We start from the raw sequence: 53,946 nt of genomic DNA on the forward strand, positions 1-53,946 counted from the left end.
CACCTATCGGTTATTTGGTTTGTTAAAGAGCGGGCTGACTTCGTTTCGTTGCGTCGTCAGCAGAGGAGGCGAACTATACCCATCGCCCCTGAAGCCGTCAACAGCCAATTGCACGAAAACCCCAACGAATTCGACAAGCCATTGATTTTGATAACATCAAAAAACACCAGGCACCCGCAATCTGGCCAAGCTACACTGGCTAACCTGATTTTTGATGACATAGACAATCTTGATGAACTGGCTATTTGATCTGGATGAAACGCTGCATCATGCCGGCCATGCCGTATTTCCGCGGATCAGCCAACGCATGACCGACTACATCGTGCAGCATCTGGGCTATGAGCCGCAGGCGGCCAATCAGCTACGCACGCATTACTGGCGCCGTTACGGCGCCACATTAGGTGGACTAGTGCGACACCATCATGTGGCGGCGGATCACTTCCTGCGCTTCACCCACGATATGGACGAACTGCTGCCGTGGATCGGTTACAGCAACCGCTTGCCGCAGTTGCTGCGCAGCCTGCCAGGACGCAAGTGGGTATTCTCCAATGGCCCGCAGCATTATGTAGAAGCCATCACCGCCCACCTAGGTATCGGCCACCTGATCAGCCGCTGCTATGGCATGGAAGCACTGGCTTACGCCCCCAAGCCACGCAGTAGCGGCTATCACCGGGTACTGCGCGACGCTGGCCTGGCGGCCGCCGGTTGCGTGATGGTTGAAGATACTGCGGCCAACCTTAGAACGGCGAAACGGCTGGGCATGCGCACCGTGTGGATCAGCCAACTGCCGCGCAAACCGGGCTGGGTAGACTGGCGCATTAGCGATTTGCAGCAGCTAGCGACGCTGCCACTTGGCCGCTAACTGCTGCCACAGCCCCAGCCCCAGACACAGCAGCGCCGCCACCGGCCACAGGTCGGACAGAAAATCCACCAGCGCGCTCATATTGTGCAGATGGCCATAAGGCCAGCGGAACAACGACAAGAAATCCGCCTGCACGCCCCCCAACGGCCACAACACCGCCGCACTCTGGGCAATCGCCAACGCCAGAATCGCGGTGAGCGTCTGCAGCAGACGGCCAGCCTTAGCCAGCAGCCAGGACAGCAGAAAGCCGGCAGCCCAGCCGGTTACCAGATGCGGATTCACCCACTGAAAGAACGCAAACGGCTTGAGTAGCGCACCGGCGGCCAACAGTTTGAGCAGCCAGGCCGACAGCAGCAGCAGGAAAATCGACTTGCCGCGCTCGGCCTTGCTGGCGACAAAGCAGGTAATGAACAGGCAAACGGCCAGCATATTACTGGCGGCACCACCGGCTTCCAGCAGAAACAGGAACAGCCGCGGGTTCTCCAGCGGCGACAGATAAGGCTGCGGCAGCCCTTGCGGATAGGCCACCACGCCGAACAGCGGTAACGCCGGATTCAGCTGGGTAAGAAACCACAAGCCCATCGCCAGCAATGCGTAATCGGCCGCGCTGCCGGCAACAAAATGTCGCCGCCGCCACTGCCACAGGTGATGCCAGTGCTTGCGCAACCACGGTGACACCGCCAGCACCGCCCCCAGCATGGCGCCCGCCAGATTGCACAGCACATCCAGATTGGAGGCGATGCGCGTGGGCAGGAATTCCTGCAGAAATTCGACGCAGATGCTGGTCAGGGCCGCCAGCAGCATGGCAAACAGCAATGAAAACCAGCGCGGCAGTAACAGTAGCGCCAGGCTGAAGCCGTAGGGAATGTAGATCAGCAGGTTGGCCGCATTATCGAACAGCCGGGTGTAGTAAGGCAGCGGGTAGAACAGGAATTCGAACAGCGGACGGCCGCTATAGCTCCAACCGGAGAAAGGATACAGGCTGAGGAAAACGATGATGACCGCATTGATCAGGGCGGCGTACAGCGCCACATGACTATGCGAAGCGCGAGCGGGAAAGGCGGCCATCGCCAGATTCATTCCGGAGAAATAACCGGGCAAGGATACCCAGCCCCCTGTGCTGGCACAAGGAAGTAGCGGCAAAAAGGGGCGCCGCAGCGCCCCTTTCAGATAAATACTGCTCGCCCCAAATTAGAACTTGGTGCCGATACCCACGCTGGTTACCAGCGGGTTGATATCCAGAGTACCTACCTCGCCACCAGCTACGCTGGAGCTAACTTTGGTCTTGATCCACAGTTTCTTCACGTCGAAGTTGATGAACACGTTCTTGCTGACCGGGATATCCATGCCAACCTGCAGTGCCGGGCCGAAGCTGTTCTTCTTGATCGACAGACCCAGACCGGAGTCATCCTTGAAGCCGTAGAAGCGGGTGTAGTTGATACCGGCGCCAACGTACGGACGGAACTGGCCTTCCGGGCTGAAGTGGTACTGAGCGGTCAGGGTCGGCGGCAGCACTTTCACCGAGCCAATGTTGGTGCCGCTGGCAGAGATGTCATGCTTGGAGGTACCCAGGATCAGTTCAGCACCGATATTGTTGGTGAACATATAGGTGAAGTCGAGTTCCGGGATAGTGTCGTCGTTGACATCGACCTTCAGGGTTTCCAGCACATCGTTTACCGAAGTCTGCGGATTGACGTTGGTAATACGGAAGCGCGCCAGGATGTCACCCTGGGCGGCAAAAGCGGAAGTGGACAGCGCGGCAAGCAGAGCGGCAACAGCAAACTTTTTCATATTTATCTCCAAGCATGTAGCAGACAGTAGAACTGAGCGCAGCCACTGCCGGCGGTTGACTTGCCGGTACGCGAACAGTAGCTTGCGACGTTGGAGAAAGCTTAACCCTGCGCTACCTAGGGCTTTTTGCGCTAGATCATGAAAGCAACATGAAATACAACGACCTGCGGGACTTCATGTCCCAGCTTGAATCGCAAGGCGAACTCAAGCGCATCAAGGTGCCGGTATCGCCGCACCTGGAGATGACCGAAATCGGCGACCGCGTGCTGAAAGCCGGCGGCCCGGCGCTGCTGTTCGAACAGCCGCAGCAAGGCAACAGGCGCTACGACATCCCGGTGCTGGCCAACCTGTTCGGCACCCCCAAGCGGGTGGCGATGGGCATGGGGGCGGCCGACGTGATGCAACTGCGCGAGATCGGCCAGACCCTGGCCTATCTGAAGGAGCCGGAGCCGCCGAAAGGCCTGCGTGATGCCTGGGACAAGCTGCCGCTCTTGAAGCAGCTGCTGGCGATGGCGCCAAAGGAAGTAAAGAAGGCGCCGTGCCAGCAGATCGTGTGGGAAGGCGCCGATGTCGACCTGGCGCGCCTGCCGATCCAGCACTGCTGGCCGGGCGACGTGGCGCCGCTGATCACCTGGGGGCTGACAGTCACCCGCGGCCCGCACAAGAAGCGGCAGAACCTAGGCATCTACCGCCAGCAGGTCATCGGCCGCAATCGCGTGATCATGCGCTGGCTGGCGCACCGCGGCGGCGCACTGGACTACCGCGAATTCCGTACGGCCAACCCGGACAAGCCCTACCCGGTGGCGGTGGTGCTGGGCTGCGACCCGGCCACCATCCTGGGCGCGGTCACCCCGGTACCGGACACGCTGTCCGAATACCAGTTCGCCGGCCTGCTGCGCGGCAGCCGCACCGAGCTGGTGAAATGCATCGGCTCCGACCTGCAAGTGCCATCCAGCGCCGAAATCGTGCTGGAAGGCCACATCCACCCGAATGACATGGCGATGGAAGGCCCGTACGGCGACCACACCGGCTACTACAACGAGCAGGACAGCTTCCCGGTATTCACCATCGACCGCATCACCATGCGCGAAAACCCGGTGTACCACAGCACCTACACCGGCAAGCCGCCAGACGAGCCGGCGGTGCTGGGCGTGGCGCTGAACGAGGTGTTCGTGCCCATCCTGCAGAAGCAGTTTCCGGAGATCGTCGACTTCTACCTGCCGCCGGAAGGCTGCAGCTACCGCATGGCGGTGGTCAGCATCAAGAAGCAGTACCCCGGCCACGCCAAGCGGGTAATGATGGGCTGCTGGAGCTTCCTGCGCCAGTTCATGTACACCAAGTTCATCGTGGTGGTGGACGACGACGTAAATACCCGCGACTGGCAGGAAGTGATCTGGGCGATCACCACCCGCATGGACCCGGTGCGCGACACCACGCTGATCGACCACACCCCGATCGACTACCTGGACTTCGCCAGCCCCATTTCCGGCCTGGGCGGCAAGATGGGGCTGGACGCCACCAACAAGCTGCCGGGCGAGACCAACCGCGAATGGGGTACCCCGATCGTGATGGATACCGCCACCCGCCAGCATGTGGACGCACTGTGGCAGCAGCTGGGGCTGTAATCGCGCAAAGCGGCGGCGCGGCAGCAGCCGCGCTGTTATCATGCGCGCTTTGATCCGACACCAAGGCACACACACCATGAGCAACGCCAATTCCCGCAACCGCCTGAAACGCCTGAACAGCCGCCAGCGCAAGAAACTGCGCGTCGGCGAATTCCAGGAACTGGGCTTTACCGTGGTGGCCACCCTGAGCAGCGACGAAGCCGCCAGCGACGCCTTCCTCAACGACTGGCTGGAAGCCGTGGATGCGCAAGGCGTGAGCTTTGGCGGCCACTACAACCAAGGCGAGCTGGACGGCATCGTGTTCCCGGTTGGCGCCGCCACCATTACCGCCGAGCTGCGCGCCGGCCTGGTGGCCTGGCTGCAGGGCCGCAAGGAAATCACCCAGCTGCAGGCCGGTGAGCTGATGGACGTGTGGCACAGCCACTGGTAAGCCAGCGGCTGCCAGCAGCAAGGCAAACGGCTCCCGCGGGAGCCGTTTTTCATGTGGACGTCGCCGCTAGCGCAAGGTCTGGCGCGCATATGCCAGCAGGCCGGCGCTGCCATGGCGGTGGCAGGCGCTGACACAACGTTGGCCGCAACGCCACAGCGGCCGCAGCAACCGCGCCGGTCGCGGCACCGCCAGCAGTTGCGCCCAGTAATGCATGCCGGCATCGAAACAATCGTAGCCCAGCGCCAGCCAGTGGCGGCGCAGCTGCTGTTGCCAGCGCGGCCAACCTTGCTTGCCGCTGGCGGCCTCCAGCCACAGGTGCGCGCAACTCAAGCCTTGCGCACGATGCCAGGCCTGCCAGCTTTGCCGCTGCGCGCGCTGGCAATGCAGCCAGGCTTGCGGCAACGCCGCCACCCTTCCCCGCCGTAGCGCAGTCATCGCCGCCTCCGATTGTGCAATGCAACAATCGTGGTATAGCCCAGCTACCGGCCGCAGACCAGCACTTTCTCCAGCCACACGATGCCATCGTCCGGCGCGCGCGGATGCGGCTGCTCGCCGATCGGCACATAGCCGCAACGCAGGTAAAACGCCAGATTGCCCGGCAGCTTGCGGCGGATCGACAGCCGCAGCCGCGCATAACCCCGCGCGCGCGCCAGTGGCTCCAGCCAGGCCAGCAGCTGTTGGCCGCAGCCCTGGCCCTGCAGCTCGGGCAGCACCGCCACGCGCTTGATCTCCGCCACCTCGGCGCTGTCGGTGGGCAGCAGGCAGGCGGTGGCCACTGCCCTGCCCATCAGCTCGCCGATGGCGAACAGCTGGCCCTGCGCCAGGCGTTGCGCCAGCGTCACCGCGTCCTCATCCAGTGCCGTCGGCCGGCTGGATACCACGCCAAGCAGCGGGCCGAATGCCGCCTGCAACAGTGTGCGGATGGTGGCCACATCCGCCGGGCCGGCCAGCCGGCATGCGAGCTTGTCCATGACTTCTCCCCCCGAAAACCGCTACCAGCCTAACAGACACAAAAAAAATGCCGCAACGCCCTGCGACGTTGCGGCCAACCCTTCTTTCTTCACACTACAAGGAGGGGGACAAACTCAGAGTTCCACCCAGCGCGGGCTGGTCAGCGCCGCCGGCTGCAGCACGGTATCCAGCTGCTTCTGGGTGAGCAGACCGCGGCGCAGCACGATGTCGTAGACGCTGCCGCCGGTCTGGTGGGCCTCCGTCGCCACTTCGGTGGCGGCGGCATAGCCGATGTAGGGGTTGAGCGCGGTCACCAGCCCTACCGAGCGGTGCACGCTGTCGCGCAGGAAGTCGACATTGGCAGTGATGCCGACCACGCAGTTGTCGCGCAGGGTGTCGCAGGCATTGGCCAGGTGGCTGACGCTGCGGAACAGGCTGTAGGCAATCACCGGCTCGAAGGCATTGAGCTGCAGCTGGCCGGCTTCCGCCGCCATGGTCACCGTCATGTCGTTGCCGATCACCTCGTAGGCCACCTGGGTCACCACTTCCGGAATCACCGGGTTGACCTTGCCCGGCATGATGGAGGAACCCGCCTGCCGCGCCGGCAGGTTGATTTCGCCGAGGCCGGCGCGCGGGCCGGACGACAGCAGGCGCAGGTCGTTGCAGCTCTTGGACAGCTTCACCGCCACGCGCTTGAGCACGCCGGACAGCTGCACGAAGGCGCCGCAATCCTGGGTGGCCTCGATCAGGTTGGGCGCGGTTTCCAGCGCCAGGCCGGTGAGCGCCGACAGCTTGTCGCACACCAGCGGGGTGTAGTCCGGGTGGGCGGTGATGCCGGTGCCGATGGCGGTGGCGCCCAGGTTGATTTCCAGCATCAGAGCGCTGGCCTCGTACAGCCGCTGCTCGTCCTCACCCAGCATCACCGCGTAGGTGCGGAACTCCTGCCCCAGCGTCATCGGCACCGCGTCCTGCAGCTGGGTGCGGCCCATCTTCAGCACCTCGGCGAATTCATCGGCCTTGTCGTCGAAGGCATCGCGCAGCCGCGCCATCGCTGCCAGCAGGCGCTGCACGCCCCAGAAGGTGGCCAGCCGCAGCGCGGTGGGGTACACGTCGTTGGTGCTCTGCCCCATGTTGACGTGCTCGTTGGGGTGCAGGTGCTGGTATTCGCCCTTGCCGTGACCCAGCAGCTCCAGCGCGCGGTTGGCGATCACCTCGTTGGCATTCATATTGGTGGAGGTGCCGGCACCGCCCTGGATCACGTCGACCACGAACTGCTCATGCAGCTTGCCGGCGCGGATCTCCTCGCAGGCCAGCACGATGGCGTCCTTGTGATGGTCGCTCAGCAGCCCCAGCTGGTGGTTGGCCTGTGCCGCCGCCTGCTTGATCACCGCCAGCGCGCGGATCAGGTCGCCGTAGCTGGCGATGGTCTGGCCGGTGATGGGGAAGTTCTCGATGGCGCGCAGGGTATGCACACCCCAGTAAACATGGGCCGGCACCTCGCGGTCGCCGAGCAGGTCGTGTTCCAGGCGGGTCGTCATGATGTGTGTTCTGCTTTGCGGTTGGCTGCTGCGCACTGTAGCCCCGGCCGCCAGCAGGCCGCCAATTCCGAATGCCGATCGCCCCATGCGCGATTTGCATGATGCCGCCAGCGCGCCGCGGCGCGCAGCAAAATGGCCGCATTACGCGGCCATCGGCAATCAATGCGGCACGGACCCGCCGCAGCCGGCAGCGCTACACCGCCGGGTAGCGCTGCGCCAGCCGCTGCCACAACGCATCCAGCGCCGGCAGCTCGCGGCGCGCGTCGCGGTAGACGCGGATCTCCATCTGCAGCGCCCAGTCGTCGTCGCCGGCCAGCGCCAGCTGCCCGGCGGCCAGCTCGCGCTGCACCGCGCTGTGCGGCAGGAAGGCCATGCCGTGCCCTTCCAGCACCATCGCCTTCAGGCCCTCCGCCATATCGGTTTCGAAGCAGCGCTGCAACGCCGCCGGGGTGGCGGCGCGTTCCAAGATCAGCTCCACCATGCGGTGGAAGTAGGCATTCGGGCCGTAGGCCAGGAACGGAATCGGCAGCCGCTCCTCGCCCGGCAGCTGCCATTCCGCGGTGCCGTCCGCCAGCTGACGGGTGAACGGCCGTAGCGTCTCGCTGCCCAGCACCAGCGCCTGGTAGCGCTCGGCCGGCAGCTCCACCGGGTGGCGCGGGTGGTGGTAGCACAGCATCAGGTCGGCATGGCCTTCCGCCAGCGCCACCACCGCATCGTGCACGTTATGTGCCAGCAGGCGCCAGGAAATGTCGCTGACCGCCTCGTGCTCCTCCGCCAGCCAGCGCGGCACGAAGCCGAACGACAGCGTGTGCGGCACCGCCAGCGTCAGCGTGGCGGCGTCGGCCGCTTGCAGCGCGCGCACCTGGCTGCGGGCGCTGGACAGCTCGCCCACCAGCAGCCGCGCCTTGTCGCGCAGCAGCTCGCCGGCCGGCGTCAGCTGCGTCGGCCAGGTGGTGCGGTCGATCAGGTCGGCGCCCAGCCAGCTTTCCAGCGACTTGATGCGGCGCGAGAACGCCGGCTGCGTCAGGTGGCGCAGCTCGGCCGAGCGGGTAAAGCTGCCGGTTTCGGCCAACAGCAGAAAGTCTTCCAGCCAGCGGGTATCCATCAGGTGCTCCGGCACAAGTTGGCCGCATGCTACACCAGCCCGCGCCCTCCTGCCCTTGATTCCGCCCAGCAAGGTTGGCCGCAGCACGCCGGACACGGCGGCAGACGCAAAAAAGCCGCCCGGAGGCGGCTTGGTCTGCGCAGGGCGGAAGCCCGGTCCCTCCGGGCGTTCCGCCAAAGCGCATGTGCAACATGGCAGCGGCAATCAGGCCTGCTGCTTAGCGAACGCCGGTTCCACGTCCTGGCGCGGTTCCGGGTCGATGTCGTCGTCTTCGTCCAGCTCCGGCTGGGCGGCGCCCAGCGCGTTCTCGGTCTTGGCCACCACGCTGGCGGCAATGGCGTTGCCCAGCACGTTGGTGGCGGAGCGGCCCATGTCCAGGAAATGATCCACGCCCAGCAGCAGCAGCAGGCCGGCTTCCGGAATATTGAACTGCGCCAGGGTGGCGGCGATCACCACCAGCGAGGCGCGCGGCACGCCGGCCATGCCCTTGGAGGTCACCATCAGGATCAGCATCATGGTGATTTCCTGCGACAGCGACAGCTGGATACCGTAGGCCTGAGCAATGAAGATGCTGGCGAAAGTGCAGTAGATCATCGAACCGTCGAGGTTGAACGAGTAGCCCATCGGCAGCACGAAGCTGGCGATGCGATCACTGCAACCGAAGCGCTTCAGGCGGTCCAGGGTCTTCGGGTAGGCGGCCTCGGAGCTGGCGGTGGAGAACGCCAGCAGCGCCGGCTCGCGCACGGCAACCAGCAGTTCGAACACGCGGCGCTTGAGGAACAGGCTGCCCATCAGCAGCAGGCACGCCCACAGCATGCCCAGCGTCAGGTAGAACTGGCCCATGAAGCTGCCGTAGGTGGACAGGATGCCGAGGCCTTCCTTGGCCACCATGCTGGCAATCGCCGCGAACACCGCGAACGGCGCGAAGTTCATCACGTAGCCGGTGACTTTCAGCATGATGTGCGCCACCGCGTCGATGGCGTCGATCAGGCCCTTGGCCTTGTCGCCCACCGCGGAGGCGGCGGTGCCGAAGAACAGCGAGAACACCACGATGGCGAGGATCTCGTTCTTGGCCAGCGCGTCGAACACGCTCTTGGGAATCAGGTGGCCGATGAAGTCCTTCAGCGTCAGCGCGCCCTTCTCGATGCCGGAGCTGGCGGCTACGTCCGGCAGCGGCAGGCCCAGGCCCACGCCCGGCTTGAGCAGGTTCACCATGACCAGGCCCAGCGACAGCGACACGAAGGACGCGGTCAGGAACCAGCCCATGGTTTTGGCGCCGATGCGGCCAACGGTAGCGGAGTCGCCCATGCGCGCGATGCCCACCACCAGGGTGGAGAACACCAGCGGCGCGATGATCATCTTGATCAGGCGCAGGAAGATATCGGTAAGGATGGAAAGCTGGTCAGCGAAGGCGTTGATGGCCTCCGGGCTGGCAGCGGTTTCACGCCAGCCGTAGCCAGCGACAATGCCCAGCAGCATCGCGGCCAGGATCATTGCGGTAAGTCGGTTGATTTTCACGGTGGTTTCCCTGTGCTGTCATCACTGAAAAACCTCCTTTGTAGTGCGAAGTCTTAATTATCTTCGGCCTTCTGCGAGGCCTGCATGCCGGCGGGGACCGGCCTTCATCGCGGACAGCTGCTGCTTTCCGTCGTGAAGGGCTGGGATTAGAACAGAAAACGCTGCGCTTGCCAGCCCTCCGTTTTCCCTATTGCCACAAAAAACCCCGCCGGCATGGGGCGGGGTGTGGCGTGGATGCCGCAGCGTGTCAGCGCGGCGCGGCCTGGCTCACCCAGTCGGCGGTAGCCGCGGCGGCCTGGAATTCATGCACCACGCCCTGCAGCAGCGCAAACGCCTGCGCTGCGTCCAGCGCCGCGCAGGCGCTGCTCAGCGCCGCCAGGTGGCCGTCCAGCTCCGCCGCCGGCAGGTGGTATTCCTGCGCCCGCATGATGCGCGGGTGGTCGGTGGCCAGCACGCCGTCGCCGATCAACAGCTCCTCGTACAGCTTCTCGCCCGGGCGCAGCCCGGTGCAGCGGATCTCGATATCGCCGTGCGGATGCTGCTCGTCGCGCACCTCCAGCCCGGACAGGTGCACCATGCGCCGCGCCAGGTCGATGATCTTCACCGGCTCGCCCATGTCCAGCACGAACACATCGCCACCCTGCCCCATCGCGCCGGCCTGGATCACCAGCTGCGCCGCCTCGGGAATGGTCATGAAATAGCGGGTGATGTCCGGGTGGGTGAGCGTTACCGGGCCGCCGGCGGCGATCTGGCGCTTGAACAGCGGCACCACCGAGCCGGAGCTGCCCAGCACGTTGCCGAAGCGCACCATCACGAAGCGGGTGGCACTGCCGCGCGCGTGTCGCGCCTGCAGCGTCAGCTCCGCCAGCCGCTTGCTGGCACCCATCACATTGGTTGGCCGCACCGCCTTGTCGGTGGAAATCAGCACGAAAGTGGCCACCCCGGCGGCTTCCGCCGCCGCCGCGCAGCTGTCGGTGCCGAAGGCATTGTTGACGATGCCGGCCACCGGGTTGTGCTCCACCATCGGCACGTGCTTGTAGGCGGCGGCGTGGTACACCGTCTGCACGCCGAACACCCGCATCACCGAGGTGAGCCGCGCGCGGTCGGTCACCGTGCCCAGCAGCGGCAGCCGTTCCACCGCCGGCGCCAGCCGCGCCAGTTCCTGGTCGATGCTGTACAGCGCGAATTCGGTCAGCTCGAACAGCACGATGCGCGCCGGCTGCTGCTTGACGATCTGGCGGCACAGCTCGGCACCGATGGAGCCGCCGGCGCCGGTGACCATCACCACCTTGCCACGGATATTGGCCGCCAGCAGCTCGCCGCGCGGCGGCACCGGGTCGCGACCCAGCAGGTCGTCGATCTCCACCTCGCGCAGCTCGTCCACCCGCACCTCGCCGGACACCAGGTCGGCCATGCCCGGCAGGCGCTTGATCGGCACGTGCAGGGCTTCCAGCTGCTCTAGGATCTGGCGGTGGCGGCCGCGGCTGGCCGACGGCATCGCCAGCAGGATCAGCTCGGCGCCGGTATCGGCCAGCAATGCGGCCAACGTTTGCGGGTCGTGCACCATCAGCCCGCGGTAGGTGCGGCCCCACAGCTGCGGGTTGTCGTCGACAAAGGCCAGCGGCCGGTATTCTCGCCCCTCCTGCAATGCCACCATCAGCTGCAGGCCGGCACGACCGGCGCCGTAGATCAGCACCGGGCGCCGCGGCGCGTCCAGCGCGTCGATGCGGCGCACTACGCCGCGCAGCAGGAAGCGGCTGCCGCCGATATAGGCCATGGCGAACACCCAGAAGATGATGATGGCGGTGCGCGGGAACGGCCCGATGCCGGCCATCAGGATCACCGCCATCAGCAGCAGCACCGATAGCGACACGCCGACGAACACGGTATAGACGATGCGGTCGTCGAGGAATTTCAGCACCGCGCGGTACAGCCCCAGCTTGATGAAGATCGGCAGCACCCACAGCGGCGGCACCGCGAAGATCCACAGATACGGGTCCAGCTTCGGATCCCAGTTGCCGCCCAGGCGCAGCAGCACCGCGCTCCACATCGCCAGCGGCAGCAGCAGCGCATCCAGCAGCATCAACAACGCCATCTTGTGATGGCGCGAGAAGGCAAACAGTTTTTCCAGCATGTCAGCTCTTGTAATAGGTTCGACCACGGCTCAGGGCATCGCGGCGCCGATGGCCTGGCGCAGCGGGATGCCGCTCGGGTCGAAGTCGTCCAGGCAGTGCACGTTGATGCCGAAATTATCCGGCGTCACGCGCTTGCGGTGGAACGGGTAGATGCCACACACCTTGCAGAAGAAATGCCGCGCGGTATGGGTATGAAACTGGTACTCCGCCAGCTGTTCCGCGCCGGCCAGCAGGCGGAACTTGCTCTCGTGCACCTTCACCATCAGCGCGTTCTTCTTGCGGCACAGCGAGCAGTCGCACATGGTCAGCTCGGGAAAATCGCTGCGGACCTCGAACTGCACCGCGCCGCAGTGGCAGCTGCCGCGGTAAGTCTGTTCCGGTCGGCTCATGGCATCCCTTCAGCGGGTAATGATCTTCAGCAAGGTGGCGAGGATGATCTGCACATCGCCGGCCAGGCTGTAGCTTTGCGCATAGCGCAGGTAATAGCCGAGCTTTTCCGGCAACACCTGCTCGATGTAGGCACGCTCCGGGTCGGCAGCCCTGGCCAGAATCTGGTTCTCGTCGATCATGCGGATCGACGCCCAGTCGGTAATGCCGGGGCGCACCGACAGCACGATGTCGCGCACATTGTCCGGGTAGCAGGCCACGTACTTGGGCACTTCCGGGCGCGGGCCCACCAGGCTCATGTCGCCGAACAGCACGTCCAGCAGCTGCGGCAGTTCATCGAGCTTGCTCTTGCGCAAGATGTGGCCAGCGCGGGTGACACGGCTGTCCGCGCCCACCGTCAGCTGGCCGGCGGCCTCGGCATTGATGCGCATGGTGCGGAACTTGTGGATGCGGAACAGCCGGCCGCCGCGCCCTACCCGCAGCTGGCGGAAGAACACCGGGCCGGGCGAATCCAGCTTCACCCACAGCCCGATCAGCAGCAGCAGCGGCCACAGCAGCGCCAGCCCACCCAGCACGGCGACCAGATCGAACAGGCGCTTGAGCAAGGGCGAGCCGTGGCGTGCGGCCAACGTTGGCCGCAGCGTATCAACATGCAGGCTGTTTTCTGGCTTGTCGCTCATCACTTGCCCAGCAGCTGGCGCACCGCGGCAATCACGCGGCTCTGGTCGTCTTCGCTCATGCGGGTGTACAGCGGCAGCGTCACCTCGGCTTCGAACGCCGCATCGGCCACCGGGAAATCCTCGCGCTTGAGGCCGTAGCCGTCACGCCATACCGGCTGGCGATGCAGCGGGATGAAGTGCACCGAGCAGCCGATGCCCAGCTCGGCCATTCGCACGATGAAATCGTCGCGGCTGATGCCGGCTTCCGGTTTGAGGCGCACCGGGTACAAATGCCAGGCGTGGTTGCTGCCGGCCTCCGTCGGGCGCGCCGGCAGGATCAGCGGCAGGTCGGCCAGCTCGGCATCGAAGCGTGCGGCCAAGGTTTCGCGTTTGGTCAGGAAGGCATTGATCTTCTTCAGCTGGTGGATGCCCATCGCCGCGGCGGTATCCGGCATGTTGTACTTGTAGCCGGGGGCGATCACCTCGTAGTACCAGGCCGGGGTCTTGGAGGTGTAGCGGTCGAAGGCATCGCGGCTGATGCCGTGCAGGCGCATGACTTTACATCTCGCGATGATGTCCTTGTTTTTCGACACCACCATGCCGCCCTCGCCGGTAGTCATGGTCTTGTTGGCGTAGAAGCTGAACACCGTCACATCGGAATCCAGCGTGCCGACCAGCTTGCCCTTGTACCAGGTAGGCATGGCGTGGGCGGCGTCTTCGACGATCTTCAACCCGTGCTCGCGGGCAATGGCGATGATCTCGTCCATGTCGCAGGCGAGGCCGGCGAAATGCACCGGCATGATTGCCTTGGTCTTCGCCGTGATGGCGGCACGAATCGCCTGCGGGCGGATGTTGAAGGTGGCCGGGTCCACATCCACGATCACCGGGTGCGCGCCGAGGTAGCGCACCACCTCGGCGGTGGCGGTAAAGGTGTAGCTGGGCACGATCACCTCGTCACCCTCGCCCACGCCCACCGCTTCCAGCGCCAGGTGCAGACCGGCGGTGGCGGAGTTGACGGCAATCGCCTCCACGCCGTCGCCGATGAAGGCGGCGAAATCGGCCTCGAACTGTTTGGTCTTGGGGCCGGTGGTTACCCAGCCGGAACGCAGCGCGTCGACTACTTCGTTGATTTCGTCTTCACCGATGTCCGGCAGGGCGAAGGGGAGGAATTTTTGTTGGGTCATTTTTTCATCACTTGTATAATAAATTTTTTACATTTAGAAAGCTGATTCTCGGCACTATCAACTTCTTCGACCACTAGCATCTTTTTCATCTCTCCTAGCAGAATCTCAGAGTGCCTCTCACATTCAATTCTGAACTCCACATAATCGATTTGATCAGCGCTACTTCCGGCCTCACTTTGAGCGACATAACCTGCTTTTCTACTTCGTCTTTTAAGTCCACGAATTGACTCTTCCATCCAGTCGTTTACACGGCCTCCCAAATCCATTCCAAAAACGAAGCTAAGGTGAAAAACTTCAATCCGTATTTCATCTAACAGCCTAGCATCATCAATGCTGATCAAAAAATCATCAGGAGAGTCCTTATCAAAGGACAAGAAAAGATTTTTATGTCGAACCCAATCATTAAAATCTAAAACAGCCCGAAAAACTTTAGCCCGATCCGAAAACAATGAAACTCTTAATTGCATCCTCGATATATACTTTGCAGAGTTTGCCACTTTAAATGACACAAAGGCGACAACTACTGAAACTATTGACGCAATGGCAGAAACCACATCAGGCCAATTAGAACCATCTTCTAGCACCCCAAGAAAAATCAAAGCTTTCCCCTAGTAGCATTTAAATTCCATAGTCAAAGCATCTACCTGTAGGTTGACTTCGCAAACCTTGCCACCATCATGCGGCCAACGTTGGCCGCAACGTCTGCGACGCACTCGTCCCGTCAGCCACGCGCCGGACAAACCGTACGCGCCAAGGGTACAAGCCACCGCATGTCCGAGCGCAGCGAGTTCGGCGGCGCCTTGGCGCTGCGTTGCCAGCCGGGGTTTCGAGCAGCCCGGGGCGCCTTTTCTTTGGGTACTTTCTTTTGGCGACGCAAAAGAAAGTACCTCGTCCGCCGCGCGAAAGCGGCCAGCAAAACCATCGCCGCGCAGCGGCATCCTGCCTGCGGCCAACCTTGGCCGCCTCACTTCAGCTTGTCCGCCAGCCGCTTGCCGATTTTCTGCGTCGGCAGTTCGACAAATCTATTGATCGCCAGCGCCATATACCAGGTGGCCGCCAGCGCGATGGCCACCATCAGCCACCACGGGGTGCCGTATTGTGCCAGCGCGAACAGGATGGCGTAACCGGCCACCGAGTGGCAGACATACCAGGCGTAGCTGACACCCGCCACCCGCGTCAGCAGCGGCGCCGCCACCAGCCGCGGCCACAGCGCGCCGGCGACGAACAGCGCCACGCCGATGCCGTAGCTGGCATACAGCTGCGGCGACTCCCAGCCGGTAACCCACATGAACAGCGCCAGCATGATGGCAAAGTGCAGTACCGTTTCCAGCCGGCCGGCCTGGCCGCTACGGTAGAAGTACAGCCAGCAGCCGGCAAACATCAGCGGGAAGTAGCAGACGATGGTCTGGAAATCGTTCACCCCGGCATAGCGCGTCAGCCACACCACCAGCGGCAGCAGCAGCCAGATCGCCCACTTGATGCGCCGGCCGGTCAGCGCGAAGGCACTGCCGAGCATGGCGTAGAACCACAGCTCCACTTTCAGCGTCCACATCACCGGGTCGATGTTGCGGCCGCCCAGCCAGTCCTGGAAGGCGATGCTGGCATGGCCCAGCACATCGGCACGGGTGACGTCGAAGGTGCCGCCCGGCAGCAGCGAGGCCAGCCACAGCGCCGCCAGCGTCAGCGCCAGGCCGGCCCAGTAGGTGGGGTAGATGCGGAACAGCCGCGACACCGCGAAGCGCGCCGCGCCCATGCGAGTGAGCGACAGCGGAATCAGCAGCCCGGAAATCAGCAGGAACAGCCCCACCCCCAGCGCGCCGAGGTTGAACGGCAGCACGAAGGAGGCGCCGTGGTAGCCATCCAGCGGCGGCAGGTGCATCACCTCGGCGATGCGGTCGCGGCGCTGCCAGAAGATCTGCGTGTAGTGGAACAGCACCACGGCCAGCATGGCCAGGCCGCGCAGGCCGTCGGCGAAGTCGAAGCGGATGTGTTGTTGCTGGCTCATGCCTGTCCTTGTCTGCTGCGGCCAACGTTGGCCGCACGCTTAGCGAATGCCCTGCAAAAAGCGCCGCGCCAGCACCGCGTAATCGTGCTTGGCCAGCACGTAAGCCTTGCCGGCGGCGCCCATGCGGCCGCGCTCGTTGCCACTAAGCGTCGCCATGCGTTGCAGGCCGTCGGCAATCGCCGCCGGATCTTCCGCGCCCACGCTGATGCCGGCGCTCGCCTCCGCCACCATGTCATTGCCGGCCGCCACCGAATGCAGCACCGGCTTGCCGGCCATCAGGTAGTCGAACAGCTTGTTGGGGTTGATACCGAAGCGGTAGATGGGCAGCTTGCGCCAGCCGATGTACAGCGCATCGCACTCGGCAAGGAAGGCCGGCACCGCGCGCTTGGGAATCGCCGGCAGGAAGCTGACGTTGGCCAGCCCCAGTTGCTGCGCCTGCGCCACCAGCGCCGCCTTGTCCGGGCCGTCGCCCACCAGCACCAGGTGCACATTGCCCTCCGCCGGCAGTTGGCTGGCCGCCTGCAGCAGGAAATCCAGCGCATTGGCCAGCCCATGGCCGCCGGCATAACCGACGATAAAGCGCCTGTCGGCCTTAAGCTGCGCCAGGCGCATGCGGTGCTCGGCCGGCAGCGGCTCGCTGGCGCCCTGCCACTCCGCCACGTCCACGCCGTTGGGAATCACCAGGTATTTTTCCGGCGCCATGCCATGCGCCAGCATGTAGTCCTTCGCGCACGGCAGCATCGACACCACGGTATCGGCCTTGCGATAGCCGAAGTCTTCCGCCCACTGCAGCAGGCGGATGAACGGGTGCTTCGGGCTCATGCCGCCCACTTCCACCGGGGTCAGCGGCCACAGATCATGCACCTCGTACACCAGCTTCGCCCCGGTCTTGCCGGCGATGAAGGCCGCCGGGATGGTGTCCAGCGGGTAGGTGGAGGACGCAATCACCACGTCCGGCCGCCATTGCTTGAGGTAGCGCCCGGACAGGCCCATCACCCGCCCCAGGAAGCGGAAGATATTGATCACCCGCTTCAGGCCGTTGCCCTCATATTTGGGCGTCTTGCACCAGGTGTAGCAGATGCCGTCGATGTCCTGGTCGGCGTAGTTGCTGCTCAGTTGCGGGTTGTGCTGGCGCAGGTGCGAGTAGTCCGCCGCCAGCATGTGCACCTCGTGCCCGGCCTTTACCCATTCGCGGGCCAGGTAGTAGGGGCGGAATTCCATGCCGTGCTGGGGGCTGCCGGCGTAGTGGTTGATGTAGAGAATGCGCACGTAAAACTTTCGTCAGGGTTGGCCGCAAGGCCAGCCGGCCGGGTGTTGCCGCGGTTTACGCTCTGGCAAACCAGCGCGCGGCAGATCGTGAGGTCTAGAACAGCCCGGCCAGCAAGTTGATCATCAAAGCCACCACCGTGGTGTTGAACAGGAAGGACAGGATGCAGTGCACGCTGCCGATGCGCCGCATGTGGCGGCTGGCCAGGCTCACGTCCGCCGTCTGTCCCGAAGTGCCGATCACCGCGGAAAAATAGAAAAAATCGCCGTAATCCGGCGTGTCGCTGCCGGGAAACTGCAGCGCCGGCGCCTCGCCGCGCGCCTGGCCCACGAAGTAGGCATGCGCGTAGTGCAGCGCGAACATGGTCTGGGTGAACAGCCAGGACGTCAGCAGCGTCAGCGCCACCAGCGCCACCAGTGCCACATGCCCCAGCCGCACCGCGCCGTGCAACTGGCGCGCCGCCGACAGCTCCAGCACGATGGCCAGCAGGCAGGTGATGGCGGTGCACACCACCAGCGTCAGGATGCTGCGCTGGCCCACGTCCTCGCGCAGCGCGCGGCTGCGGATGTGTGCTTCGCTGGCGCCGGCCATCATGTGCGCCGCCAGCAGCAGGTACAGCACGGCGCCGGCGTTCCAGCCCAGCATGAAGGCGGTGCTGCCGCGCATCGGCAGCAGGCTCTGCGCCTGTGCCAGCAGCGCCACCAGCAGGCCGCACAGCCCGGACGACAGCAGCCGCGGCCGCACCAGCAGCATGTGCAGCGGCAGCAGGCGGTGCGGACGGCGATGGGAGGTGCTCATCGGGCGCGGCGCCTCATGCGGCCAACTGCTGGTACAGCGCCAGCAGCTTGTCGGCCTCGGCCGCCCAGCTGTACTTGGCCAGTACCGCGCGCTTGCCGGCGTCGCCCATCGCCTGGGCGCGGGCATCGTCGGCCAGCAGCGCGGCGATGGCGTCGGCGATGGCGCGCGGGTCCTGCGGATCCACCAGCAGGCCGCAGCCGGCATCCTCGACGATGTCGCGCCACAGCGGGAAATCGCTGGCGATCACCGGCAGGCCGGCGGCCATGTATTCGAACAGCTTGATCGGCAGCGATTCCACGTAGCTCGGCGTCGGCAGCAGCGTCACCAGCCCGACCTTGCTCTGCGCCAGCACCGCCGCCACGCCGGCACGGTCCAGCACGCCCAGGTCGTTGACGCGGCTCCAGCCGGCTTCGCGCTGCAGCGCGGCTTTCAACGCCGGCTCGCTCCAGATGCCGGCCAGGTTGAGGCGGGTGTCGGTGTCCGGCAGCGCGGCGATGATCGGTTCGATGCCGCGGGTACGGCTGATGCCGCCGAGGTAGCACACCTCGTTGCGGCGGCTGGCCCACGGCGTATCGCGCACCAGCTCGGCCAGGATCGGGTAGTTGCACACGTCCACCGCGTGGCGGGCGCCGGCGCGCTCGAAGCGCTGGCGGATCACCGGCGTGGCGGCAACGATGGCATCGAAGCGGCGCGCGGCGTAGTCCTCCAGCGTCTCCACCCCGCGCGACACCCATGGCCGCGCCAGGCCGGGAATCCAGTGCTTGGCCAGCACCTGGCGCGGCACGTCCTCGTGCACGTCGTACACCACCTTGATGCCGGCCTGCTGCAGCCGCAGCGCGGCGGGGATCAGCTCCGGGTCGTGGAAATGCACCACCTCCGGCTGCAGTGCCAGCGCCTTGTCGTACACCCGCTTCACGGTGCCGGTCATGCGCGCCAGCCGGCCGCCGCTCTTGGCGCCGACATCATGCAGCCGCACGCCGCGGTTGATCTCGTCGCCGTTGCCGTCGGCAACGATCAGGTGCACCTCGTGGCCGGCGGCGGCCAGGCTGGCGCACTCCTTCACAAAGATGCGGATGTCGTGGCGCGGGTGGGCGCTGCTGAGATGGGCGATTTTCATGGCTAGGCTTTCCTGCTTCCGTGCGCAGCGGGGTCGCCGCGGCGCGCCAGCAATTCATGGTAGATGGCGGCAAAGCGCGCCATATTGGTCTGCTGCAGCCCCTTCTCTTGCACCAGCCGGCGGTTCAGCGCCACCGCCTCGGCCAGCTGCGCATCGTTGGCCGCATGCCGCAGCTGCGCTTTCATGGCCTCGCCCAGCCGGCCCACATCCTCGACGATGGCGCCGTTGACACCGTCCAGCACCCATTCCAGGTTGGCCGGCAGGTTGGACAGCAGCGGCAGGCAGCCGTGGCCCATCGCTTCCAGCAGGCTGATGCTGGTGGCGTCGCTCTGCGGCACGCTGACGAACACCCGCGCGTCGCGGTACAGCCCGGCCAGCACGTCCGGGGTGACGAAGCCGCTGAACTGGATGCGCTGCAAGTTGAGTTCGCGCGCCAGTTGCAGCAGCGCGTCGGTTTCGCTGCCGCTGGCGGCCACGGTCAGCGACCAGCCGGCCAGCGCCGGATCGGCCTCCACCACAGCCCAGGCACGCACGATGGCGTCGATGCGGTACAGCGGCTTGTGCAGGCGGCAGGACAGCACGTTCAGCGGCTTGGCGGCGATGTCCGGCTGCTCCGGCAGCGCATCCATGCCGAAGTTGAGCACGTGCATGCGCCGCAGCGGCGCCAGCTGGCGGCACACCGCCGCCATGTGCAGCGAGTCGCTGCTCACCGCGCTGGCCGCCGCCAGGTTGGCCGCCACCATATTCTTCAGCAGCCGGTTCTGCTGCGGCAGCAGCAGCACGTCCGAACCCCAGGTGGTGAGCAGCCACGGAATGTTGCGGCCCTGCAGCGCGCGGCGGGCGTGCCAGGCCACGCTGTTGGCCTGGTGCACGTGCACCATGTCCGGCTGCAGTTCGTCGATCAGCGCGGCAATCTTGCCGGCGGTGCGCAAGGCACGCAGGCTGAAATCCACCTGCAGCACGCGGCCAAGGTTGGCCGCATGGTAGCGCGCCGGCAGCGGGCCGCTGCTGATGAGGTGCACCTCGTCCACGTGCGGCGCGATGCCGGCCAGGTAGCGGAAGGTATGCACCGAGGCGGAGCCGATCAGCAGCAGTTTCATGCGGATTCCTTCTGCTGGCGCAGCAGCTGCGCCAGCGCCTGCTGCAGGCGCTGCAGCTTGTGCGCCAGCGCGTCGTCCACCGCCAGATTGATGTTGAGCGGCAGGTTGAACACGCTGGCGGCCAGCGCCTCGGCATGCGGCGCGCTGCGCGGCTGGTAGCCGTGGCGGAAGGAGCCGGCCGGGTGGATCACGTCGTCGAACCACACGCCGATGGCCAGGCCGCTGACGGCGGTCAGCTCGCGCGCCAGCCTGGCCTTGTCCACCACCGGGAACGGCAGCGCGAACGGGTAGCGCACCCAGTGGGTGTCCGCCGGCGCCTGCCACTGGGCGATGTCCGGCAGCGTGTCCAGCATGGCGCGGTAGCGCGCCGCCAGCTGCTGCTTGTGCGCCAGCGTGGCCGGCAGCCGCGCCAGCTGCGCGCGGATCAATACCGCCGACAGCAGCGGCAGCTCGCGCGCCGGATGCGGCGCGCCGTCCAGCACCTCGTGGTCGCCGGAGCGGTAGATCAGCCGCAGCCGCCGCAGCAGCGCCATGGCGATGCGGCCAAGCAGCGGCCAGCGGGCAGACAGCAGATGCGCCTTCAGCGTGGCCAGCAGCCGCCACTGGTCGGCGCAGCTCACCTCCGGCAGCGCCGGCTGCGGCAGGTAGTCGCCGGCCGGCAGCAACGCAAAGCCGCCGATGCCGCCGGTGAGGTTCTTGGAGTATTCGAAACTGAAGAAGGCGCCGTCGTGGTAGCTGCCCAGCCACTGGCCGGCGCAGCGCGAGGCGAAGCCGTGGGCGGCGTCGTCGACGAAGCGCACCTGGCGGTGCTTCTCGCGCAGCCAGGTCGGCACTTCGCAGGCGATGCCGAAGTTGTGCGGCACCACCACCACGCGGGTGTGGCGGCGGATGGCGATGTCCAGCATCTGCCAGTCGTAGCCCAGGCTGCCGCGCTGGATGTCGACGAAACGCAGCGTGGCGCCGCTGGGCGGCACCTGGTTAGGTACCACCACGCAGGTGAACGCCGGCACGATCACCTCGTCGCCCGGCCCCACGCCGTGCAGCTGCAACAGCGCGGCGAAGGCGGCGCGGCCGCTGTCGTACAGCACGATGCGGCTGTCGTCCACCTGCAGCAAGGCGGCCAGTTCGCGGCTCAGCGCGCGGCGCTGGTAACGGCGGCCGGCCAGCATGCCGGGCAGCGCCAGCAGCAAACGGCCCAGGGTCAGCGAATTGGCGGTCAGCACAACGGTTTCACCTTTCTGGCCGGTTGGCCGGCATACAGCCAGCCGCTGTCCAGCGCGCCCTTGACCACGCTGCCGGCGGCCACCACCACGTTGTCGCCGATGCTGGCGCCAGGCAGCACAATGCAGCCGGCACCGATGAACACATTGTTGCCGACGCTGATGTCGGCATCGACATGGCAGTCGCTGAACGGCGTCGCCGGCGCATCGGCCGGAATGCCGTTGCTGTGGCAGAAGAACATGCAGCGCGGGCCGACGGCGACGTGCTCGCCCAAGCGCAGCGTGTTGGCGCCGAGCAGACAGTAGTGATACGGCGCCAGGTGGCTGTGCGCGCCCAGCTGCAGGCGGCCGCCGCCGTGGCTGAGTACGTCGCCGCCCCAGTACAGGCGAGCGTGCGCGCCCAGTTGCAAGGCCGCCGGCCGCACCTTGACCGACGGGTTCACCCGCGCCGATGCGGCCAACCTTGCGCCGCGCAGTTGCAGCCAGCCGCGCCACAGCAGCAGCAGCAGTCGATTAAGCATGTGCCCCTTCCCGACGGCCCAGCAGGCGGAACACCCACGCCACGTAGGCCGCAAAATAGACTGTCATCACCACCGACATCAGCGCGAACGCCTGCATGGCATCGCGGCTGGCCAGGTACACGGCGGCAAAGGCCGCCAGATTCACCAGCACGCCGAGCAGTACGAACACGAACGAGGCGCGCTGGCGGCCGATCACCATCGGCACCATGAACGCCGGCCCGGCGATGAAGGCGGCGGCGAAATACGGCGCCAGCAGCGCGGCGATCTGCCCGGCGCCATGCCAGGCCGGGCCGAACACCAGCGCGAACAGCGGCCCGCCCCACACTGCCAGCACGCCGAACGGCAGCACGGACAGTGCCGCCAGGATCAGCAGCGCGCGCTTGAGCAGGCCGGACAGCGCGCGGCCGCTGGCGGCGGCTTCGGCCAGATCGCGAAACACCACCTGCGCCACCGCCTGCCCCACCAGCGCCGCCGGCAGCTTGAGCACGCGCAGCACCAGCGCATACTGGCCGACGATGCCGGCGCCGGACAGCGCGCTGAGCATGGCCAGCATCAGCGAATCCTGAAACGCCACCACGAAGGCATGCGGGGTATTCACCAGCGGGAACTCGCGGTAGCGGCGCGCCACCGCCAGCAGCGCCTGGCGCTGATGGCCGCGCAAAAAGGCAAAGCGCGCCGCCAGATCGCCGCGCAGCAGCGCCAGCAGCGCCAGCGCCTGCCCCAGCAGTTGCGACACGATCAGGCCGCCGGCGGCGAGGCCGGACCAGCCGGCCGCCACTTGCAGTATGGACACGCCCAGCGATTGGGCCACCCGGCCCTGGGCGTTGGCCGCATAACGGCGCCGGCGGTTGTTCCACGCCGTCCACGCCGCCACGCCGCCGGCCAGCCACACGCCCAGCGGCAGCAGCGGCAGCCACGGCGCCAGCGCCGGCGCCTGCAGCAAGGTGGCGATGGCCTGGTGCCACGGCCAGAACAACAGCAGGCACAGCAGCAGCAAGGCGGTGTTGATCAGCAGCGCCAGCCGCATCAGCCGCGCCGCTTCCTCATCGGTTTTCGGCAGTACCACCGCCATGTCGAAACGGGCGGTGGCGATCACCGCCAGGTTGGACAGCCAGGCGACGAATACCGCCAGCAGGCCGAAATCGGCCGGGGTGTACAGCCGGGTCAGCAAGGGCGCGAACAGCAGCGGCAGCGCCTGCGCCAGTGCCGCGCCGCTGGCCAGGGTGGCGACATTGCGGGCGAAGCCGCCGGCGGCGAGCCGTTGCCGGAGCGCGGCCAACCTCATGGCAGCCGGATCCTGGACGGGCGCAGCAGCCAGGCAAAGGCGGCGAACAGCGGCATGCCCAACAGCGCGCTGGCGCCCAGCACCGGCCAGAACCCCAGCCGCGCCAGCAACCACGGGAACAGCAGGAGCGTCGGCAGCACGTACCAGCAGGTATGGCAGCCGTGGTTGCCGCTCTTGCTGTCCGGCTGCTGTTCCAGCCGCAGCGAGGCCAGCAGTGCGCCCAGCTGGTCGCTACGCTTGGCCAGCGCCGACACCAGCAGCACCAGCGCCGCCAAGAGCAGGTACTTGAACGCCAGCAATGCCACTTAGGCCAGCGCCTTCTTCACCGCGGCGACGATGGCATCCTGGGTGGCGTCATCCAGGAACGGGTGCATCGGCAGGCTCATCACCCGCTTGCCGGCGGCCTCGGCCAGCGGGAAGCTGCCCTCGCCCAGCCCCAGGTGGGCGAACGCCGGCTGCAGATGCAGCGGAATCGGGTAGTGCACCGCGGTGGGAATGCCCATTTCCTGCAGCGCCTGCTGCACCGCCTCGCGCTGCGCCACCTCGATGGTGTACTGCGCGTAGACATGGCTGTTGCCGGCGGCAATCACCGGCACCCGCGCCACTTCCGCCAGCAGTGCGCTGTAGCGCGCCCCGATGCGTTCGCGCGCCGCCACCTCGGCCGGGAAGCTCGGCAGCTTGGCCAGCAGTACCGCGGCCTGGATGGTATCCAGCCGGCCGTTGAGGCCGATCACCGGGTGGTGGTAGCGGCGATCCTGGCCATGGATGCGGATTTCGCGCATTTTCTTCGCCAGCTCGTCGTCGTTGGTGAACACCGCGCCGCCGTCGCCGTAGCAGCCCAGCGGCTTGGACGGGAAGAAGCTGGTGGTGCCGATGGTGCACAGGTTGCCGGAGCGCTTGCCGTGCTGGCTGGCGCCGAAGCTCTGCGCGCCGTCCTCGATCACCGGCAGGCCGTGCTTCTCGGCGATGGCGTTGATGGCGTCAAAGTCGGCACACTGGCCATACAGGCTCACCGGCATGATCGCCTTGGTGCGCGGGGTGATCGCCGCTTCCAGCAGCGCCGGGTCGAGGTTGTAGCTCAGCGGGTCGATGTCGACGAACACCGGCTTGGCGCCCAGCAGCGCGATCATCTCGCCGGTGGCGATGAAGGTGAACGGGGTGGTGATCACCTCGTCGCCGGCCTGCACACCCAGCGCCATCAGCGCGATCAGCAGCGCCTTGGTGCCGTCACAGACGCCGATGGCATGCTTGGCGCCGGTGTAGGCCGCCAGCTGCGCCTCAACCTCTTTCACCTCCGGCCCCATGATGTACTGGCCGTGGTCCAGCACCGCGTGGATGCGGGCGTCGATGTCGGCCTTCAGATGCTGGTACTGCGCTTTCAGGTCAATGAACTGGATGCTCATCGCGGACTTTCCGGTGCATGCGGCCAGGCTTGGCCGCGGGATTCAGTTGAGCGGCGCGCAGTGGTTGCCGCCGATGTCGTAACGTTGGCCGCAGACGCCGCAGCCGTGCTCGCCGATGCTGTCCGGCAGCCGCTCGCCGCACTGGCACATCCAGCCGATGCGCCGCGCCGGGGTGCCGACCATCAGCGCGTACGGCTTGACGTCGCGGGTCACCACCGCGCCGGCGCCGATGAAGGCGTACTCGCCGATTTCGTGGCCGCAGACCACGGTGGCATTGGCACCGATGCTGGCACCGCGCTTCACCACCGTGCGGCGGTATTCGCTCTTGCGGTTGATGTGGCTGCGCGGGTTGTTGACGTTGGTGAACACCATCGACGGGCCGCAGAACACGTCGTCTTCCAGCGTCACCGCGTCGTAGATCGACACATTGTTCTGCACCTTGACGTTGTCGCCGATGATCACGTCGTTGCCGACGAACACGTTCTGGCCAAACGAACAGCGCGCACCGATGCGCGCGCCGCCGCAGATATGCCCCCAGTGCCAGACACGGCTGTCGTCGCCGATCACGGCGCCGTCATCGACGATGGCGGTGGGATGTACGGTGTAGGCGGCCATGCTCAGTACTCCAGCGGCAGGCTGATGCGCTTGCCGTCGCGGGCGGACAGATACATGCCGATCAGCAGCTCCAGCGACTTCAGGCCCTCGCGGCCGTCGGTCTCCGGCTCCGCCTCGCCGCGCATCACCTGGATCACGTTGTCGTAGTACAGCGGGTGGCCGAAGCCGTACACGCTGGTGGTGGCGTAGCTGGCGCCCTGGATCTCGGCGTCCATCGCGTGCGGCTCGGCGAACTCCCAGTGCTGGATCTCGTTCACCGCCATGCCGCCGACGCGCACGCTGCCCTTCTCGCCGAGGATGGTGATCGAGCCTTCCAGGTTTTTCGGGTAGGTGAGCATGGTGACGTTCATGCTGCCCAGCGCACCGGAGCGCCAGCGCAGGCTGACCACGCCGCTGTCTTCCACCTCGATGTCGCGCTCCAGCGTGGCGGTGTAGGCCTGCATGCTTTCCACCGGGCCGATCAGCCAGTCGATCAGGTCGACGTAGTGGCTGGCCTGGTTCATGAAGGCGCCGCCGTCGTATTCCCAGGTGCCGCGCCAGTCGGCCTGGTCGTAGTAGGACTGCGGCCGGGTCCAGAACACGTTGATGTTCACCATGTAGATGCGGCCGAAGCGTTTTTCCTGCACCGCGCGCTTGAGCAGCTGCAGGGTGGCGTTGCGGCGGTTCTGCTTCACCACGAACAGGCGCTTGCCGGCCTGGTCGGCGGCCCTCACCATCGCCACGCCGTCGTGCCAGCGGGTAGCCATCGGCTTCTCGGTCATCACATGGAAGCCGGCGGCAAAGCAGTCGATGGCTTGCTGCGGATGCAGCCCGGACGGGGTGGTGAGGATCACCACGTCGGCATCGCTGCTGGCCAACAGCTCGCGCAAGCTTGCATGCCCGCGGGCGCCGCTGCGCGTTACCGCGGCAGCCAGTGCCGCCGGATCGGTATCGCACACGTCCACCAGCTCGCAACGCGCGGCGTGCTGCTCGATGGCGCCGAAATGGTTGGCCGCAATGCGGCCGCAGCCGACCAGCGCGAAGCGCAGCTTGCGGTCGGTAATGGTTTGGTAACTGATCATCGCCTGATTCCTTGCTTGGCCGGCCTGCGGCCAACCTGTCAGCCTGTCGTCATGACCACAGGCCAAAAAACCGTTGGCCGCACGTGGCGGCCAGCTTGTCGCGCGCTGCCGTCACAGCAGCAGGCGGTTATTACTGTGCAGATTCACATCCTTCATGCGGCTGACAAAGTCGCAGAACTCCAGGCCGAAGCGGCCTTCCAGTTCGTCGGCCTTGCTTTCCAGCGCCTCCCAGCCCAGCGGCGACGGGGTCTGCTTGAACGCCATCACCGCCATATTGCCGTGGCTGACCGCCGGCAGTTCCAGCACGCGGCCTTCGAACACCGCCAGCAGCCGCTCCACGAACTGCTGGTAGCGCTTGTCGCCGCTCCACCAGTTGGTGACGAACACGCCGTTCGGGGTCAGCGCGCGGTGGCAGTCCTCGAAAAACGCCTCGGTGGTCAGCTCGTCGACGATCTGCAGCCCGTCGAAGCCGTCCACCAGGATCACGTCGGTGGACTCGCGGAACACCTTCACGTACTCGGCGCCGTCGGCCTCGATGATCTCGAAGAAGTCGCCCTCTTCCGGCAGCTGGAAGAAGGAGCGCGCCACCGCGATCACCTGCGGGTTGATGTCCACCGCCACACTCACCGCGTCCGGCAGGTATTCGTCGATCCAGCGCGCGAACGAGCCGCCGCCAAGGCCGATCTGCAGGATGTGGCGCGGGTCGTCCTGCCACAGCAGGAAGGCCATCATCGCGCGGCTGTAGGACAGCACCAGGTCGGCCGGCTCGTCCAGGTTCATCGAACTCTGGATGGTTTCCGAGCCCAGGTGCAGCGAGCGGATGTTGTCGGCCTCGGAGATTTCCACCTCCGGCATGGCATCCACCCCCTTGCGCACGCGGCGGCGGAACGGGTGCAGGGCTCTATGCGCCACAGCTGTCTCCAGCCTTGGGGCGCGAATCCAGGATGCTGATGGTGCGGCGCGGCGCGGCGGCCGGCGGCGCATCCTCGTCATCCTCGGCCAGCGCCACCGGGTCGCGGAATTCTTCCTTGTCGAAGGCGGTATCGCCGCCCTCGAACGGGGCATCGCCGGTCTGCAGGCCAGCAAAGTCGAACAGGCCGGTATCGGCCAGGTGTGACGGCACCACGTTCTGCATGGCGCGGAACATGCTCTCCACCCGACCCGGGAAGCGCTTGTCCCAGTCGTTGACCATCTCCTTCACCACCTGGCGCTGCAGGTTGGGCTGCGAGCCGCACAGGTTACACGGGATGATGGGGAACTCGCGTAACGTGGCGTAGCGCTCGATGTCCTTCTCGCGGCAGTAGGCCAGCGGGCGGATCACCATGTGCTTACCGTCGTCGGACACCAGCTTGGGCGGCATGGCCTTGAGCTTGCCGCCGTAGAACATGTTGAGGAAGAAGGTGTGCAGGATGTCGTCGCGGTGGTGGCCCAGCGCGATCTTGGTGGCGCCCAGCTCGTCGGCTACGCGGTACAGGATGCCGCGGCGCAGGCGCGAGCACAGGCTGCAGGTGGTCTTGCCTTCCGGCACCAGGCGCTTGACGATGCTGTAGGTGTCTTCCTCGACGATGCGGTATTCCACGCCGATGGATTGCAGGTACTGCGGCAGCACGTGCTCGGGGAAGCCCGGCTGTTTCTGGTCCAGGTTCACCGCCACGATGGAGAAATTGATCGGCGCCGACTTCTGCAGCCCCAGCAGGATGTCCAGCAGGGTGTAGCTGTCCTTGCCGCCGGAGAGGCACACCATCACGCGGTCGCCCTCTTCGATCATGTTGAAGTCGTTGATGGCGTCGCCTACATGGTGACGCAGGCGCTTGCTGAGTTTGTTGCCTTCGAAGCTGGCCTTTTTGGCCTTCGTGTCGGCGTCGCGGAGTTGTTCGGACATGGGGTACGGCTAAGAAATTGAAAAACCGGCTATTTTAGTCCGATCACGACGGTTTTTGCCATGCGGCGGCCAATTTTTTGCAGGGCAGCAAAGGTTGGCCGCAGGCGGCGGCCAGCGCACGGCTACAGCACCACGCTGCGGCCGCCGTCCACCGCCAGGATCTGGCCGTTGACGTAGTCGGTATCGAACAGCAGGAAGGCCACCGCGCGGGCGATGTCTTCCGGCTGGCCGGCGCGCGCCAGCGGAATCGACGCCTCGATCGCCGCGCGCTCGCCGGCATCGAACGACAGGTCGCTTTCCGGCCACAAATTCACCCCCGGCGACACGCCGTTGACGCGCACCAGCGGCGCCAGCTCCACCGCCAGGCTGCGGATCAGCTGCGCGTGGCCGGCCTTGGCCAGGCTGTACACCAGGTGGCGCTTCATCGGCCGCTCGGCATGGATATCGACGATGCCGACGATGGCGCCGCGGCTGGCCGCCAGGTAGCTGGCCGCCGCCTGTGCCAGAAACAGCGGCGCCTTGAGATTGCTGCCCAGCAGATCGAACCAGTCCTGCTCGCGGATGGCGCCGATTTCGGTGGGGTAGAAGCTGGAGGCGTTGTTGACCAGGCCGTCGAGGCGGCCGAAGGCGGCATGGGCGTCGTCCACCAGCCGCGGCAGCGCCGCGGTGTCCAGCAGATCGGCCTGCAGCAGCACCGCCGAGCCGGGACGGGCGGCGTTCAGCTCTGCGGCCAACGTTTCCGCCGCCTGGCGCGAGCCGCGGTAGTGCAACACCAGCCGCGCGCCACGGCCATGCAGATGGCGCGCAATGCCCGCGCCCACCCGCTTGGCCGCGCCGGTAATCAGCACCACCTTGTCATGAACTTCCGCCTGCATGCACATTCCCCTTGCTCTCTGCTTGGCGACAACGCGCCGATTAGCGACAATTCCCGCCATTTTAACGCGAACCCGCGCCAGAAAATGGCCGCGCGTTCCGCCCTGCGAGTTTTTACCATGTCCCTGCCCGAAGCTTCCGCCGACGCGCTGGCTGTCAGCCAGACCCTGGCCCGCACCATCGCCGCCGAAATTGCCGCCCGCGACGGCTGGATGCCGTTCTCGCGCTATATGGAGCTGGCGCTGTACGCGCCGGGCCTCGGCTACTACACCGCCGGCAGCCGCAAGTTCGGCGAGGCCGGCGACTTCATCACCGCACCGGAGCTCACCCCGCTGTTCGCGCAGTGCCTGGCGCGCCAGCTGGCCGAACTGCTGCCGCAGACCGCCGGCCACATCGTGGAATTCGGCGCCGGCAGCGGCCGCCTGGCCGCCGACCTGCTGCTGGCGCTGCAGGAACTGGGCTGCGCGCCGGCCAGCTACAGCATCGTCGACCTGTCGCCGGACTTGATCGAACGCCAGCGCGAAACCATCGCCACCCTGCCGCCAACGTTGGCCGCCAAGGTGCGCTGGCTGCCGGCGCTGCCGGACAGCGTGGACGGCATCCTGCTGGGCAACGAAGTGCTGGACGCCATGCCGGTGGAGCTGGTGCTGCGCAATGCCGACAAGCAGCTGCAGCAGCGCGGCGTCACCGTGCGCGACGGCGCGCTGGCCTATGCAGACCGCGAGATTGCCGAGCCGCAGCTCAAGGCGCTGGCGGACAGCCTGCTGCCGCAGATTCCGGACTACGTCAGCGAGATCAGCCTGGCCAATCGCGCCTTCATCCGCACCCTGGCCGGGGTGCTGAGCCGCGGCGCCATGCTGATGATCGACTACGGCCACAGCGCCGGCGAGTACTACCACCCGGAGCGCAGCATGGGCACCCTGCTCGGCCACTACCGCCACCACACGCTGCACGACCCGTTCTACCTGCCGGGGCTGATGGACCTCACCACGCATGTGGATTTCAGCGCCGTGGCGCAGGCCGGCATCGACGCCGGGCTGGAGCTGATCGGCTACACCAGCCAGGCGCAGTTCCTGGTCAATGCCGGCATCACCGGCCTGCTGTCGCACCTGGATGCAGCCAACATCAAGGACTACCTGCCGGTGGCCAAGGCGGCGCAGCGGCTGCTGTCACCACAGGAAATGGGCGAAACCTTCAAGGTGATCGGCTTTGGCAAACAGGTGGGAATCGACTGGCTGGGCTTCAGCCACGGCGACCGCTGCTACACGCTGTAAACGTGTGCCATAGACCATCGGCCGGTACTCTGCAGAAATAGTTGACACCCCGGAATCGGCTGCGTATAGTTCGCAACCTCGATGCCAACGCATCGAAATGTGGCGAATTAGCTCAGTTGGTTAGAGCGACGGAATCATAATCCGCAGGTCCGGGGTTCGAGTCCCTGATTCGCCACCACAGTTTACCGGGACAGTGCCTTGGCAACGTCTCACGGCGAATTAGCTCAGTTGGTTAGAGCGACGGAATCATAATCCGCAGGTCCGGGGTTCGAGTCCCTGATTCGCCACCAGTTAAAAAAGCCAGCTCATCGAGCTGGCTTTTTTGCATTCCGGCCACGTCGGTTGGCCAGCATCGGCCGGGATATCTGCAGCCAAGCCGCTGCCAGCAGCATGCCACACCAGCCTGCCGCAAAAAAAAAGCCAGCTTAACCAGCTGGCTTTTTTTATCCCCCCGGGCCGGCCGCCCGCAGGCGCCTTCCCGGTGGCATCGTCTACGCGGCGCGCCAGCCCAGCTCGCGCAGCGCCACCAGCAAGGCATCATGCGGCAATGCCCTGGCCTGGTGGCCGCCGTTACCGGCGACATCTTCCGCCGCCAGCAGCGCGTTGATGATCGCCTCTTCCACTGCCTCGGCCGCGGCCTCGAACAACGGCGAGATGTGATCCGGCCGCACCATCTCTACCTGCTGAGTAAACGCCCCCTGCTGCGCGTAGTCGGCCACCGGCAACTGCTGATTGCCGGTGGCAAAGGCCAGGAAGATATCGCCACTGGAGTCCTCGGTGCCGCCGCCGGTGCGGGCGATGCCCAGCGAGGCGCGTTGCGCCAGCCGGCGGCACTGCTCCGGCAACAGCGGCGCGTCGGTGGCCAGCACCACCACGATGGAGCCCATGCCCGGCTGCGGCAGCCGCCGCTGGCTGAACGGCGACGGAATGACATCATCGCCCAGCATGCGGCCAACCTGGTAGCCCTGCACCAGCAGCGAGCCGCGCTTGCCGTGGTTGGCCTGCACCAGCGCGCCCACCGTCCAGCCGCCCTGCGCGCCGGCCAGCCGACGCGAGGCGGTACCGATGCCGCCCTTGAACTCGTGGCAGATCATGCCGCTGCCGCCGCCAACATTGCCTTCTGCCGGCAAGCCGCCGTGTACCGCCGCCTGCGCCTCGGCGACGTGCTCTGCCTCGACGTGGAAGCCGTTGATGTCGTTGAGCAGACCGTCGAAAGTTTCCATCACCACCGGCATGGTCCAGTACACCGCGTCGCCTGCGGCCAACTGCTGCCGCTCCTGCCGGATCAGGCTGTCGCGCACCACGCCGACGCTGTGGGTGTTGGTGATGGCGATCGGCGTAGTCAGCATGCCGGCCTCGCGTATCCACTCCAGGCCGGTGGCATCGCCGTTGCCGTTGAGCACATGTACGCCGGCAAAGCACGGCGCCAGCCGGGCGGCGCCGGGGCGCGGCTCGATCACGGTCACACCGGTGCAGGCGCGGCGGCCATGCTCCAGCTCCTTGCGCACCGAGGCATGCCCCACCCGTACGCCCGGCACATCGGTAATGGCATTCAGCGGCCCGGGCGTGCCCTGGCCAATGCGGATCCCCAGTTCTGTTGCACGTTTTTTCATCTTGCTTTGCTTTCCTATTGCGCCGAAGTGGCCAGTTGCGGGTTCTTGCCTTGCAGCCGGTCGAGCAACAGCCCGCCGACGATGATGGCCGCCACGATCAGGAAGTCGCGCAGCGGTGCATCCAGCAGGATCGCCCACAGGGTGTATACCGTGCCGGCAATCGCCAGCAGCGCCGGCAGCGGCCACCACGGCATGGTGTAAGGGTGATCGATATCCGTACGACGGCGGCTGCACAGTGCCGCCACCCCCATCGCCAGATAGGAGATCAGGATCATGATGACCGTGAAGGAGGTCAGTTCCGCCAGGCTGGAATTGAAGGTCAGCAGCGCCGAAGGCACTGCGAACAGCAGGGTGGCGATCCACGGCGTGCCAAAACGCGGATGCAGCCGCACCAGCGCCGCATTCACCCGCCCCGGCCACATGCCGTCGCGGCCACTGGCAAACAGGAAGCGACTGCTCTGCAGCACGATGGCGATGATGGCGTTGAACACCGACAGGAAAATGCCGGCACTCACCACCCGTGCCAGCAGCGGTGAACCGAGGCTGCTCACCACATAGCTGATCGGGTCGGGCTGGCGGGCCAGCTCCTGCAGCGAGGGCGCGCCCAGCAGCAGCGCCGTCATCGGCAGCAATTCCACCAGCACCACGATGCCCAGGCTGAGCAATACCGCCCGCGCCATCGCCCGCCCGCCCTGGTGCCGCTCATGCATATCCTCCGCCAGGTAGATGGCGCCGCCAAAACCGTTGTAGGAGAACATGGCGCTGCCGATCACCGCCGCGATCACCGGCGCCGACACCGCAGTCAGCACCCCGTTGCTGTCGGCCATTACCGGCTGCAGCAGCAGCGATACCGGCTGGTGCGGCTGGCCAAAGCCCAGCCAGGCGATCAGCGCCAGCACCAGCACCTCCACCCCCAGAAACAGCCCGGTCACCAGCGCATTCAGCTTGATATCCAGGATGCCGATCGCGTAGCACAGCACCACTACCCCCAGCGCCACAGCGGCGCTGTCGAACTGCGTGCCCAAGGCGGAATTGAGATAGGCGGCGGCACCGGTGGCCAGCACTGCCGGGATGAACAGCAGCATGCACAGCACGAACAGATACATCTGCAAGCCGGCCAGCCGGCCGAACAGGCGCCGGAAGATGACGTACTCGCCGCCGGCGTTAGGGTGGGCCGCGCCCAGTTCGGCATAACAGAGGGCGTAGGTCACCGCCAGCACGGCCGCCAGCACGAAAGACAGAAAAGCCCCGGTGCCGGCGGCATGAATGGCAAACGGTGCAATCACGAAGATGGAACTGGCCGGTGTCACGCCGGACACCGTAATCATGACGACGTCGGTGACACTGAGTGACCGCCGCAGTCCGCTGCTGCTGGTTTGGTTTGACACGATCTCTTTCTCCTGTTGTATTCAGACCCTTCTTAGCCGATCTGTGCGCCCAGTGTAGGCAGCGCATCCCGGCGGCCCAATTACCAACACGGGTTAACTCTCAGGGGTTACTGGCATGGAAGGCTTATTGAAAGAGCTGCCGCTGCATCACGGCCTGGCGCTGCTGTTCGAGCAGCTGGGCAGTTCGCGTTTCTGGCGCAGCCTGGCATTGCAGCTGCAGCGCATCGTGCCGTGCGACAACGCGCTGGCGGTGTGTTTCCACGCCCAGCAAGCGCCGCTGATCCTGGAAGAATGCAGCTTTGGCACCACGCTAGCCTCGCCCATGCCGCTGTACTGCCAGGGCCTGTACTTGCTGGACCCGTTCTACCAGCTGGCGTGCGAACCGTTTGCCGATGGCCTGCACCACCTGCCGGACATCGCCCCCGACCAGTTCCGCCAGAGTACCTATTACCTGGACTACCACAGCCAGGAAGTCGGCCAGGATGAAGTGCAGTACCTGCTGCGCCTGAACGACAGCCAGGTGCTGTCGCTGTCGCTGGGCGGCAGCCGCGCGTTCACCCCCGCAGAGCTGGGGCGGCTGCGAGTGGTGCAGGACTGGGTGCTGGCCGCCATGAAGCGCCACTGGCAGTTGCAGGCAACAGCGCCGGCCAGCCCGCGCACCGGCCTGGCCGACCAGCTGGCGCCGATGCTGGAGCAGTTCGGCCGCGATTGCCTGTCGGAGCGCGAAGCCGAAATTGCCCGCCTGACACTGCGCGGCCTGTCCAGCAAGGCCATTGCCCAGCAGCTGGCGATCTCGCCGGAAACCGTCAAGGTGCACCGCCGCAATATGTACGCCAAACTGGGCGTGGCCAACCACTCCGAGCTGTTCAACCGCTTCATCAGCCAGCTCAGCCAGGCCGGCTGAGCGCGCCGGCAGCCGATTCCTGCCATTTTGCATGCCGGCCAGGAACTCTGCCCGGCGGCCAACCTCGTATTCCAATAAACGAAAACAGGGAGGCATCATGCACGCAACACCGCTCATCACCACCCTTGTCGCGGCCCTGGTAGCGGCCTTCGCCCTCGGCGCCGTGGCACTGAAACTGCGCCTGCCGCCGCTACTGGGCTACCTGGCCGCCGGCATCATCATCGGCCCGTTCACCCCGGGCTTCGTCGCTAACGGCCACCTGGCGTCCGAGCTGGCCGAGCTGGGCGTGATCCTGCTGATGTTCGGCGTCGGCCTGCATTTTTCCATCGGCGACCTGCTGGCGGTGCGGCGCATCGCCCTGCCCGGCGCCATCGCGCAGATCGCGGTGGCGATTGCGCTGGGCTGCGGCCTGGCCACCCTGCTTAACTGGCCGCTGGCCGAGGGCCTGCTGTTCGGCATGGCGCTGTCGGTGGCCAGCACCGTGGTGCTGCTCAAGTCGCTGGAGGAGCACGCGCGGCTGGAAACCCCGGCCGGCAAGGTGGCGGTGGGCTGGCTGGTGACCGAGGACATCGCCACCATTCTGGCGCTGGTACTGATCCCGGCCATCGCTGGCAACGATGCGGCCAACCTTGACGATTCGCTGCAGGCCATCCTGCTGACGCTGGGCAAGGTGGCGGCCTTCGTGGCGGTGATGATGCTGGTGGGGCAGAAGGTGATTCCGTGGATGCTGGAAAAGATCGTCTACACCGGCAGCCGCGAGATGTTCCGCCTCGGGGTGCTGGCCACCGCGCTGGGCGTGGCCTACGGCGCCAGCGCACTGTTCGAGGTGTCGTTCGCGCTGGGCGCCTTCTTCGCCGGCACCGTGCTGGCCGGCTCGCCGTTCAGCCACCGCGCCGCCGAGGAGGCGATGCCGCTGCGCGATGCGTTCGCGGTGCTGTTCTTCGTCGCCGCCGGCATGCTGTTCGACCCGCGCGTACTGCTGGACGACCTGCCGGCGGTGCTGGCCACCGTGGCGATCATCATCGTCGGCAAGGGGTTGGCCGCATGGTGGCTGATGGCGGCGCTGCGCCAGCCGCGCGCAGACCGCTGGCTGATCGCCGCCAGCCTGGCGCAGATCGGCGAGTTCTCCTTCATCCTCGCCGGGCTGGGGCTGCAGCTGGAACTGCTGTCCAGCCGCGGCCACGCGCTGATCATGGCCGGCGCCATCCTGTCCATCCTGCTCAATCCCTTCGTGTTCAAACTGGCGCTGCGCCGTGGCGGCGCCACTGCGACCAGCCCGGCGCTGTGATAAACTCGCGCGCAACACATTCATTTGCCAGCGAAAAAGCCCGCCTCCCCGTAAAGAGCGGTGCGGCCAACGCTGGCCTTTCTTTTTGCGGCAGGCCCCGCCTGCCCGGTTTATTCGCAGACAAAAGCAGGCATGAAAAAGGTTTACATCAAGACATTCGGCTGCCAGATGAACGAGTACGACTCGGACAAGATGGTGGACGTGCTGGGCAGCAGCGAAGGCATGATCAAGACCGATAACCCGGAAGACGCCGACGTTATCCTGTTCAACACCTGCAGCGTGCGCGAAAAAGCGCAGGAAAAAGTGTTTTCCGACCTGGGCCGCATCCGCCCGCTGAAAGAGGCGCGCCCGGAGCTGATCATCGGCGTCGGCGGCTGCGTGGCGTCGCAGGAAGGCGACACCATCGTCAAGCGCGCGCCGTACGTGGACGTGGTGTTCGGCCCGCAGACCCTGCACCGCCTGCCGGAGCTGATCAAGAACCGCCAGGACAGCGGCAGCGCGCAGGTGGACATCTCCTTCCCCGAGATCGAGAAGTTCGACCACATCCCGCCGGCCAAGGTGGAAGGCAGCGCCGCCGCGGTGTCGATCATGGAAGGCTGTTCCAAGTACTGCTCGTTCTGCGTGGTGCCATACACCCGCGGCGAGGAAGTGTCGCGCCCGTTCGAGGACGTGCTCACCGAGATCGCCGGCCTCACCGCGCAGGGGGTGAAGGAGATCACCCTGCTGGGGCAGAACGTCAACGCCTACCGCGGCGTGATGGCCGATGGCGACATCGCCGACTTCGCCATGCTGCTGGAGTACGTGCACGAGATTCCCGGTGTGGAGCGCCTGCGCTTCACCACCAGCCACCCGCGCGAATTCAGCCAGCGCATCATCGACTGCTACGGCAAGCTGCCGAAACTGGTGTCGCACCTGCACCTGCCGGTGCAGAGCGGCTGCGACCGCGTGCTGAGCGCGATGAAGCGCGGCTACACCGCGCTGGAATACAAGTCCATCATCCGCAAGCTGCGCGCGCTGCGCCCGGAGCTGTGCCTGTCGTCCGACTTCATCGTCGGCTTTCCCGGCGAGAGCGAGGCCGACTTCGAGCAGACGCTGAAACTGGTGCAGGATCTGGCGTTCGACTTCAGCTATGTGTTCATCTACAGCCCGCGCCCGGGCACTCCGGCGGCCAACCTGGTGGACGACACCCCGCACAGCGAGAAGGTGCGCCGGCTGGAGCTGCTTAACGAGGTGATCGAGGCCCGCGGCTTCGAGATCAACCAGAGCATGGTGGGCAGCGTACAGCGCGTGCTGGTGCAGGCTATCTCCAAGAAAGACCCGAACATGCTGGCCGGCCGCACCGCCAACAACCGCGTGGTGAACTTCTATGGCCAGCCGCGCCTGATCAACCAGCTCGTCGACGTGGTCATCACCGAAGCCTTCCCGCATTCGCTGGGCGGCGAGGTGCTGATCAGCGAGACGGCATGAGGCCGTCCAGGCCGGGAGCCGGCATGAAACGCCTGCTGCACCCTCTTCTCGTCGCCGGCCTGCTGGCCGGCTGTGCCAGCGCCGCCGACGATGACGGCTTTATCGCCAGCGATCCGGCGACGCTGGATTGCGCCGGCCTGGCACGCCAGCAGCAGCGCAGCGAGGCGCGCCTGCGCCAGCTGCAGGCGGCCAACCCCGACGTGCAGATGAACATCGGCCTGGGCAGCAGCATCGGCAGCCACGGCAGTATCGGGCTGTCGATTCCGCTGCCGATGGGCCAGCTGCGCCGCCCGGAGCAGGAAATCGCGGCGCTTGAACAATACCAGTCCCGCCTACGACAATGGCAGCAACAGAAACACTGCCCGGAAGCCTCCCTCAAGACGCCATGAGCGACCAACACAGCTGCAACTACCAGTTCACCCCGGTGGACAACGAACGTCTGGCCCGCCTCTGCGGCCCACTGGACGAGAACCTCAAGCAGATCGAAACCGGGCTGGATGTCAGCATCCAGCGCCGCGCCGAGCAGTTCAGCATCCGTGGCACCCAGGCCACCCGCGCGCTGCTGCTGCTGCAGCGCTTCTACAGCCTGGCGGAAAAGCGCGAGCTGAACGTGCGCGACATCCAGCTGGGGCTGGTGGAAGCACGCCAGGACAACCCGCAGGATGACGACACGCCGCCGCTGGCCACCCGCCGCCGCGACCTGAAAGGCCGCACCCCGCGCCAGAGCAGCTACATCAAGCAGATCTTCGCCCACGACGTCACCTTCGGCATCGGCCCGGCCGGTACCGGCAAGACCTACCTGGCGGTGGCCTGTGCGGTGGACGCCATGGAGCGCGAGGCGGTGAAGCGCATCGTGCTGGTGCGCCCGGCGGTGGAGGCCGGCGAGAAGCTGGGCTTCCTGCCCGGCGACCTGGCGCAGAAGGTGGACCCGTACCTGCGCCCGCTGTACGACGCGCTATACGACCTGATGGGCTTCGACAAGGTGGCGCGGCTGTTCGAGAAGAACCTGATCGAGATCGCACCGCTGGCCTATATGCGCGGCCGCACGCTGAACAACGCCTTCATCATCCTGGACGAGGCGCAGAACACCACGCCGGAGCAGATGAAGATGTTCCTCACCCGCATCGGTTTCGGCTCCAAGGCGGTGATCACCGGCGACGTGACGCAGATCGACCTGGCCCGCCACCAGAAGAGCGGGCTGGTGGAAGTCGAGCGCATCCTGCAGGACGTGCGCGGCATCCATTTCCATCACTTCAACAGCGAAGACGTGGTGCGCCATCCACTGGTGCAGAAGATCGTCGACGCCTACGACCGATATCAAAGCAAGTACGACAATGAAACAAGCCAAACGTAATCCCCTACTGCAAAGGTTGGCCGCACGGCTGGAACTGAGCCTGGAAGACCGCCTGGAACAAGAGCAGCCGCTGCCGGACGGCAAACTGTGGCGCCGCTGGTGCCAGACCGCGCTGCAAAGCGGTGTGCAGCGGGCACAGATCTCGCTAGTGGTGGTGGACGAAGCGGAAGGCCGCGCGCTGAACCGCGACTACCGCAGCAAGGACTACGCCACCAATGTGCTGAGCTTCGCCCTGAACGAGGGCGACAGCGTGACCGGCCTGCCGCTGTTCGGCGATCTGGTATTCTGCGCGCCGGTGGTAGCACGCGAAGCCGCCGAGCAGGGCAAGACACTGGAGGCGCACTACGCCCACCTCACCGTGCACGGCATGTTGCACCTGCAAGGCTTCGACCACGAAGCCGACGACGAAGCCGAGGCGATGGAAGCGCTTGAAAGCGCCATCCTCGCCAAGTTAGGCTATGCCGACCCTTACGCCGCCGAAAAGGCCTGACCCATCGCCATCATGGAAGATTCCAGTAAACCCGCGCCGAACTGGTTCGAGCGCCTGCTGAACCGTTTTACCCACGAGCCGGAAGACCGCGAGGAGCTGAAAGCGCAGCTGCACGCCGCCTTCGAGCGCAACCTGCTGGACGCCGAGGCGCTGGCGATGATCGAGGGCGTGCTGTCGTTCTCGGAGCGCACGGTGCGCGAAATCATGGTGCAGCGCAGCCAGATGGACGTGATCAGCCTGGACGATCCGATGGCCAGCCTGCTGCCGCGGGTGATCGAGCTCGGCCATTCGCGCTTTCCGGTGATCGGCGACGACAAGGACGACGTCAAGGGCATCCTGCTGACCAAGGACCTGCTGCGCTACTTCCTGGCGCCGCAGGACTTCAACCTCAAGGCCATGCTGCGCCCGGTGGTGTTCGTGCCGGAAAGCAAGCGCGTGGACAGCCTGCTGCGCGAGTTCCGCGCCACCAAGACGCATATGGCGATCGCGGTGGATGAATACGGCGGCGTGTCCGGCCTGGTGACCATCGAGGACGTGCTGGAAGAAATCGTCGGCGACATCGACGACGAGCACGACCTGATCGAATCGGAAGAAAACATCGTGCCGGTACGCGGCGGCCGCTTCCGTGTGCTGGCCACCACCACGGTGGAAGACTTCAACGACTTCTTCGAATGCGCGCTGCCGGACGACGAGGTGGACACCATCGGCGGCCTGGTCACCGCCAACCTGGGCTACGTGCCGGTGCGCGGCGAAGGGCTGCAGCTGGACGGCTGGCACTTCACCGTGATCCGCGCCGACAGCCGCCGCCTGCAGGCGCTGCTGGTGGAGCGCCGCGGCCCGTCGCAGGACTAAGCATGCTGCAACAACTTGCCTGGCTGCTGCTGACACTGCTCAGCGGCACCGCCACGGTGCTGGCCTACGCACCGTATCGCCTGTTCTTCCTGATGCCGCTGTGCATGGCACTGCTGCTGTGGCTGGTACAACGTTGGCCGCAACGTGCGTTTGCCAGCGCCTGGCTGTGGGGGCTCAGCGCCTACTGCGGCCAGTTCTACTGGATCTACATCAGCCTGCACGACATCGCCGGCATGCCGTCGCCGCTGGCCGGCGGCATGACCGTGCTGCTGCCCGCCTACCTGGCGCTGTACCCGGCGCTGGCCTGCCACCTCAGCGTGCGCATGCACAGCCAGCCGCTGCTGCGCGGCCTGCTGTTTGCCGCCGCCTGGACGCTGAGCGAATGGCTGCGCAGCTGGATGCTGACCGGCTTCCCCTGGGGCGCCGCCGGCTACAGCCAGATCACCGAAAGCCCGCTGGCCGGTTACGCGCCGCTGGGCGGCATCCACCTGGTGACGTTCGCGGTGGCGCTCAGCGCCGCGTTGCTGTTGCTGCTGTGGCAGCTGCCACGCCGCGGCCAACTGGCGGCCGCACTGCTGCTGCTGGCGCTGTGGGTGGGCGGCAACCAGTTCAAGCAACAGCAGTGGACACAGAACAGCGGCGCGCCGCTGACGGTGGCGCTGCTGCAGGGCAATATCCCGCAGTCGCTGAAATGGGATCCGGCCACCTTCGAATTCACCCTCGCCACCTACTACCGCATGGTGGTGCAGGCGCCGCCGGCCCAGCTGCTGCTGCTGCCGGAAACCGCGCTGCCGGTGTTTCTGGAGGACATGCCCTCCGGCTACCTGACCATGATCAACTCCGCCGCCGCGCTGAAAAACAGCGCGCTGGTCACCGGCCTGCCGCGGCGCACGCCGGACGGCCGCGGCTATCTCAACGCGGTAGTGGCGCTGAACCAGCCGCAGCAGCCGTACTACGCCAAGAACCACCTGGTGCCGTTCGGCGAATTCATCCCGCTGCCGGCGCTGACCAGCTGGATCTACCAGTTCATGCACATGCCGCTGTCCGGCTTCACCCCCGGCGGCGAGCGGCAAGCACCGCTGGCGATTGCCGGCCAGCGCATTGCCTTCAATGTCTGCTACGAAGACGGCTTCGGCGAGGAACTGATCGGCCCGGCCGCCGACGCCAGCATCCTGGCCAACGTCAGCAACCTGGCCTGGTTCGGCAAGAGCAATGCCATGAGCCAGCACCTGCAGCTGTCGCAGGCGCGGGCGCTGGAAACCGGCCGCCCGATGCTGCGCAGCACCAATACCGGCATGACCGCGGTGATCGACCACCACGGCGAAGTGATTGCCGTGGCGGCACCGGATACCCGCCAGACGCTGACGGCCAGCGTGCAGGGCCGCCGCGGGCTGACCCCGTACATGCGCCATGGCAACCTGCCGGTGCTGCTCGGCTGCGCCGCGCTGCTGCTGCTGGGCTGCGGCCTGGGCTTGTGGCAGCGGCGACAACAGCAGCAGCTGCTGGAGAGCTGAGCCGGCCGTGACATAAAAAAGGCGTTCCCAGCCGGGAACGCCTTTTTTCATGCTGCGCGTACGCTAGCGCACCGTTGCCATTACACCTGGAAACGCGACACCATGCCGCGCAGACGCTCGGTCAGCTGGTTCAGCTCGCCGATCGCGCTCGACGCCTGGCCCGATGCCTCGGCATTGTTGGCTGCCGCCAGCGCGATGTGCTCGACATTGCGGGTGATTTCCTCGCTGGCATTGCCCTGCTCGGCCAGCGCCTGCGAAATCTCCCGCACCACCCCCACCACGCCATTGGCGCTGTCGCGGATATGGCGGATCGCATCGCCGCCCTGCTCTGCCAGGGTCAGGCCGGACTTCACCCGGCTGACCGCCTCCTGCATATTGCTGCGCGACTCCTCGGAACCGTGCTGGATGTCGCGGATCATCTCGGCGATTTCCTGGGTGGCGCCGGCGGTGCGCTCGGACAGCTTACGCACCTCGTCCGCCACCACCGCGAACCCACGCCCGCTTTCGCCGGCACGCGCCGCCTCGATCGCCGCATTCAGCGCCAGCAGATTGGTCTGGTCGGCGATGTCCTTGATCACCTGCATGATGCTGGAAATGGTCTGTGTCTTGCTGACCAGATCGCCGATGGTCAGCGCCGCGTGGTCGACCGCCTCGTTGATACGCTGCATCTCCACCACCGCACTGGCAATCACCTCGCCGCCCTGGTCGGACAGCTGGCCGGAGTTGGCCGACACTTCGCGTGCGTGGTCGGCCAGCTCGGCAATCTGCTTGATGCTGGCGGTCAGCTGCTCGATGGAAGCCGCCATCGCGGTCGCGGCATGACTTTGTTGATCGGAACTGACCGCCACTGCGCTAGCGCTGCCGGAAATATCGCCGGCCATGCCGGACAGTGTGCCGCTGCTGTTGGCGATGCCGCCCACCAGTTCGCGCAGCTGCTGCTGCATATCTGCCACCGCGGCCAACAGGCTGGCGTCATCACCGTTGGCCACCGGCACCGGCACATGCAAATCGCCCTCGGCAATGCGGTGCACCACCTCGCGCGTCAGCGCCGGTTCGGCGCCCAGTTGCTGCATCACACTGCGCCGCAGCCAGACGCCGACGCCGATCACCACCGCGATCGCCGCCAGCACCTCCAGCGCCAGCAGCAGCGCCTGCTCCATGAACGCCGCCTGCACGTCATCTAGGTAAATACCGGTGCCGACTACCCAACCCCACTTGGCCGAGGTCGCCAGGTAAGACACTTTCGGTTGCGGCGTGGAAAAGCCCGGCTTGTCCCACACATAACTCGCCATACCCTTGCCGCCACCGGCACTCAGCGCGGCCTGGAACAAGGGTTTCAGCGGATTGCCGGTTGGATCCTTGATAGTTTCCAGGTTCTTGCCCACCATCGCCTGCTTGGCGCCATGCACCACCCAGTTCCAGCCCGGATCGAAGGCAAAGAAATACTCGCTGCCATCGTAGCGCGCCGCATTCAGCACCGCCGCCGCCTGCTGCTTGGCATCCGCTTCGCTGAGTTGGCCGCTGGCGGCGCGCTCTTCGTAGTTCTTGATCACAGTGAGCGCCACCTCCACCAGGTTGCGCACCTTGGCTTCACGATCCTGCAGCATCACGCTACGCTCGTGCAGCAGCGACAGGCCACCCACCACGCACAAGATCACCGCCACCAGCAGCACCTGCAACTGCAAGCGCCGCTTCAGGGTCCAGCCATTGCTTTGCTTCATCGACAATCTCCCGTGTTACTTGTTGTGTAGTTTGTTCACTACGGAACAATTCTGTACAAAGCAATTTAAAACGGTCGCGATTATCTGTCACTGTGACTGACAAAGAAAAAACTGTTGCCAGCCACTGACATTGGCTGAATCGAGGGGAATCCCTCGGCTGCAGGCAGTGGATTTCACTGCCTGCAATACGATGGAATAGCGGCTGCCTGCGGCCAACGTTGGCCGCAGCCTTGGCCGCACGCGACCACATCGCTCTGGCAACGCCAGCTGCAACCAGAAAGCCACTACCCTGTGGCCGGCTGCGGCACCAGCATGCCCTAGCATTGCCGCAAGCATGAAAATGAAAAAAGCCAGCGCAAGCGCTGGCTTTTTCTAGAATCGGCTGCGATTACTCGGCAGCTTCTTCAGCAACTACTTCACCTTCTGCACGGTCAACCAATTCAACCAGTGCCATCGGAGCGTTGTCGCCCTGACGGAAACCGTATTTCAGGATGCGAACATAGCCGCCGTTACGGGCTGCGAAACGCGGGCCCAGAACGTCGAACAGTTTCACCACGATTTCACGGTCACGGGTGCGGTCGAAAGCCAGACGACGGTTGGCCAGCGACGGCTTCTTACCCAGGGTAATCAGCGGTTCGGCAACGCGGCGCAGTTCTTTGGCCTTCGGCAGAGTAGTCACGATTGCTTCGTGACGCAGCAGCGAGTTAGCCATGTTACGGAGCATGGCCAGACGGTGGCTACTGGTACGGTTCAGTTTACGATTGCTATTACGATGACGCATTGTAGTGTCCTTTTATCCCGGCTTAGGGCTTTTCGAGACCAGCCGGCGGCCAGTTTTCGAGTTTCATGCCCAAGGTCAGGCCTTTAGAAGCGAGAACTTCCTTGATCTCATTCAACGACTTACGACCAAGGTTCGGAGTCTTCAGCAGCTCGGTTTCCGTACGCTGAATCAGATCACCGATGTAGTAGATGTTCTCGGCCTTCAGACAGTTGGCGGAACGTACCGTAAGTTCGAGATCGTCTACCGGGCGCAGCAGGATCGGATCGATCGGCGGCGCCTTTTCAACGACTTCCTCAACTGCGGTGCCTTGCAGGTCTGCAAAGATCGACAGCTGATCAACCAGAATGCGGGCCGCCAGGCGGACTGCTTCTTCCGGCTCAATCACACCATTGGTCTCGATATCGAGAACCAGACGATCCAGGTCGGTACGCTGCTCTACACGGGCGCTTTCAACATTGAAGCTGACACGGCGCACCGGGGAGAAGGAGGCATCAAGCTGGATGGTACCGATCGCACGGTTGTCGTCATGGTTGATACGAGCCGCTACCGGCTGATAGCCACGACCTTTCTCTACCTTGATTTCCATGTCGATCTTGCCACCAGCAGCCAAATGACCGATGACGTGATCAGGGTTGATCACTTCAACGTCATGCGGCAGCTCGATGTCACCGGCCAGAACAGCGCCCTCACCATCCTTTTTCAAGGACAGGATCAGGCTGTCACGACCATGCAGTTTAAGCACTACGCCCTTCAGGTTCAGGAGGATGTCGACAACATCCTCCCGTACACCGTCAAGAGCGGAATACTCATGCAAAACGCCAGCGATGGTTACTTCGGTCGGGGCGTAGCCCGGCATCGAAGAGAGCAGAATGCGGCGCAGCGCATTGCCCAGGGTATGGGCATAGCCACGCTCAAACGGCTCCATCGACACACGTGCATGTGTAGCCGATACCGGCTGCACATCGATCAGACGCGGTTTCAGAAATTCCGAAGCGCTGTTTTGCATAGTCATTCCTTAAGAGCTAGCGATTACTTGGAGTAGAATTCCACAACGAGCTGTTCGTTGATATCGCTAGACAACTCGGAACGCTCCGGAACAGTCTTGAATACGCCTTCCATTTTCTTGGAGTCAACTGCGACCCAAGCCGGGAAGCCGATCTGTTCGGCCAGAGCCAGACCTTCTTGAATACGAACCTGCTTCTTGGCCTTCTCACGAACAGCAACCACGTCGCCAGACTTAACCTGGTAGGACGGGATGTTCACTACAACGCCATTTACAGTGATCGCCTTGTGGCTTACCAGCTGGCGAGCTTCTGCGCGAGTGGAACCGAAACCCATGCGATAAACAACGTTATCCAGACGGGATTCCAGGATCTGCAGCAGGATTTCACCAGTGGAGCCCTGACGACGGGCAGCTTCCGCAAAGTACTTACGGAACTGACGTTCCATAATGCCGTACATGCGGCGTACTTTTTGCTTTTCACGCAGCTGAATACCGAAGCCGGACAGGCGGGTATTCTTCTTCGCGCCATGCTGACCTGGAGCGGTATCCAGTTTGCACTTGGAGTCCAGTGCACGGCGTGCGCTCTTCAGGAAGAGATCGGTCCCTTCGCGACGAGCCAGTTTACATTTAGGGCCAGTGTAACGTGCCATTTCTCAGACTCTCCAGATTAGATACGGCGTTTCTTGGGAGGACGGCAGCCGTTGTGCGGAACTGGCGTCACGTCGGAGATGCTGGTCACTTTGAAACCCAGCGCGTTGAGCGCGCGTACGGAGGATTCGCGGCCAGGGCCCGGACCCTTGATACGTACTTCCAGGTTTTTTACACCGTATTCTTGGGCAACTTTACCAGCGTGCTCTGCTGCTACTTGAGCAGCAAAGGGTGTACTTTTACGCGAGCCTTTGAAGCCAGCACCGCCGGAGGTAGCCCAAGACAAAGCATTCCCTTGACGATCGGTGATGGTAATAATGGTGTTATTGAAGGAAGCGTGCACGTGCACGATGCCATCGCTAACAGACTTGCGTACTTTTTTGCGTACACGACCAGCTGTGTTTGCTTTAGCCATTATCTAAGTTCCTTGAATTACTTCTTACCAGCAATAGGCTTACGCGGGCCTTTGCGGGTACGTGCATTGGTACGGGTGCGCTGACCACGGCACGGCAGACCACGACGATGACGGAAACCGCGGTAGCAGCCCATGTCCATCAGTCGTTTGATGCTCATCGTGATTTCACGGCGCAGGTCACCTTCAACAGTGAACTTAGCCACTTCAACACGCAGAGCTTCCATCTCGGCTTCAGTCAGATCCTTAACCTTGCTTGCCGGATTGATACCGGAAGCAGCACAGATGTGCTTGGCGCGGGTCTGGCCGATGCCATAGATTGCCTGCAGGCCGATAACGGCATGCGCATGATTGGGGATGTTTACCCCTGCAATACGGGCCATTCTCTTTCCTTAAGCGTTAAGCTTGAAAAGGTTGCGATTCTAGCACAACAAAAGCCAAGACAACAAATGTTAGCCTTGTTTTTGCTTGTGACGCGGATCTGTGCAGATCACTCGTACAACACGGTTGCGACGAATGATTTTGCAGTTACGGCAAATTTTCTTTACCGAAGGTTGTACACGCATTTCAGTTCCTTTCTATCTGAAAGAGCGAGTGCGATTACTTCGCACGGAACACGATACGGGCACGAGACAGGTCATAGGGGGTCATCTCCACCGTAACCTTGTCCCCCGGAAGGATGCGGATGTAATGCATACGCATCTTGCCAGAAATGTGCCCGAGTACAACGTGTCCATTCTCGAGCTTCACCCGGAAGGTTGCATTGGGCAACGTTTCCAGGACTTCACCCTGCATCTGGATGGTATCTTCTTTCGCCATTTGCTCAGTTACCGTTTACCTTAGCGACTTACGCCACTCTTGAAGTTCGCTTTCTTCAACAGGCCTTCGTACTGGTGGGAAAGAACATACGACTGTACTTGCGCCATGAAGTCCATGGTTACAACAACCATGATCAACAGCGAGGTCCCGCCAAAATAAAATGGCACGTTCCAGTTCAGGATCAGGAACTCTGGCATCAAGCAAACAAGTGTGATGTAGATCGCACCAATCAGCGTGAGGCGAAGGATGATCTTCTCGATGTAACGCGAAGTCTGTTCGCCAGGACGAATACCGGGAATAAACGCCCCGCTTTTCTTCAGGTTATCTGCAGTCTCTTTGGGGTTGAAAACCAAAGCGGTGTAGAAGTAACAGAAGAAAATGATTGCCGCAGCGTACAGCAACACATAAACCGGTTGACCAGGATGAAGCTTGTCAGCGACAGACTTCAGGAACCCCAGACCCTCGGTATTACCAAACCAACCCAGCACGGTTGCAGGGAACAGGATGATACTGGATGCGAAGATCGGCGGGATCACCCCTGCCATGTTGAGCTTGAGCGGCATGTGCGTGCTCTGGCCCTGCATGACACGGTTTCCTACCTGACGCTTCGCGTAGTTCACCAGAACCTTACGTTGTCCACGCTCAACGAACACCACGAGATATGTCACGGCAATCACTGCCACAAACAGCAGGATCACCAGCAGGATCGGCAGCGAACCTTGACTGGTTAGAGTCAAAGTTTTGCCGACAGCAGCCGGCACACCGGCCGCAATACCCGCGCAGATAATCAACGAGATGCCATTACCCAGACCGCGCTCGGTAATCTGCTCGCCCAGCCACATGAGGAACATGGTGCCAGTAACCAGACTTACCACTGTCGTCACATAAAACTCGAACTGCGGAACGACAACGAGATTGGGTTGCTTGAACAACATCACAGCTATGCCAAAGCTCTGGAATGAAGCCAGAGCCAAGGTTGCATAACGTGTGTACTGAGTGATTTTGCGACGTCCAGCATCACCCTCCTTCTTCAACTGCTTCAGAGATGGAACGATCTCCGAAGCAAGTTGAAGAACGATGGAGGCAGAGATATACGGCATAATGCCCAGGGCAAATACCGTAAATCGCTGAAGGGCACCACCCGAGAACATGTTGAACATGTCGAGCAGACCCGTTTGTGACGTCTGGAACAACTTCGCTAGTGCTGCCGGATCAATACCGGGAACCGGAACATGTGCACCAATGCGGTAAACGATCAGTGCGCCAAGCAGGAACAAGATTCGGCGCTTCAAATCACCAAATTTGTCACCGTTTCCAACTAGAGAAGTATTCGCCACGGACTAAGCCTTATTCTACGAAGCTACCACCTGCAGCTTCGATTGCAGCCTTGGCACCAGCGGTGGCAGCAACGCCACGCAGGGTGAAAGCGCGATCGACGCCACCGGACAGAATCAGCTTGGCACCCAGCGACTGCGCCGGAACCAGACCAGCCTGCTTCAGAGTCAGCAAATCCACTTCCACAACCGGTAGCAGAGCCAGTTCGGACAGGCGAACCTCGGCAACGTTACCAGCAGTCAGCGACTTGAAGCCACGCTTCGGCAGACGACGCTGCAGCGGCATTTGACCGCCTTCAAAGCCAACCTTGTGGAAACCACCGGCACGGCTCTTCTGACCTTTGTGGCCACGGCCACAAGTCTTGCCCAGGCCACTGCCAATGCCGCGGCCTACACGGCGCTTGGCATGCTTGGAGCCGGCACCAGGCTTAATGGTATTCAGCAACATTTCTCAGCCCTCGAATTTAACCAGGTAGCTGATCTTGTTGATCATGCCACGGTTAGCCGGAGTGTCGATTACTTCAACAGTCTGGTTCAGCTTCTTCAGGCCCAGACCGCGCGCGCAGGCACGGTGGGACTCGATGCGACCAATCAGACTCTTCACCAGCGTTACTTTGATGGTTTTGGTATCACTCATGATCAGCCCCCAGGATCTGCTCAACGGTCAGACCACGCTTGGCAGCGATCTGCGACGGAGTGCAGATCTTGCTCAGGCCATCCAGAGTCGCACGAACCACGTTGTACGGGTTAGTGGAGCCATGGATTTTGGCAGATACGTTGTGAACGCCCAGTGCTTCAAATACGGCGCGCATCGGGCCACCGGCTTTAACGCCAGCACCTTCCTTCGCCGGCTGCATGAACACGGTAGTGGCACCATGGGTACCCACTACGGCGTGATGCAGCGTGCCGTTTTTCAGCGGAACTTTGAACATGTTGCGGCGGGCCTGCTCCATACCTTTTTGTACGGCAGCCGGCACTTCCTTGGAACGGCCTTTACCCATGCCGATACCACCATCGCCATCACCGACAACAGTCAGAGCCGAGAAGGCCATGATGCGACCACCCTTCACCACTTTGGTGACACGGTTTACGCCGATCATTTTCTCGATCAGACCATCGCCACGATCTTCGATCTCGTGCTTAGCCATTCTTAACTCCGATTAGAATACAAGACCGTTTTCACGGGCTGCGTCAGCCAAGGCCTTGATACGACCATGGTATTTGAAGCCGGAACGGTCAAAGGCAACCTGGCTAACACCGGCAGCCTTGGCTTTTTCGGCGATAGCCTTGCCAACAACAACTGCAGCGGCGGTGTTGCCACCGTTGGTCACTTGGGAGCGCAGGGCTGCCTCCAGGCTGGAAGCACTCGCCAGAACGCGGCTGCCAGTTTCATCGATGACCTGAGCGTAAATGTGGCCATTAGTGCGGTGAACGCACAGACGAGCCATCTTGAGCTCCGCAATACGAGCACGGGTTTTGCGTGCACGACGGAGTCGAGTCTGTTTCTTGTCCATTTCAGTGCCTCAATTACTTCTTCTTGGTCTCTTTCAGAACCACAACCTCATCCGCATAGCGAACACCTTTGCCCTTGTACGGCTCAGGGGAACGATAAGCACGGATTTCAGCTGCGACCTGGCCAACTTGCTGCTTGTCAGCGCCTTTGATCAGGATCTCGGTCTGAGTCGGAGTTTCACACTTCACGCCAGTCGGCATTTGATGCACAACCGGATGAGAGAAGCCAAGCGACAGGTTCAGCGCGTCACCTTGAGCCTGAGCACGGTAACCAACGCCAACCAGTTGCAGTTTCTTTTCGAAGCCCTTGCTAACACCGGTCACCATGTTGTTCAGCAGCGCGCGCAGCGTGCCGGACATGGAGCGGGCGAACTTGCTGTCGTTCTTGGCAGCAAATTCCAGCTGGTTATCCACCAGCTTGACTTCTACTTCGCTGGACAACGCAGTAGTCAGGCTACCGAGCGCACCTTTAACGGTAACGTCGGCCGCACCAAACTTCACCTCAACGCCAGCCGGAATGACTACGGGGTTTTTAGCTACGCGAGACATATCAACCCTCCGATTAAGCCACTACGCACAGCAGCTCGCCGCCGATACCGGCTGCACGCGCTTTGCGATCAGTCATAACGCCACTGGAGGTCGAAACGATAGCCACACCCAGACCGTTCATTACTTTCGGGATCTCGGTAGAACCCTTGTAAACGCGCAGGCCAGGACGGGATACACGTTCGATACGCTCGATAACCGGGCGGCCAACGTAGTACTTCAGCTCAACTTCAAGAACCGGCTTCTTTTCTTCGCCAGTTACGGCAAAGCTCTCGATGTAGCCTTCATCCTTCAGGACCTGAGCGATAGCCACTTTCAGCTTCGACGACGGCATAGCGACGGAAACTTTATTGGCGCGCTGGCCGTTGCGGATGCGAGTCAGCATATCGGAGATAGGATCTTGCATACTCATTCTGTATCTCCTATTACCAGCTGGCTTTAACTACGCCCGGGATTTCGCCTTTCATAGCGATTTCGCGGAGCTTGTTACGGGCCAGACCGAATTTGCGGAACACGCCACGCGGACGACCGGTCAGGGCGCAACGACGACGCTGGCGAACCGGGCTAGCATTGCGCGGCAGCTGCTGCAGCTTGAGGCGTGCAGCAAAGCGTTCTTCGTCGGACAAATTCGAATTGTTGATGATGGCGAGAAGTTCTTCACGCTTGGCAGCGTACTTAGCCACGAGCTTCGCGCGCTTCTCTTCGCGATTGATCAGTGCAAGAGTTGCCATGAGCTTAGCCCTTAAACGGGAATTTGAACGCAGCCAGCAGAGCGCGGGCTTCTTCGTCAGTCTTCGCGGTAGTGGTAATGGTAATGTTCATACCACGCAGAGCATCGATCTTGTCGTACTCAATTTCCGGGAAGATGATCTGTTCTTTGACGCCCATGTTGTAGTTGCCACGGCCGTCGAAAGACTTGCCAGACACACCACGGAAGTCACGCACGCGCGGCAGCGCGATAGTAACCAGGCGATCCAAGAACTCATACATACGCTCACGACGCAGGGTAACTTTGCAGCCAACCGGGTAGTGATCACGAATCTTGAAGCCAGCGATGGACTTACGGGCAGTGGTAACGACCGGCTTTTGACCTGCAATCTTTTCCAGATCGCCAGCGGCGTGTTCCATTACCTTCTTGTCGGCAACAGCTTCACCAACACCCATGTTCAGAGTGATCTTTTCGATGCGCGGCACTTCCATTACGGACTTATAGCCGAACTGCTTGATCAGCTCAGGAACAACGGTGCTTTTGTAGAAATCATACAAACGTGCCATTTTTGCTCCTTACGCGCCGACGATTTCGCCGGTGGACTTGAAGATGCGCACTTTTTTGCCATCTTCGAGCACCTTGAAGCCAACACGGTCAGCTTTCTGGGTAGCGGCATTGAAGATTGCAACATTGGACACGTCCAACGGCATGGTCTTCTCAACGATGCCACCAGCGATACCACGCACCGGGTTCGGCTTCTGATGTTTCTTGGCGATATTCACGCCTTCAACTACCAGCTTACCTTCGAGCACACGCAGAACAGCACCACGCTTGCCTTTGTCTTTGCCGGTGATTACGACTACTTCGTCGCCTTTACGAATCTTACGCACTGGTTCTCTCCTTACAGCACTTCAGGAGCGAGCGATACAATCTTCATGAAGCGCTCGGTACGCAGTTCACGCGTAACGGGCCCGAAGATACGTGTACCGATCGGCTCAAGCTTGTTGTTGAGCAGAACTGCGGCGTTGTTGTCAAATTTGATCAGGGAACCGTCCGGACGACGAACACCCTTGGCAGTGCGCACAACTACAGCGTTGTACACATCGCCTTTTTTGACACGACCACGCGGTGCTGCATCCTTGATGCTCACCTTGATGATGTCACCCACGCCGGCATAGCGACGCTTGGAGCCGCCCAACACCTTGATGCACATTACCGAACGCGCACCAGTGTTGTCTGCAACATCCAAAATGGACTGCATTTGAATCATGTGATTACCTTTCTATCCAACTTAATTCCGCCTCTTTCCCTCCCAAAGATGAAGGAAACGCCGCAAAATTGCGGCGTGTCTAGCGGCCAGTCTTGGACCCCGTCAGGGATGATTTCGAGGGAACCCTCGAAAACAACCATTATACAGAGGGGGAACCCCCTCTGCAAGCCTTACACTTGACGAGCTTTCTCGACAAGCGCAGTTACTGCCCAAGCCTTGGTTTTAGAAACCGGACGAGTCTCGCTGATAACTACTACATCACCAACGTTGTACTCATTGTTTTCGTCATGGGCGTGGAACTTCTTGGAGCGACGGATAACCTTGCCGTAGATCGGGTGCTTAACTTTGCGCTCGACCAGAACGGTAACGGTCTTGTCCATCTTGTCGCTGACAACTTTGCCAGTCAGCGTACGAACAACTTTAGTTTCGCTCATCTTATGCAGCCTTCTCTTTCAGAACGGTGCGAACACGCGCGATGTCACGACGCACACGCTTGAGCTCGCTGGTCTTGGCCAGCTGCTGGGTTGCGTGCTGCATGCGCAGCGCGAATTGAGCCTTCAGCAAACCGAGCAGCTCGGCCTTCAGCTCATCAACGCTCTTGGCTTTCAGTTCAGTCGCTTTCATTACTGACCCACCTGTTTAGTCACAAACACCGTCGGAATCGGCAGCTTGGCAGCAGCCAGACGGAAGGCTTCACGAGCAAGCTCTTCAGCCACGCCATCCATTTCGTACAACATCTTGCCCGGCTGGATCTCGGCTACGTAGAACTCCGGAGAACCCTTACCCCCACCCATACGAACTTCGGCAGGCTTGGAGGTGATCGGCTTGTCCGGGAATACACGGATCCAGATGCGGCCGCCACGCTTGATGTGACGAGTCATTGCACGACGGGCAGCTTCGATCTGACGTGCGGTCAGACGGCCACGGCCAATGGCCTTGAGGCCGAAATCGCCGAAGCTTACTTTGTTGCCACGAGTAGCCAGGCCAGTGTTGCGGCCCTTGTGCTGTTTGCGGTATTTGAGTCTAGTTGGCTGCAGCATTTCGAGCTCCTGCCTTACGCGGTTTCTTCTCAGGTGCTACCGGCGCAGCCTGAATCTGACCAGGCTTAACGTCACCCTTGTACACCCATACCTTGATACCGATCACACCGTAAGTGGTGTGAGCTTCGGAAGTGGCGTAGTCCACATCTGCACGCAGAGTGTGCAGCGGCACGCGACCTTCGCGGTACCATTCGCTACGCGCGATATCGATACCGTTCAGACGACCGGAGCTCATGATCTTGATACCTTGGGCGCCCATGCGCATGGCGTTCTGCATGGAACGCTTCATGGCGCGGCGGAACATCACACGCTTCTCCAGCTGGGAGGCGATGCCATCAGCAATGATCTGCGCGTCAACTTCCGGCTTGCGGATTTCTTCGATGTTCACGTGAACCGGCACGCCCATACGAGCTTGCAGTTCTTTCTTCAGAACCTCGATATCCTCACCTTTTTTACCAATCACAACACCCGGGCGGGCACTGTGAATGGTGATGCGGGCGGACTTGGCCGGGCGCTCGATCACCACGCGGCCAACGGCAGCGTGAGACAGCTTCTTCTTCAGAAACTCGCGCACTTCGATATCTTGCTTCAGTTGGCCGGCAAAATCCTGCGAGTTTGCGAACCACTTGGAAGCCCAGTTTTTGGTTACTGCAAGACGGAAACCCGTCGGATGAA

General features: G+C 63.5%; 65 protein-coding genes and 2 tRNA genes (1 of these 67 only partly in view). 15 read left to right on the forward strand and 52 right to left on the reverse strand.

The annotated features are described in order from the left end of the window. On the forward strand, positions 1 to 249 hold a 249-nt coding region (locus tag ACFOLG_RS09645), incomplete at its 5' end, for a hypothetical protein (RefSeq protein WP_386091231.1). Then, positions 233 to 862, forward strand: coding sequence for a pyrimidine 5'-nucleotidase (locus ACFOLG_RS09650; protein WP_386091233.1), 630 nt, complete (start codon positions 233 to 235; stop codon positions 860 to 862). The genes ACFOLG_RS09645 and ACFOLG_RS09650, both read left to right, overlap by 17 nt. Here the strand turns inward: ACFOLG_RS09650 and ACFOLG_RS09655 are convergent. Then, on the reverse strand, positions 836 to 1,930 hold the full coding sequence (locus ACFOLG_RS09655; RefSeq protein WP_386091235.1) for a VanZ family protein: 1,095 nt from the start codon (positions 1,928 to 1,930) through the stop codon (positions 836 to 838). The two genes, ACFOLG_RS09650 and ACFOLG_RS09655, sit on opposite strands and share 27 nt — an antisense overlap. Before the next feature lie 123 nt (positions 1,931 to 2,053). Next, complete coding sequence (locus ACFOLG_RS09660) at positions 2,054 to 2,653, reverse strand: OmpW/AlkL family protein (protein ID WP_386091237.1); 600 nt, start codon at positions 2,651 to 2,653, stop codon at positions 2,054 to 2,056. A 149-nt stretch (positions 2,654 to 2,802) separates the two neighbouring features. On the opposite strand from ACFOLG_RS09660, the gene ubiD reads away from it, so the two are divergent. Continuing rightward, a complete protein-coding gene (ubiD, locus tag ACFOLG_RS09665) occupies positions 2,803 to 4,278 on the forward strand; it encodes a 4-hydroxy-3-polyprenylbenzoate decarboxylase (protein WP_386091239.1) in 1,476 nt (491 codons plus the stop codon). Between the two features lie 76 nt (positions 4,279 to 4,354). Further along, a complete protein-coding gene (locus tag ACFOLG_RS09670) occupies positions 4,355 to 4,708 on the forward strand; it encodes a YggL family protein (RefSeq protein ID WP_386091241.1) in 354 nt (117 codons plus the stop codon). A 66-nt stretch (positions 4,709 to 4,774) separates the two neighbouring features. Here the strand turns inward: ACFOLG_RS09670 and ACFOLG_RS09675 are convergent, their stop codons facing one another. The 25 genes from ACFOLG_RS09675 to ACFOLG_RS09795 all read right to left on the reverse strand — a co-directional run bounded on the left by ACFOLG_RS09675 (position 4,775) and on the right by ACFOLG_RS09795 (position 29,334). Then, a complete protein-coding gene (locus ACFOLG_RS09675) occupies positions 4,775 to 5,143 on the reverse strand; it encodes a hypothetical protein (RefSeq protein ID WP_386091243.1) in 369 nt (122 codons plus the stop codon). 44 nt (positions 5,144 to 5,187) lie between these two features. Next, positions 5,188 to 5,679, reverse strand: coding sequence for a GNAT family N-acetyltransferase (locus tag ACFOLG_RS09680; RefSeq protein WP_386091245.1), 492 nt, complete (start codon positions 5,677 to 5,679; stop codon positions 5,188 to 5,190). A 114-nt stretch (positions 5,680 to 5,793) separates the two neighbouring features. Beyond that, positions 5,794 to 7,197 carry an aspartate ammonia-lyase gene (gene aspA, locus ACFOLG_RS09685; protein ID WP_386091246.1) on the reverse strand — a complete coding sequence of 468 codons (1,404 nt, stop codon included), beginning with the start codon at positions 7,195 to 7,197 and terminating at the stop codon, positions 5,794 to 5,796. 193 nt (positions 7,198 to 7,390) lie between these two features. Further along, positions 7,391 to 8,302, reverse strand: coding sequence for a LysR substrate-binding domain-containing protein (locus ACFOLG_RS09690; RefSeq protein WP_386091248.1), 912 nt, complete (start codon positions 8,300 to 8,302; stop codon positions 7,391 to 7,393). Positions 8,303 to 8,506: 204 nt separating this feature from the next. Then, positions 8,507 to 9,820 carry a dicarboxylate/amino acid:cation symporter gene (locus ACFOLG_RS09695; protein ID WP_386091250.1) on the reverse strand — a complete coding sequence of 438 codons (1,314 nt, stop codon included), beginning with the start codon at positions 9,818 to 9,820 and terminating at the stop codon, positions 8,507 to 8,509. Between the two features lie 247 nt (positions 9,821 to 10,067). Continuing rightward, positions 10,068 to 11,954, reverse strand: coding sequence for a polysaccharide biosynthesis protein (locus tag ACFOLG_RS09700; RefSeq protein WP_386091251.1), 1,887 nt, complete (start codon positions 11,952 to 11,954; stop codon positions 10,068 to 10,070). Positions 11,955 to 11,984: 30 nt separating this feature from the next. After that, positions 11,985 to 12,344, reverse strand: coding sequence for a GFA family protein (locus ACFOLG_RS09705; RefSeq protein ID WP_386091253.1), 360 nt, complete (start codon positions 12,342 to 12,344; stop codon positions 11,985 to 11,987). Positions 12,345 to 12,353: 9 nt separating this feature from the next. Further along, positions 12,354 to 13,022 (reverse strand): sugar transferase, encoded by a 669-nt coding sequence (locus ACFOLG_RS09710; RefSeq protein ID WP_386091254.1) that lies wholly within the window; start codon positions 13,020 to 13,022, stop codon positions 12,354 to 12,356. Continuing rightward, positions 13,022 to 14,185 carry a DegT/DnrJ/EryC1/StrS family aminotransferase gene (locus ACFOLG_RS09715; protein ID WP_386091256.1) on the reverse strand — a complete coding sequence of 388 codons (1,164 nt, stop codon included), beginning with the start codon at positions 14,183 to 14,185 and terminating at the stop codon, positions 13,022 to 13,024. Before ACFOLG_RS09715 ends, ACFOLG_RS09710 begins: the two co-directional genes overlap by 1 nt. Further along, positions 14,182 to 14,784, reverse strand: coding sequence for a hypothetical protein (locus ACFOLG_RS09720; RefSeq protein WP_386091258.1), 603 nt, complete (start codon positions 14,782 to 14,784; stop codon positions 14,182 to 14,184). The genes ACFOLG_RS09715 and ACFOLG_RS09720 overlap by 4 nt, the downstream gene beginning before the upstream one ends. 365 nt (positions 14,785 to 15,149) lie before the next feature. Then, the gene (locus ACFOLG_RS09725) at positions 15,150 to 16,190 is read right to left on the reverse strand and encodes an acyltransferase family protein (RefSeq protein WP_386091260.1); all 1,041 of its coding nucleotides are present in this window, start codon (positions 16,188 to 16,190) and stop codon (positions 15,150 to 15,152) included. A gap of 39 nt (positions 16,191 to 16,229) precedes the next feature. Then, positions 16,230 to 17,459 carry a glycosyltransferase family 4 protein gene (locus tag ACFOLG_RS09730; RefSeq protein WP_386091262.1) on the reverse strand — a complete coding sequence of 410 codons (1,230 nt, stop codon included), beginning with the start codon at positions 17,457 to 17,459 and terminating at the stop codon, positions 16,230 to 16,232. Between the two features lie 94 nt (positions 17,460 to 17,553). Next, positions 17,554 to 18,255 (reverse strand): DUF1345 domain-containing protein, encoded by a 702-nt coding sequence (locus ACFOLG_RS09735; RefSeq protein ID WP_386091263.1) that lies wholly within the window; start codon positions 18,253 to 18,255, stop codon positions 17,554 to 17,556. Between the two features lie 13 nt (positions 18,256 to 18,268). Continuing rightward, positions 18,269 to 19,372 (reverse strand): glycosyltransferase family 4 protein, encoded by a 1,104-nt coding sequence (locus ACFOLG_RS09740; protein ID WP_386091265.1) that lies wholly within the window; start codon positions 19,370 to 19,372, stop codon positions 18,269 to 18,271. 2 nt (positions 19,373 to 19,374) lie between these two features. Then, the gene (locus ACFOLG_RS09745) at positions 19,375 to 20,472 is read right to left on the reverse strand and encodes a glycosyltransferase (RefSeq protein ID WP_386091267.1); all 1,098 of its coding nucleotides are present in this window, start codon (positions 20,470 to 20,472) and stop codon (positions 19,375 to 19,377) included. After that, positions 20,469 to 21,695 (reverse strand): DegT/DnrJ/EryC1/StrS family aminotransferase, encoded by a 1,227-nt coding sequence (locus tag ACFOLG_RS09750; protein WP_386091269.1) that lies wholly within the window; start codon positions 21,693 to 21,695, stop codon positions 20,469 to 20,471. The genes ACFOLG_RS09745 and ACFOLG_RS09750 overlap by 4 nt, the downstream gene beginning before the upstream one ends. Beyond that, positions 21,689 to 22,213 (reverse strand): acyltransferase, encoded by a 525-nt coding sequence (locus ACFOLG_RS09755; RefSeq protein ID WP_386091271.1) that lies wholly within the window; start codon positions 22,211 to 22,213, stop codon positions 21,689 to 21,691. The genes ACFOLG_RS09750 and ACFOLG_RS09755 overlap by 7 nt, the downstream gene beginning before the upstream one ends. After that, the gene (locus ACFOLG_RS09760; protein ID WP_386091273.1) at positions 22,206 to 23,498 is read right to left on the reverse strand and encodes a lipopolysaccharide biosynthesis protein; all 1,293 of its coding nucleotides are present in this window, start codon (positions 23,496 to 23,498) and stop codon (positions 22,206 to 22,208) included. Before ACFOLG_RS09760 ends, ACFOLG_RS09755 begins: the two co-directional genes overlap by 8 nt. Continuing rightward, on the reverse strand, positions 23,495 to 23,803 hold the full coding sequence (locus ACFOLG_RS09765; RefSeq protein ID WP_386091275.1) for a hypothetical protein: 309 nt from the start codon (positions 23,801 to 23,803) through the stop codon (positions 23,495 to 23,497). The genes ACFOLG_RS09760 and ACFOLG_RS09765 overlap by 4 nt, the downstream gene beginning before the upstream one ends. Then, a complete protein-coding gene (locus ACFOLG_RS09770; protein WP_386091277.1) occupies positions 23,804 to 24,901 on the reverse strand; it encodes a DegT/DnrJ/EryC1/StrS family aminotransferase in 1,098 nt (365 codons plus the stop codon). Positions 24,902 to 24,943: 42 nt separating this feature from the next. Beyond that, entirely contained in the window at positions 24,944 to 25,516 is a 573-nt protein-coding gene (locus tag ACFOLG_RS09775; RefSeq protein WP_386091279.1) for an acyltransferase, read from the reverse strand. Between the two features lie 2 nt (positions 25,517 to 25,518). Further along, complete coding sequence (locus ACFOLG_RS09780; protein WP_386091281.1) at positions 25,519 to 26,577, reverse strand: Gfo/Idh/MocA family protein; 1,059 nt, start codon at positions 26,575 to 26,577, stop codon at positions 25,519 to 25,521. Positions 26,578 to 26,688: 111 nt separating this feature from the next. Further along, positions 26,689 to 27,432 carry a polyamine aminopropyltransferase gene (locus ACFOLG_RS09785; protein WP_386091753.1) on the reverse strand — a complete coding sequence of 248 codons (744 nt, stop codon included), beginning with the start codon at positions 27,430 to 27,432 and terminating at the stop codon, positions 26,689 to 26,691. Between the two features lie 46 nt (positions 27,433 to 27,478). Next, positions 27,479 to 28,459: a tRNA 2-thiocytidine(32) synthetase TtcA gene (gene ttcA / locus ACFOLG_RS09790; RefSeq protein ID WP_386091283.1), complete on the reverse strand. Its 981-nt coding sequence runs from the start codon at positions 28,457 to 28,459 to the stop codon at positions 27,479 to 27,481. A 122-nt stretch (positions 28,460 to 28,581) separates the two neighbouring features. Then, positions 28,582 to 29,334: a pteridine reductase gene (locus ACFOLG_RS09795; protein WP_386091285.1), complete on the reverse strand. Its 753-nt coding sequence runs from the start codon at positions 29,332 to 29,334 to the stop codon at positions 28,582 to 28,584. 117 nt (positions 29,335 to 29,451) lie between these two features. Between ACFOLG_RS09795 and ACFOLG_RS09800 the strand changes: the two genes are divergently transcribed. The 3 genes from ACFOLG_RS09800 (at position 29,452) to ACFOLG_RS09810 (ending at position 30,896) form a co-directional block, all read left to right on the forward strand. Further along, the gene (locus ACFOLG_RS09800) at positions 29,452 to 30,606 is read left to right on the forward strand and encodes a class I SAM-dependent methyltransferase (protein WP_386091287.1); all 1,155 of its coding nucleotides are present in this window, start codon (positions 29,452 to 29,454) and stop codon (positions 30,604 to 30,606) included. 101 nt (positions 30,607 to 30,707) lie between these two features. Then, positions 30,708 to 30,784 (forward strand) — tRNA-Met (locus ACFOLG_RS09805). Between the two features lie 35 nt (positions 30,785 to 30,819). After that, positions 30,820 to 30,896: transfer RNA gene (locus ACFOLG_RS09810), tRNA-Met, on the forward strand. 201 nt (positions 30,897 to 31,097) lie between these two features. Here the strand turns inward: ACFOLG_RS09810 and ACFOLG_RS09815 are convergent. Together ACFOLG_RS09815 and ACFOLG_RS09820 are read right to left on the reverse strand one after the other, a co-directional pair. Continuing rightward, complete coding sequence (locus tag ACFOLG_RS09815; RefSeq protein WP_386091289.1) at positions 31,098 to 32,219, reverse strand: DmpA family aminopeptidase; 1,122 nt, start codon at positions 32,217 to 32,219, stop codon at positions 31,098 to 31,100. A 14-nt stretch (positions 32,220 to 32,233) separates the two neighbouring features. Continuing rightward, entirely contained in the window at positions 32,234 to 33,607 is a 1,374-nt protein-coding gene (locus tag ACFOLG_RS09820) for an APC family permease (protein WP_386091291.1), read from the reverse strand. Positions 33,608 to 33,722: 115 nt separating this feature from the next. Here ACFOLG_RS09820 and ACFOLG_RS09825 point away from each other — a divergent pair, with 115 nt between their 5' ends. The 8 genes from ACFOLG_RS09825 (at position 33,723) to lnt (ending at position 41,476) form a co-directional block, all read left to right on the forward strand. Beyond that, entirely contained in the window at positions 33,723 to 34,511 is a 789-nt protein-coding gene (locus tag ACFOLG_RS09825) for a helix-turn-helix transcriptional regulator (protein ID WP_386091293.1), read from the forward strand. A 97-nt stretch (positions 34,512 to 34,608) separates the two neighbouring features. Next, positions 34,609 to 35,799 (forward strand): cation:proton antiporter domain-containing protein, encoded by a 1,191-nt coding sequence (locus tag ACFOLG_RS09830; protein ID WP_386091295.1) that lies wholly within the window; start codon positions 34,609 to 34,611, stop codon positions 35,797 to 35,799. A gap of 132 nt (positions 35,800 to 35,931) precedes the next feature. Continuing rightward, positions 35,932 to 37,266 carry a tRNA (N6-isopentenyl adenosine(37)-C2)-methylthiotransferase MiaB gene (gene miaB / locus ACFOLG_RS09835; RefSeq protein WP_386091297.1) on the forward strand — a complete coding sequence of 445 codons (1,335 nt, stop codon included), beginning with the start codon at positions 35,932 to 35,934 and terminating at the stop codon, positions 37,264 to 37,266. A gap of 23 nt (positions 37,267 to 37,289) precedes the next feature. Further along, the gene (locus ACFOLG_RS09840; RefSeq protein ID WP_386091299.1) at positions 37,290 to 37,655 is read left to right on the forward strand and encodes a hypothetical protein; all 366 of its coding nucleotides are present in this window, start codon (positions 37,290 to 37,292) and stop codon (positions 37,653 to 37,655) included. Beyond that, positions 37,652 to 38,620 carry a PhoH family protein gene (locus ACFOLG_RS09845; RefSeq protein ID WP_386091301.1) on the forward strand — a complete coding sequence of 323 codons (969 nt, stop codon included), beginning with the start codon at positions 37,652 to 37,654 and terminating at the stop codon, positions 38,618 to 38,620. The genes ACFOLG_RS09840 and ACFOLG_RS09845 overlap by 4 nt, the downstream gene beginning before the upstream one ends. Further along, positions 38,601 to 39,110, forward strand: coding sequence for an rRNA maturation RNase YbeY (gene ybeY, locus ACFOLG_RS09850; protein ID WP_386091303.1), 510 nt, complete (start codon positions 38,601 to 38,603; stop codon positions 39,108 to 39,110). The genes ACFOLG_RS09845 and ybeY overlap by 20 nt, the downstream gene beginning before the upstream one ends. Before the next feature lie 12 nt (positions 39,111 to 39,122). After that, positions 39,123 to 39,962, forward strand: a complete 840-nt coding sequence (locus ACFOLG_RS09855) for an HlyC/CorC family transporter (protein WP_386091305.1) — start codon at positions 39,123 to 39,125, stop codon at positions 39,960 to 39,962. Positions 39,963 to 39,964: 2 nt separating this feature from the next. Continuing rightward, positions 39,965 to 41,476 (forward strand): apolipoprotein N-acyltransferase, encoded by a 1,512-nt coding sequence (gene lnt / locus ACFOLG_RS09860; protein ID WP_386091307.1) that lies wholly within the window; start codon positions 39,965 to 39,967, stop codon positions 41,474 to 41,476. 80 nt (positions 41,477 to 41,556) lie between these two features. On the opposite strand, the gene ACFOLG_RS09865 is transcribed toward lnt, so the two are convergent. From ACFOLG_RS09865 to rpsC, 23 genes are all read right to left on the reverse strand, one after another. After that, positions 41,557 to 43,197, reverse strand: coding sequence for a methyl-accepting chemotaxis protein (locus ACFOLG_RS09865; RefSeq protein ID WP_386091309.1), 1,641 nt, complete (start codon positions 43,195 to 43,197; stop codon positions 41,557 to 41,559). A 388-nt stretch (positions 43,198 to 43,585) separates the two neighbouring features. Further along, positions 43,586 to 43,978, reverse strand: a complete 393-nt coding sequence (rplQ, locus tag ACFOLG_RS09870; protein WP_174873625.1) for a 50S ribosomal protein L17 — start codon at positions 43,976 to 43,978, stop codon at positions 43,586 to 43,588. A 22-nt stretch (positions 43,979 to 44,000) separates the two neighbouring features. Beyond that, positions 44,001 to 44,984, reverse strand: coding sequence for a DNA-directed RNA polymerase subunit alpha (locus ACFOLG_RS09875; protein ID WP_174873624.1), 984 nt, complete (start codon positions 44,982 to 44,984; stop codon positions 44,001 to 44,003). A gap of 23 nt (positions 44,985 to 45,007) precedes the next feature. Continuing rightward, positions 45,008 to 45,631: a 30S ribosomal protein S4 gene (gene rpsD / locus ACFOLG_RS09880; protein WP_386091311.1), complete on the reverse strand. Its 624-nt coding sequence runs from the start codon at positions 45,629 to 45,631 to the stop codon at positions 45,008 to 45,010. Positions 45,632 to 45,648: 17 nt separating this feature from the next. Continuing rightward, on the reverse strand, positions 45,649 to 46,044 hold the full coding sequence (rpsK, locus tag ACFOLG_RS09885) for a 30S ribosomal protein S11 (RefSeq protein ID WP_088965543.1): 396 nt from the start codon (positions 46,042 to 46,044) through the stop codon (positions 45,649 to 45,651). Positions 46,045 to 46,061: 17 nt separating this feature from the next. Further along, positions 46,062 to 46,424, reverse strand: a complete 363-nt coding sequence (gene rpsM, locus ACFOLG_RS09890) for a 30S ribosomal protein S13 (protein ID WP_349587227.1) — start codon at positions 46,422 to 46,424, stop codon at positions 46,062 to 46,064. A 69-nt stretch (positions 46,425 to 46,493) separates the two neighbouring features. Then, entirely contained in the window at positions 46,494 to 46,607 is a 114-nt protein-coding gene (gene rpmJ, locus ACFOLG_RS09895; protein ID WP_011137711.1) for a 50S ribosomal protein L36, read from the reverse strand. Between the two features lie 34 nt (positions 46,608 to 46,641). Continuing rightward, the gene (infA, locus tag ACFOLG_RS09900) at positions 46,642 to 46,860 is read right to left on the reverse strand and encodes a translation initiation factor IF-1 (RefSeq protein WP_144372263.1); all 219 of its coding nucleotides are present in this window, start codon (positions 46,858 to 46,860) and stop codon (positions 46,642 to 46,644) included. Positions 46,861 to 46,880: 20 nt separating this feature from the next. Further along, complete coding sequence (gene secY / locus ACFOLG_RS09905) at positions 46,881 to 48,197, reverse strand: preprotein translocase subunit SecY (protein WP_386091316.1); 1,317 nt, start codon at positions 48,195 to 48,197, stop codon at positions 46,881 to 46,883. Between the two features lie 10 nt (positions 48,198 to 48,207). Further along, a complete protein-coding gene (gene rplO, locus ACFOLG_RS09910; protein WP_349587235.1) occupies positions 48,208 to 48,642 on the reverse strand; it encodes a 50S ribosomal protein L15 in 435 nt (144 codons plus the stop codon). Positions 48,643 to 48,645: 3 nt separating this feature from the next. Continuing rightward, positions 48,646 to 48,831: a 50S ribosomal protein L30 gene (gene rpmD, locus ACFOLG_RS09915; protein WP_088965548.1), complete on the reverse strand. Its 186-nt coding sequence runs from the start codon at positions 48,829 to 48,831 to the stop codon at positions 48,646 to 48,648. Next, on the reverse strand, positions 48,824 to 49,342 hold the full coding sequence (rpsE, locus tag ACFOLG_RS09920) for a 30S ribosomal protein S5 (protein ID WP_349587237.1): 519 nt from the start codon (positions 49,340 to 49,342) through the stop codon (positions 48,824 to 48,826). The genes rpmD and rpsE overlap by 8 nt, the downstream gene beginning before the upstream one ends. Before the next feature lie 12 nt (positions 49,343 to 49,354). Beyond that, the gene (rplR, locus tag ACFOLG_RS09925) at positions 49,355 to 49,708 is read right to left on the reverse strand and encodes a 50S ribosomal protein L18 (RefSeq protein WP_386091319.1); all 354 of its coding nucleotides are present in this window, start codon (positions 49,706 to 49,708) and stop codon (positions 49,355 to 49,357) included. A gap of 13 nt (positions 49,709 to 49,721) precedes the next feature. Next, positions 49,722 to 50,255 (reverse strand): 50S ribosomal protein L6, encoded by a 534-nt coding sequence (gene rplF / locus ACFOLG_RS09930; protein WP_386091321.1) that lies wholly within the window; start codon positions 50,253 to 50,255, stop codon positions 49,722 to 49,724. Between the two features lie 13 nt (positions 50,256 to 50,268). Continuing rightward, complete coding sequence (rpsH, locus tag ACFOLG_RS09935) at positions 50,269 to 50,664, reverse strand: 30S ribosomal protein S8 (RefSeq protein WP_174873615.1); 396 nt, start codon at positions 50,662 to 50,664, stop codon at positions 50,269 to 50,271. Positions 50,665 to 50,677: 13 nt separating this feature from the next. Next, positions 50,678 to 50,983: a 30S ribosomal protein S14 gene (gene rpsN / locus ACFOLG_RS09940; protein ID WP_088965553.1), complete on the reverse strand. Its 306-nt coding sequence runs from the start codon at positions 50,981 to 50,983 to the stop codon at positions 50,678 to 50,680. Between the two features lie 4 nt (positions 50,984 to 50,987). Continuing rightward, a complete protein-coding gene (gene rplE / locus ACFOLG_RS09945; protein ID WP_386091323.1) occupies positions 50,988 to 51,527 on the reverse strand; it encodes a 50S ribosomal protein L5 in 540 nt (179 codons plus the stop codon). Positions 51,528 to 51,536: 9 nt separating this feature from the next. Then, positions 51,537 to 51,851 carry a 50S ribosomal protein L24 gene (gene rplX, locus ACFOLG_RS09950; protein ID WP_349587246.1) on the reverse strand — a complete coding sequence of 105 codons (315 nt, stop codon included), beginning with the start codon at positions 51,849 to 51,851 and terminating at the stop codon, positions 51,537 to 51,539. Between the two features lie 11 nt (positions 51,852 to 51,862). Next, entirely contained in the window at positions 51,863 to 52,231 is a 369-nt protein-coding gene (rplN, locus tag ACFOLG_RS09955; protein WP_174873612.1) for a 50S ribosomal protein L14, read from the reverse strand. A 170-nt stretch (positions 52,232 to 52,401) separates the two neighbouring features. Then, positions 52,402 to 52,665, reverse strand: a complete 264-nt coding sequence (gene rpsQ, locus ACFOLG_RS09960; protein ID WP_174873611.1) for a 30S ribosomal protein S17 — start codon at positions 52,663 to 52,665, stop codon at positions 52,402 to 52,404. A 1-nt stretch (position 52,666) separates the two neighbouring features. Next, positions 52,667 to 52,855: a 50S ribosomal protein L29 gene (gene rpmC / locus ACFOLG_RS09965; RefSeq protein ID WP_174873610.1), complete on the reverse strand. Its 189-nt coding sequence runs from the start codon at positions 52,853 to 52,855 to the stop codon at positions 52,667 to 52,669. Next, on the reverse strand, positions 52,855 to 53,271 hold the full coding sequence (gene rplP / locus ACFOLG_RS09970) for a 50S ribosomal protein L16 (protein ID WP_349587251.1): 417 nt from the start codon (positions 53,269 to 53,271) through the stop codon (positions 52,855 to 52,857). Before rplP ends, rpmC begins: the two co-directional genes overlap by 1 nt. Continuing rightward, positions 53,255 to 53,946, reverse strand: partial view of a 30S ribosomal protein S3 gene (rpsC, locus tag ACFOLG_RS09975; protein ID WP_386091326.1) — the 3' portion only. Its footprint extends 13 nt past the window's final position; only the last 692 of its 705 coding nucleotides appear in the window; its start codon lies beyond the right edge, outside the window; the stop codon is at positions 53,255 to 53,257. Before rpsC ends, rplP begins: the two co-directional genes overlap by 17 nt.

It is taken from the genome of Vogesella facilis (genome assembly GCF_042648525.1).
Classification (GTDB): domain Bacteria; phylum Pseudomonadota; class Gammaproteobacteria; order Burkholderiales; family Chromobacteriaceae; genus Vogesella; species Vogesella facilis.

Coding starts and splice junctions, on each gene's coding strand:
- rpmC (WP_174873610.1), bottom strand. CDS start 52,855: ATGAAAGCGACTGAACTGAAAGCCAAGAGCGTTGATGAGCTGAAGGCC.
- rplR (WP_386091319.1), bottom strand. CDS start 49,708: ATGGACAAGAAACAGACTCGACTCCGTCGTGCACGCAAAACCCGTGCT.
- rpsM (WP_349587227.1), bottom strand. CDS start 46,424: ATGGCCCGTATTGCAGGGGTAAACATCCCCAATCATGCGCATGCCGTT.
- ACFOLG_RS09830 (WP_386091295.1), top strand. CDS start 34,609: ATGCACGCAACACCGCTCATCACCACCCTTGTCGCGGCCCTGGTAGCG.
- ACFOLG_RS09700 (WP_386091251.1), bottom strand. CDS start 11,954: ATGCTGGAAAAACTGTTTGCCTTCTCGCGCCATCACAAGATGGCGTTG.
- rpsK (WP_088965543.1), bottom strand. CDS start 46,044: ATGGCTAAAGCAAACACAGCTGGTCGTGTACGCAAAAAAGTACGCAAG.
- rplE (WP_386091323.1), bottom strand. CDS start 51,527: ATGGCACGTTTGTATGATTTCTACAAAAGCACCGTTGTTCCTGAGCTG.
- rplN (WP_174873612.1), bottom strand. CDS start 52,231: ATGATTCAAATGCAGTCCATTTTGGATGTTGCAGACAACACTGGTGCG.
- infA (WP_144372263.1), bottom strand. CDS start 46,860: ATGGCGAAAGAAGATACCATCCAGATGCAGGGTGAAGTCCTGGAAACG.
- rpmJ (WP_011137711.1), bottom strand. CDS start 46,607: ATGCGTGTACAACCTTCGGTAAAGAAAATTTGCCGTAACTGCAAAATC.
- ACFOLG_RS09725 (WP_386091260.1), bottom strand. CDS start 16,190: ATGAGCCAGCAACAACACATCCGCTTCGACTTCGCCGACGGCCTGCGC.
- ACFOLG_RS09745 (WP_386091267.1), bottom strand. CDS start 20,472: ATGAAACTGCTGCTGATCGGCTCCGCCTCGGTGCATACCTTCCGCTAC.
- ACFOLG_RS09740 (WP_386091265.1), bottom strand. CDS start 19,372: ATGAAAATCGCCCATCTCAGCAGCGCCCACCCGCGCCACGACATCCGC.
- ACFOLG_RS09715 (WP_386091256.1), bottom strand. CDS start 14,185: ATGACCCAACAAAAATTCCTCCCCTTCGCCCTGCCGGACATCGGTGAA.
- rpmD (WP_088965548.1), bottom strand. CDS start 48,831: ATGAGTGATACCAAAACCATCAAAGTAACGCTGGTGAAGAGTCTGATT.
- ACFOLG_RS09690 (WP_386091248.1), bottom strand. CDS start 8,302: ATGGATACCCGCTGGCTGGAAGACTTTCTGCTGTTGGCCGAAACCGGC.
- ACFOLG_RS09845 (WP_386091301.1), top strand. CDS start 37,652: ATGAGCGACCAACACAGCTGCAACTACCAGTTCACCCCGGTGGACAAC.
- ACFOLG_RS09755 (WP_386091271.1), bottom strand. CDS start 22,213: ATGCTTAATCGACTGCTGCTGCTGCTGTGGCGCGGCTGGCTGCAACTG.
- rpsE (WP_349587237.1), bottom strand. CDS start 49,342: ATGGCTAAGCACGAGATCGAAGATCGTGGCGATGGTCTGATCGAGAAA.
- rplP (WP_349587251.1), bottom strand. CDS start 53,271: ATGCTGCAGCCAACTAGACTCAAATACCGCAAACAGCACAAGGGCCGC.
- ybeY (WP_386091303.1), top strand. CDS start 38,601: ATGAAACAAGCCAAACGTAATCCCCTACTGCAAAGGTTGGCCGCACGG.
- ACFOLG_RS09680 (WP_386091245.1), bottom strand. CDS start 5,679: ATGGACAAGCTCGCATGCCGGCTGGCCGGCCCGGCGGATGTGGCCACC.
- rpsD (WP_386091311.1), bottom strand. CDS start 45,631: ATGGCACGTTACACTGGCCCTAAATGTAAACTGGCTCGTCGCGAAGGG.
- ACFOLG_RS09795 (WP_386091285.1), bottom strand. CDS start 29,334: ATGCAGGCGGAAGTTCATGACAAGGTGGTGCTGATTACCGGCGCGGCC.
- ACFOLG_RS09675 (WP_386091243.1), bottom strand. CDS start 5,143: ATGACTGCGCTACGGCGGGGAAGGGTGGCGGCGTTGCCGCAAGCCTGG.
- ACFOLG_RS09770 (WP_386091277.1), bottom strand. CDS start 24,901: ATGAGCATCCAGTTCATTGACCTGAAAGCGCAGTACCAGCATCTGAAG.
- ACFOLG_RS09840 (WP_386091299.1), top strand. CDS start 37,290: ATGAAACGCCTGCTGCACCCTCTTCTCGTCGCCGGCCTGCTGGCCGGC.
- ubiD (WP_386091239.1), top strand. CDS start 2,803: ATGAAATACAACGACCTGCGGGACTTCATGTCCCAGCTTGAATCGCAA.
- rplQ (WP_174873625.1), bottom strand. CDS start 43,978: ATGCGTCATCGTAATAGCAATCGTAAACTGAACCGTACCAGTAGCCAC.
- ACFOLG_RS09825 (WP_386091293.1), top strand. CDS start 33,723: ATGGAAGGCTTATTGAAAGAGCTGCCGCTGCATCACGGCCTGGCGCTG.
- ACFOLG_RS09865 (WP_386091309.1), bottom strand. CDS start 43,197: ATGAAGCAAAGCAATGGCTGGACCCTGAAGCGGCGCTTGCAGTTGCAG.
- ACFOLG_RS09875 (WP_174873624.1), bottom strand. CDS start 44,984: ATGCAAAACAGCGCTTCGGAATTTCTGAAACCGCGTCTGATCGATGTG.
- ACFOLG_RS09775 (WP_386091279.1), bottom strand. CDS start 25,516: ATGGCCGCCTACACCGTACATCCCACCGCCATCGTCGATGACGGCGCC.
- rplO (WP_349587235.1), bottom strand. CDS start 48,642: ATGTTGCTGAATACCATTAAGCCTGGTGCCGGCTCCAAGCATGCCAAG.
- ACFOLG_RS09785 (WP_386091753.1), bottom strand. CDS start 27,432: ATGCCGGAGGTGGAAATCTCCGAGGCCGACAACATCCGCTCGCTGCAC.
- lnt (WP_386091307.1), top strand. CDS start 39,965: ATGCTGCAACAACTTGCCTGGCTGCTGCTGACACTGCTCAGCGGCACC.
- ACFOLG_RS09735 (WP_386091263.1), bottom strand. CDS start 18,255: ATGAGCACCTCCCATCGCCGTCCGCACCGCCTGCTGCCGCTGCACATG.
- ACFOLG_RS09660 (WP_386091237.1), bottom strand. CDS start 2,653: ATGAAAAAGTTTGCTGTTGCCGCTCTGCTTGCCGCGCTGTCCACTTCC.
- rpsH (WP_174873615.1), bottom strand. CDS start 50,664: ATGAGTATGCAAGATCCTATCTCCGATATGCTGACTCGCATCCGCAAC.
- ACFOLG_RS09780 (WP_386091281.1), bottom strand. CDS start 26,577: ATGATCAGTTACCAAACCATTACCGACCGCAAGCTGCGCTTCGCGCTG.
- ttcA (WP_386091283.1), bottom strand. CDS start 28,459: ATGTCCGAACAACTCCGCGACGCCGACACGAAGGCCAAAAAGGCCAGC.
- ACFOLG_RS09650 (WP_386091233.1), top strand. CDS start 233: ATGAACTGGCTATTTGATCTGGATGAAACGCTGCATCATGCCGGCCAT.
- ACFOLG_RS09760 (WP_386091273.1), bottom strand. CDS start 23,498: ATGAGGTTGGCCGCGCTCCGGCAACGGCTCGCCGCCGGCGGCTTCGCC.
- rpsN (WP_088965553.1), bottom strand. CDS start 50,983: ATGGCAACTCTTGCACTGATCAATCGCGAAGAGAAGCGCGCGAAGCTC.
- ACFOLG_RS09655 (WP_386091235.1), bottom strand. CDS start 1,930: ATGGCCGCCTTTCCCGCTCGCGCTTCGCATAGTCATGTGGCGCTGTAC.
- ACFOLG_RS09710 (WP_386091254.1), bottom strand. CDS start 13,022: ATGAGCGACAAGCCAGAAAACAGCCTGCATGTTGATACGCTGCGGCCA.
- aspA (WP_386091246.1), bottom strand. CDS start 7,197: ATGACGACCCGCCTGGAACACGACCTGCTCGGCGACCGCGAGGTGCCG.
- ACFOLG_RS09855 (WP_386091305.1), top strand. CDS start 39,123: ATGGAAGATTCCAGTAAACCCGCGCCGAACTGGTTCGAGCGCCTGCTG.
- rpsQ (WP_174873611.1), bottom strand. CDS start 52,665: ATGAGCGAAACTAAAGTTGTTCGTACGCTGACTGGCAAAGTTGTCAGC.
- ACFOLG_RS09670 (WP_386091241.1), top strand. CDS start 4,355: ATGAGCAACGCCAATTCCCGCAACCGCCTGAAACGCCTGAACAGCCGC.
- rplF (WP_386091321.1), bottom strand. CDS start 50,255: ATGTCTCGCGTAGCTAAAAACCCCGTAGTCATTCCGGCTGGCGTTGAG.
- ACFOLG_RS09705 (WP_386091253.1), bottom strand. CDS start 12,344: ATGAGCCGACCGGAACAGACTTACCGCGGCAGCTGCCACTGCGGCGCG.
- ACFOLG_RS09800 (WP_386091287.1), top strand. CDS start 29,452: ATGTCCCTGCCCGAAGCTTCCGCCGACGCGCTGGCTGTCAGCCAGACC.
- ACFOLG_RS09815 (WP_386091289.1), bottom strand. CDS start 32,219: ATGAAAAAACGTGCAACAGAACTGGGGATCCGCATTGGCCAGGGCACG.
- miaB (WP_386091297.1), top strand. CDS start 35,932: ATGAAAAAGGTTTACATCAAGACATTCGGCTGCCAGATGAACGAGTAC.